Origin of the sequence: Winogradskyella flava, from assembly GCF_014243395.1 — a bacterium.
Classification (GTDB): domain Bacteria; phylum Bacteroidota; class Bacteroidia; order Flavobacteriales; family Flavobacteriaceae; genus Winogradskyella; species Winogradskyella flava.
The window spans coordinates 807,400-865,070 of sequence record NZ_JACLCP010000001.1 but is presented as its reverse complement, the minus strand read 5'-3'; the positions used below and the strand labels follow the sequence as shown (position 1 = coordinate 865,070).

Here is a 57,671-nt window from a genome sequence, read left to right as displayed (position 1 = left end):
TGCATTCTAAACAAATCTTGAAGATTTAAAATCTTGTCTTTTTCCAAATTATCAATGTTTAATTGAATTGATAACTTTTTTGCATAGGTATCCATGACATCGTGCAACAGCTGAAAGCTATTAAACTGAATCCTTGGATCACCTTTTTTACCTGTATCTCTATTGACCCAACCCTCTTTAATAAAGGCTCTAACATACACAAAGGAATTGACAACAAAGAAGTGCCTAAACTTTAGATAATCCTCTCCAAAAATTCGAAACTCAAAACTATCCGTGTAATCCTCAATAGTAAATAATGCCCAGCCTTTCCCTTGTTTACTGACACGATGTTGTACATCGGTGACAACGCCTCCAAAGGTTACTTCGCGATTTACAATAGCTTCCAAATCGTTAAAAAGCGAGATAGTGCCGTTACAAAAGGTTTTCATTTCAATTTTAAAATCATCCAATGGATGACCAGAAATATAAATCCCAACCACTTCCTTTTCCCGAGATAGTTTCTCCATAGTTCCCCAATCCTCACAAGGTGGTACCTGCGGTTCTGCGATTTGCACATCACTTGAAGCGCCAAACAAACTAACTTGCGCTGAGTTTTCATTTTCTTGATGCTTGGCACCATACTTCATCGCCTTTTCTAAAAAGGTAATCCCATCACCATCATGAGCAAAATACTGCGCACGCTGTGTGTTTTCAAAGCAATCAAATCCACCAGCATTAGCTAAACCTTCAAACGATTTTTTGTTGGCCGCTCTTAAATCCACACGCTTCGCTAAATCAAAAATAGATTTGTAATTACCGTCTTCCTTTCGGTTCTCTACAATGGTTTTTACAGCACCATGACCAACACCTTTAATAGCGCCCATTCCGAATCGTACGGCGTTGTCTTTATTTACAGAGAACTTGTAGTAACTCTCATTGACGTCTGGCCCAAGAACAGGTAAACGCATACGTTTACATTCTTCCATAAAGAATGTCACTGACTTAATATCATTCATGTTATTGGAAAGTACCGCAGCCATATATTCTGCTGGGTAGTGTGCTTTTAAATAGGCCGTTTGATAGGCTATCCAAGCATAACACGTAGAATGTGATTTGTTAAAAGCATAACTCGCAAAAGCTTCCCAATCTTTCCAGATTTTTTCGAGCTTATCCTTATCCATACCTTTTGCGGCAGCTTGCTCGATGAATTTTGGCTTCATCTTATCAAGAACAGCTTTCTGCTTTTTACCCATCGCCTTACGCAAAACATCAGCTTCACCTTTAGTGAAATCCGCCAGCTTTTGAGATAGTAACATTACTTGCTCTTGATAGACCGTAATACCATAAGTTTCCTTGAGGTATTCTTCCATCTCAGGCAAATCGTAAATAATTTCTTCTTTGCCATGCTTGCGATTAATAAAACTTGGAATATATTCCATTGGACCAGGACGGTAGAGCGCGTTCATGGCAATTAAATCATCAAAAACCGTAGGCTTTAAATGCTTCATATGCTTCTGCATACCAGGCGATTCGTATTGGAAAATCCCAACCGTTTCACCTCTCTGGAACAGCGCATAAGTTTCGTCATCATCCAATGGAAAATTCTCTGGATCGAGTTCTATACCATGCTTAGCTTTGACGATCTTAACGGTATCTTTAATCAAGGTCAAGGTTTTAAGACCCAAGAAATCCATCTTTAATAAGCCTGCACTTTCAACAACTGAATTATCGAATTGCGTGACATACAAATCAGAATCCTTAGCTACTGAAACTGGCACATAATTAGTAATATCACCAGGCGTAATAATCACGCCACAAGCATGAATTCCAGTATTTCTTACAGAACCTTCTAGAATCCTTGCTTGGTTAACCGTTTCAGCCTGTAGATCTTCACCGTCAGAAATATTTAAAAGTTGGTTGACTTTTTCTAATTCCTCCGAACGGAACTTGCTAGACAGCTCTTTTTCAGTCTTTCCAAAAATCTTCCCGAGCTTAGACATATTTGGAATCAACTTGGCAATATGGTCAGCTTCATTTAAGGGTAAGTCCAATACACGAGCGGTATCTCTTATGGAAGACTTAGCAGCCATGGTTCCGTAAGTAATAATCTGGGCCACCTGATTGGCGCCATACTTATCAATAACATATTGCATCACACGACCACGACCCTCATCATCAAAATCGATATCAATATCTGGCATACTTACACGATCTGGATTCAAGAAACGCTCAAAAAGTAAATCGTACTTAATTGGGTCAATATTAGTAATCCACAAACAATAGGCAACCACAGAGCCAGCTGCGGAACCACGGCCTGGACCAACAGAAACATCCATCTTTCGAGCCTCGCGAATAAAATCCTCGACAATTAAGAAGTAACCCGGATAACCCGTATTTTCAATAACGCTCAATTCAAAATCGAGTCGTTCTTTTATTGCTGGTGTGATCTCTCCATAGCGCTTTTTAGCGCCTTCATATGTGAGATGTTTTAGGTATGCATTCTCGCCTCGTTTTCCACCATCAACTTCGTCTTCTTCAAATTTAAATTCGTTAGGAATGTCGAAAGCAGGTAGTAATACATCACGAGCTAATTCAAAAGGTTCTATCTTATCGACTACCTCTTGAATATTCACGATAGCCTCAGGAATATCCCTAAACAAGGCTTTCATTTCTTCGGAAGACTTAAAGTAGTATTCTTGATTTGGCAATCCATAACGATAACCACGACCACGACCAATTGGTGTCGCTTGTTTTTCACCGTCTTTTACACAGAGTAAAATATCGTGTGCATTCGCATTTTCTTGCTCAACATAGTAGGTATTGTTCGTTGCAATTAACTTAATCTCATGTTTTTTAGCAAATTGAACCAAGACTTGGTTGACCCGATTTTCATCTTCTTGATTATGGCGCATTAACTCGATGTACAAGTCATCATCAAAAGCGTTTTTCCACCACAACAAGGCTTCCTCAGCTTGATTTTCTCCAATATTCAAAACCTTGCTTGGCACTTCTCCATAAAGGTTTCCGGTAAGGCAAATTAAATTTTCTTTGTATTGTTCTATAAGTTCCTTATCAATTCTTGGCACATAGTAAAAACCATCTGTAAATGCAGCTGACGATAGTTTTGCTAAATTATGATAGCCTTTTTTGTTCTTGGCTAACAGAACAATTTGATAACCGTTATCCTTTCTGGTTTTGTCCTTGTGATTTTCACAAACAAAGAACTCGCAACCAATAATCGGTTTGATGAGTTTTCCTTTTTTCTCTTCACCAGCCTCTTCCGCTTCGGCATGTTGCGATTTAATTGCTTTATTATGATTACCAACAGCGCTCACAAAGTGAAATGCACCCATCATATTTCCGTGATCCGTCAACGCCACAGCCGGCATGTCTTCTTTAGCCGCGGCAGCTACCAAATCCTTTATACTTATGGTGGATTGAAGTATAGAAAATTGCGAATGATTATGAAGATGTACAAAATCGACCTCAGCTAACTTTGAAACGACTTCCTTATTGGTTTCCGTTGGAATTGCTTCAACTTGTTGTTTTTGAAGGCGCTCATTAATCTTTGCACTTTCACGCTTAAGATTGATATGCTTTAAACCTATAAGCTGAATCGTATCAGGATTGGCTTCAGAAAACTTCTCAAAATAATCGGGCTGAACGTCTAGCTGTTCTTTGGTATATTGTTGCTTTCTGATTAATTCGAAAAAACAACGTGTTGTCGCTTCAACATCGGCTGTGGCATTATGAGCCTCAGCAAAAGGTGTATTGAATAAATATTGATGCAGTTCTGTTAAAGTTGGCAACTTAAACTTTCCATACCGACCTCCAGGAATCTGACACAAACTTGCCGTATGCTCTGTACAGGTATCTAAAACAGGTAATTCCTGTAGTGGATTTGCGACGTCTTCTCTCACAAATTCAGCTCCCATAATATTGAGATCGAACTTTACATTTTGTCCAACAACAAATTTGGTTTTAGACAAGGCAATATTAAATTGCTCTAAAACTTCAGCTAATGGCACACCTTGTTCTTGAGCTAACTCTGTAGAAATACCGTGAATTTTTTCGGCATCATAAGGAATATTAAAGCCATCCGGTTGTACCAAATAATCTTGATGCTCAATACAATTACCCATGGCGTCATGCAACTGCCATGCAATTTGAATACATCTTGGCCAGTTATCCGTATCAGTTATGGGTGCATCCCAACGTTTAGGTAAACCTGTGGTTTCGGTATCGAATATTAAGTACATAAAAATAGGTCCTTTTAATTCCCAAAAAGGGAAAAACTAGTGTCGAAAAGTTAGCTTATAAAATTACATAGAATTTGTACTTTTTTGAAATGAAGTTATAAACAGTTGTAAACAAAAAACCACGCAAAAGCGTGGTTTTCATCTTAACCTAACGTGGACCTATTATGACAATACTTCCTCGTACATTTTTACAGAATTAATGGCGGCTTCAATAGCATTTCTCTGCTCTCTTAACAAGTTAATTAAGCGTGTTGGGAAATTATTGTCGCTCAGCAACCCATTATATTCTTCTAAACTTGCTTTTTCTCCTCTTAATGCTTCATTAAGAATTGTTTCTTCATTATTTGATGAGAATGTTGCTTTTAGACTCATCCAGTTTCTGTGCATCGTACCTTTTAAACTTCCTGAATCCTTTGGAATTTCTCCATAAGTCAATATTTCAGTTCTCAACTCACGTGCAAATATGGCTCTTTCCTCAGCTCTATTTTTGAAGAAGTTTTTTACATTCACATTATCTACCTCTTTCATGGCATTAATGTAGCCTTTTTCAGCATCATAATTCTTGATTAATAGTTCGTTTAATTTGTCTGAAATGATTTTTTCGTACTTCATTTTTATCTTTTACATTTTAAAATTTCAATAAATTCTTTAAAGATGTGTATTGTGTCACATCTACGTTTGTAGGATAACAGAAAAAAGGGTTTCTGTCAAGTATTTTAACAAGGTTTAATAGTCTTTAACAGCATTTAACAAAAAAGCACCACGATACCATGGTGCTTTATTTTTATTTCAAATTAATTAAAACTACTAGTTACAATCTCCTAAACTGTCGATAGTGGCCTGAAAGTTGCCTGACATGTCTCCACAAGCATCGATGGCATTTTGAAGTGCCACTTTATAATCTCCACATAAATCAGCATAGTTAGGATCACTTGTATCTGCAGTACTAAAAGCTTGCTGCACTGAATTTAAGTTCTGCGATGCCTGCAAACAGGTATTTTCGTTTCCTATAGCAACCAAGCCGCCTGTCAATGGCACACGGTTGAATACGCCTCTAATAAAATTAACAGATTTTAAACCATCCTCTGAAAATGCAGTGAAATAAAACTCTCCACTTATTCGCTTTGGATCAGCATCATCATCAATCTCTAAAACCCTAATTTGTCCTTCACCAGGATATGGCGAGATGCTCGGATCTGAAAGATTGGCTGTAGAATAGATTGTTCCGTCAAAATCTTTAAAAATAGCTACAGCAGAACTTTCAGTACTTAAATCAAATATGCCTATTTCATCTGTTGGAGTAATTAGTTGTAGGACTTCATCAGGTCTCCCACCTTCGAAAATAAAGCCTCCAAAATCTATATCCGCAGCAAAATATTCAGCTCTCCAAGCTCTTCCATCTCTATTGGCTTGAATGGCAGGAGTGTTGAATTCAATCTCTTCTCCACAGGAAAAAGCTGTTAAACCAAACACTAATAAGTAAAAAAATCTTTTCATAATTTCAAAAAATACCACCTAAGTGGTGATGCTAATAGGGCTTTAAAAGTATAATATTTTTTAATATTACAGGCACCCGATTTCTTCTTTTGGCTAAAATGATAATCTAACTAGTTAAAAGAATGAAAAGTCTTGTAAATTAAAAAAATATACTATCTTTGCGCCCTCATTAATAACAGAGGTCGAGAACCTCACTAATTAATTATTATGCCTGTAAAAATCAGATTACAAAGACACGGTAAAAAAGGAAAACCTTATTACTGGATCGTAGCAGCGGATTCTCGCTCTAAAAGAGATGGTAAATACTTAGAAAAATTAGGTGCTTACAATCCAAATACAAATCCTGCAACAATCGAATTAGACGTTGATGGTGCTGTAAAATGGTTGCAGAATGGTGCACAACCAACTGACACTGCAAAAGCAATTTTGTCTTACAAAGGGGCAATGTTGAAAAAACATTTAGCTGGAGGTGTTAGAAAAGGTGCATTAACCGAAGAACAAGCGCAAGCGAAGTTCGATGCTTGGTTAGAAGAAAAAGCAGCTAAAATTCAAGCAAAAACTGATGGTTTATCTAAAGCCGAAGCCGATGCTAGAGCGAAAGCCTTAGAAGCTGAAAAAGCAGTGAATGAAGCGCGTATTGCAGCAGCTGCACCAGTAGTTGAAGAAGAAGTAGCAGAAGATGTTGCTGCTGAAGAAACAACTGCTTCTAACGAAGAAGAGTAAAAAATTTAATTTTATACTTTTAAACCCTGACATTAAATCGTCAGGGTTTTTTATTTCATAATATTCTCATGAAAAAAGAAGATTGCTTTTATTTAGGTAAAATTGTTAAGAAATATAGTTTTAAAGGGGAGCTCCTTGCTAAACTAGATACGGACGAACCCGAACTATATGATAATTTAGATGCCATTTTCATGGATCTTCGAGGGAATTTAGTGCCTTTTTTCATAGAATCCTCTCAACTACATAAATCAGACTTACTACGTTTGAAGCTAGAAGATGTAGATACAGAAGCTGATGCAGACGCTCTAATAAAATCAGAACTATACTTACCATTGGATCTACTTCCAAAACTAGAGGGTAATAAGTTTTATTTTCATGAAGTCACTGGTTTTAAAATTAAAGATATAAACTTTGGAGAGGTTGGCATTATAAAGGCAATAAACGATTCTACGGCACAAGCACTTTTTGAAATTGATAGAGATGGTATTGAAATCCTTATTCCAATGAATGACGAATTTATCGTTAAAGTAGATCGAAAGAATAAAACCATTGAAGTAAATACACCTAATGGATTGATTGATTTATATCTATCTGAATAATATGCTGTCATGCTGAATTTATTTCAGCATCTAATAAAAAATAAAGATCCTGAAACTAGTTCAGGATGACAAAAAATGAATAAGCCATTCAAATTCAAACAATTTACAATAGAACAAGATCGCTGTGCCATGAAAATTGGTACAGACGGCGTTTTATTGGGCGCCTGGACTTCTATTGAGAATAATCCATCTTCAGTTTTAGATATTGGTGCTGGTACAGGCATCTTGTCCTTGATGCTGGCCCAGAGAAGTCATGCCCAAAATATTGAAGCTATTGAGATTGACGAAGATGCTTATGAACAGTGCGCGGAAAATTTTGAAAACTCACCATGGAGCGATAGATTGTTTTGTTACCATGCATCATTATTGGAGTTTGTTGAAGAAGTTGAAGACACTTTCGATCTAATTATTTGCAATCCACCGTTCTATTCTGAAGATTATAAAACTAACGATAAAGCAAGAGATTTAGCTCGTTTTAGCGATGCCATGCCTTTTGAACATATTATTTACGCCGTGGCAAACTTACTATCAGAAAATGGCTCTTTTTCTGTGATTATTCCTTTTAAAGAAGAACGATCCTTTATAGAATTAGCATCAAAAGTCGGCTTATCGCCAACGCGTAAACTGCATGTAAAGGGAAATACGCATACAGAAATAAAACGCAGTCTTATTGAATTTATGTTTCAAAAACATGCGGTTGAAACTTCAGAATTAATTATTGAAACTGGACGTCATCAATATACCGAAGACTATATTAATTTGACAAAGGATTTTTATCTGAAAATGTGATACTCTTATTGGGCAATGAAAACGTTTTCGTTACTTTTGCAGTGACAAAATATCGTATATATGAAGCCAGATTTATTCGAAGCACCAGATTACTATAATCTAGATGAATTACTAACAGAAGAGCATAAATTAGTGCGTGATGCTGCAAGGGAATGGGTAAAACGTGATGTTTCTCCAATTATAGAAGACGCTGCTCAAAAAGCAGAGTTTCCAAAATCCATCATTGGAGGCTTAGCAGAAATTGGTGCTTTTGGACCTTATATACCAGAAGAATATGGTGGCGCAGGTTTAGATCAAATTTCTTACGGATTAATAATGCAAGAAATTGAGCGAGGTGATTCGGGTGTTCGAAGTACCGCTTCAGTACAATCCTCGTTAGTCATGTATCCTATTTGGAAATATGGTAACGAAGAACAACGCCAAAAATATCTACCGAAATTAGCATCTGGCGAATGGATGGGTTCCTTTGGTTTAACAGAACCAGATCACGGAAGTAATCCTGGAGGAATGACCACAAACTATAAAGATATGGGAGACCATTATCTTTTAAATGGAGCAAAAATGTGGATTTCTAATTCACCTTTTTGTCAGGTAGCAGTTGTTTGGGCTAAGAATGAAGAAGGTCGAATCCACGGATTGATTGTAGAACGAGGCATGGAAGGCTTTTCAACTCCAGAAACCCATAACAAATGGTCATTGAGAGCTTCTGCAACTGGTGAGCTTATTTTTGATAATGTCAAAGTTCCGAAAGAAAACTTATTACCGAACAAATCCGGATTAGGCGCTCCGCTTGGATGTTTGGACTCGGCACGATACGGAATTGCTTGGGGAGCTATTGGTGCAGCTATGGACTGCTATGATACCGCATTAAGATATAGTAAGGAACGTATTCAATTCGGAAAACCTATTGGGCAATTTCAGTTGCAACAAAAGAAATTAGCAGAGATGATTACTGAAATCACCAAAGCACAATTGTTAGCGTGGAGACTTGGTGTTATGCGAGAAAAGGGCACAGCTACCTCTGCACAAATATCTATGGCCAAACGAAATAATGTAGATATGGCCTTAACCATTGCTCGCGATGCAAGACAAATGTTAGGCGGTATGGGAATCAGCGGGGAATATAGTATTATGAGACATATGATGAACCTTGAAAGTGTGGTAACTTATGAAGGTACTCACGATATTCATTTACTCATCACAGGGTTAGATGTTACGGGATTAAATGCTTTTAAATAAGGTTATGAAAAAAAAAATTGCGCTTTTTTGTTCACTTTATTTCATTATAATTTCAATTAGTGGTCAAAACAAAAAATTTGAAGAGGTTAGTATTGATGATTTTCTAACAGAAACTCAATATGGAAGCGATAATGCAGATACCATTGATATAATATGGTGGATCCCAACTGAATATTGGAATGTAGTATTCTCTCAAGACCCAACAACATCAATAAGTGACACAGAAGACATAGTTAATTTAGTTAAAGACTATGTTTTTGTAATGGCTTTAAAAGGAAAAATAGGAACATTTGGTGGAATAACTTATGATGACGAAAATATTGTCAGGGAACAATTGAATGTTAACTATATGAATACAGATTTAAAACGTGTTGATAATGATAATCTTAATCCAGATATCGTCAATTTTCTGTCAATGATGAAACCAATGATGAAAAATATGATGGGTCCAATGGGAGAAAATATGCAATTTATTGTCTTTGAAAGCCCTGACAGAAAGAACAATGTTATACCAATAGATCCTTATAGTTCTGAAACTATTAAATTTGAATTAGGTGATTTTAAGAAAGATGTCATGCTGCCTTTAGCATGTCTATTAGAAGAAAAGGTTTGCCCAGAAACGGATGAGGAACACAATGGGAAATGGACATTTTGCCCTTATCATGGTGTAAAACTAGTAGATAAAAAACAATAATTCTTTAACATAAAAAAAACCTTTCAATCTTGAAAGGTTTTTTTGTTTTTGTATTTTTTAATTATGAAAAAGAAACTTTTGGTTTTGGTTTTAGGATTTATTGTTTTTACATGTAAATCTAATGACGATGAGGTATCTGTAACACCTCAATTTTATAATATTTTATCATTAGGCGATAGCTACACTATAGGACAAAGCGTTTGTGATACTTGCCGTTTTCCAGAACAATTAAAAGATAGTTTAGTAGCAGGCTTTCCTGATGTAGATAGTTTTAGCTTGCGCGTAATTGCACAAACTGGATGGACAACTACAAGTCTTATCAATGCTATAGACAATGAAAATCTTTCAAATACTTATGATGTAGTGACGCTTTTAATTGGTGTTAATAATCAATACCAAAACAGACCGTTTTCGTTGTATGAAGAAGAATTTCCTCTACTCGCAACAAAAGCTATTGAATTGGCTCAAGGCAATGTCAACAAGGTTATTGTGGTCTCCATACCAGATTATGCCTATACACCTTTTGGTCAAGGCTTTGGGTTTTCAGAAACAACATCTGAAGACATAGATCAATACAACAATTTTGCAGAGGGCTATTGCAACTCTAATGGGATTACATTTATAAATATTACGGATATCACTCGGCAAGGACTCGACAATCCAGACCTTGTCGCTTCTGATGGTTTACATCCATCTGAACTGGCTTATTCATTATTTGTTGAACGTTTGTTACCCGTTGTCATCTCAAAAATCCAATAAGTTTTATTACTTTAGTCAATGACCATGAGAAAAGCAGAACAGAAATCTAAAAGACATATCGTTAGCTTTCTGAGCGTATGTAACAATAAAAATCTCGGTTATCGAGTAACCTATCCATGTCTTCAAAATCGAGATTAGATCGTGCATATAAAAATGCATTTCGTATTAAGTTCGATGATTCCTCGAAGTTCATTTTGTTTAGTGATTGCCATCGTGGGGACAATAGTTTTGCAGACGATTTTGCCAATAACAGGAATATTTATTTCCATGCCTTAAAGCATTATTATTCTGAAGGTTTTAGCTATTGTGAGCTGGGTGATGGTGATGAATTATGGGAGAATCTATCTTTTGAGTCTATCCTAAATGCACATAAAAATGTGTATTTACTCATGAAACAATTTCATGAAGAACATCGATTACATATGATTTGGGGCAACCATGATATGGTTTATCGTGATCCGAACTATGTTGAAAAGTACTTGTCCACATATTTCGACCCCAAAGTTGGGGAAGATGTTGAATTGTTTTGTGATATAAAATACCATGAAGGTATTGTTTTAGAGCATTCTGATACTGGGCAAGAACTCTTTCTTTGTCATGGCCATCAAGCTGATTGGTGGAATTATCTCTTCTGGAAATGGAGTCGTTTTATGGTTCGCATTCTCTGGAAACCTTTGAACGTTATGGGTATTGCAGATCCTACGAGTCCAGCAAAAAACTACAAAGAACTTATAAAAGTAGAACGAAGAACAAAAAAATGGATTATTGAAAATAAAAATTTAATAACCATAGCAGGTCATACACACAGACCACGATTCCCAGAACCTGGTGATATTGCTTTTTTTAATGATGGTAGTTGCGTACATCCTAGAAGTATTACGGGTATAGAGATTGAAGATGGTAAAATCTCTTTAATTAAATGGCAGATTGTAACGACGGAAGATGGCACTTTAAAAATTGATCGCTTTTTATTGGAAGGACCAACGCCTTTGATTGATTATAAAACTGAGTAATTACGATTCAGGCGCTAACTCAACCTCTAAACCTTCCATTTCTTGAGTCATTTGAATTTGACAACCTAATCTTGAATTGTCCTTAACATAAAATGCTTCAGAAAGCATAGCCTCCTCATCATCTTGCATTTCTGGTAATTCAGTATTACTTAACACATAACATTGGCAAGAAGCACACATCGCCATACCTCCACAAACACCTATAGTCCCTTCCGGAGCTAGCTCAAAAGAACGAACGACTTCCATAAGGTTCATAGCCATATCAGTGGGCGCTTCGATTTTGTGGGACACACCCTCTCGGTCTATAATGGTTATGTTTATGTCCATAGTATTTAGTAATTAGGAATAAGTCCTTAGTTCTTAATTGATTTTATTAGACCATGCAACATTTTGGATATTTCATTGGTTCTCTCAATTAATTCATCGGCTTCTTGTTTACCAATAGAATTTAGCCTAACTGAAATATATAACATGGATCTTACCTCACTATTTGAAGATAAAGCGATATATAAAAATCTCGCGAAATCTGCATTTGAATTTCTATCAAATCCTTCTGAAATATTATTTGAAATGGAAACTGCTAAATCCCGAGACTTTTGCCAAACCAACAAATCTTCAAATTTTTGTATAGCCATTTACTAATTACTTTCTACTATTTACTATCTACTCAATAGCCTTTACAACCGCTTTTGGCGCCTCTTTTCTGGTGCCATCAAATCCGTCTACGCCACTAACGGTAGTATATTTTAAGACATAACGCTTACCAGGATTGATAATTTGATAAGCGGCTTGACACATTAAAGTAGCTTCATGAAAACCGCAAAGAATCAATTTTAATTTTCCAGGATAGGTGTTACCATCACCTATGGCGAATATCCCTGGAATATTAGTCTGATAATCTAAAGCGTTATTAACCTTTATGGCATTCTTTTCAATCTCGAGTCCCCAATTGGCGATAGGTCCAAGTTTTGGCGATAACCCGAAAAGTGGCATAAAATGATCACACTCAATTTCAAATTCTTTCTCTATATGTTGAGCTTGCTTTACAACCACGGCTTTCACTTTATCATCTCCAACAATGCCAACTACTTCTGCAGGTGTAATTAAATTAATCTTTCCTGCGTTTTTTAAGTCTTGCACTTTTTCTACAGAATCCAAATGTCCACGGAACTCATTTCTTCTGTGTATCAAAGTGACTTTAGAGGCTACATCACTTAAAAAAATACTCCAGTCCAACGCCGAATCTCCACCACCTGCAATCACGACTTTTTTATCGCGATAGAGTTCTGGCTCTTTAATCATATACTCAACACCCTTATCCTCAAAATCAGAAATATTGTGAATTAACGGTTTTCTAGGTTCAAAACTACCAAGACCACTAGCAATTGCAATTACTGGAGCTTGATGTTTTGTGCCTTTATTGGTTGTAACAATAAATGTACCATCCTGTTGTTTATCTATAGTTTCTGCACGCTCTCCAAGTGTAAATCCTGGTTCAAATTGCTTGCATTGCTCCATCAATTTATCTGTTAAATCACCTGCTAAAATCTCAGGGTATGCCGGGATATCGTAAATGGGTTTTTTAGGATAAATCTCGGAACATTGCCCTCCTGGCTGTGGCAATGCGTCTATTAGATGACACTTTAACTTTAAAAGCCCAGCTTCAAAAACCGTAAAAAGTCCAGTAGGCCCAGCACCTATAATAAGTATATCAGTTGTAATCATTAATTGAGAATTGGAAACAAAACTACTAATGGATTTTTAAGTAGAATGTGATAAAAGTCACATTCCTTACTCCACGTTAATAACACGTTCTATTTGAGGTGCGTACTTCTTTATCGTCATTTCCACGCCCGATTTTAGAGTCATCTGATTAACACTACAGGAGGTACAGGCTCCAACCAGTTGCACCTTAACTAATTTATCTTCGTCAATAGATAATAAGTTAATATCTCCTCCATCACTCTGTAAAAAAGGTCGAATTTCATCGAGGGCTTTTTCTACATTTAATTTAAGTTCTTCTGAGCTCATTTACTTTTTATTTACAGCAGAGCAACCTGCCATTGTTGTAATTTTTATTGCTTCCGTTGCTGGCAAGTTTTCATTTCTATTAACCACTTGTTGAACGACATTTCGTGTTAATTCTTCAAAAGCTTCCTCAATAGGAGTTGCTGTTTGTAAAGCTGCTGGTCGACCAACATCACCTGCTTCTCGAATACTCTGTATCAAAGGTACTTCCCCCAAAAATGGTACATCTAAATCCTCTGCCAAATGTCTAGCGCCCTCTTTTCCGAAGATATAATATTTGTTTTCTGGTAACTCTGCAGGTGTAAAATATGCCATATTTTCAATAATACCCAACACTGGTACATTGATACTATCTTGTTGGAACATCGCCACACCTTTTTTTGCATCTGCCAATGCCACATTTTGAGGTGTACTCACTACAACAGCACCTGTGATCGGTAAAGCCTGCATAATGCTTAAATGGATATCACCTGTTCCAGGAGGTAGATCTAGCAGCAAGAAATCAAGTTCTCCCCAAGCGGCATCAAAAATCATTTGGTTCAATGCTTTAGAAGCCATTGGACCTCTCCAAATTACGGCTTGGTCTGGTTTTGTAAAGAATCCTATAGACAAGACTTTTACGCCATAATTTTCTATAGGTTTCATTTTGGATTTTCCATCAACGTTTACTGATAATGGTCGTTCGTTGGCTACATCGAACATAATGGGAATTGATGGCCCATAGATATCAGCATCTAACACACCAACCTTGAATCCCATCTTTGCTAAGGTTACAGCCAAATTTGCGGTTACCGTAGATTTACCTACACCACCTTTACCCGAGGCCACCGCTAAAATATTTTGGATACCAGGGATTGGCTTCCCTTTGATTTCATTTGTTGTTGGTTTGACAGGAGCATCTACTTTTAGATTCACCTTTATCTTGGCCTTTTCATAAACCTCTCTGTGAATGGTCTGTAAAATATCTACTTCTGTCTTTTTCTTTGCTTGAAGGCTTGGGTTTTTAATTGTGATATCCACAATAACCTCGTCTGCAAATGTTACCACATTAGTAACTGCACCACTGTCAACCATATTTTCACCTTCACCAGGAACCGAAATAGTTTTAAGTGCGTTTAGTATATCTTGTTTATTGAGTTTCAATTCTTATCTAGATTTATTCTAAATGCAAAGATACTGCAAAACCTTTAGATTTTGAAGTAGATAAATTGAATTGTATAATAGTATGATATGGGTTAGTTATGATCAATTTTTAGTGCAATTCTTTTGCAGGATCCCAAAAGACAGATTCTAAATTTTGAATCTGATTATCAATAACCTCAATACCTTCATTTTCGAGCAGCTGCTGCATTAAATTAGTCCCCTCAAAATGGTGTTTACCTGTTAACAACCCTTTTCTATTCACCACACGATGTGCAGGCACATCTTTTCCTCCAGAACCATTCATAGCATAACCAACGATACGGGCGCTTTTGGCGGCGCCTAAGTATTTGGCAATGGCTCCATAGCTCGTAACTTTGCCATAAGGCACGAGTCGAGCAACCTCATATACTTTTTCAAAAAAACCAAGAGTTTCAGGTTTCATTCGTTACTGTCTGATGTTTTTATCAAATGAAACAGCTTTCCTAGATATTTCATCACATTTCTTTCAAAATATTAATAAAGGTTATTAGTGCAACAACACCTGTAATAATACCAATACTATAATTCATATTCTTTTGTGAGGTGAATTTTTTGTCTTTTATCTTATCAAAAAAGAAGATATAGAAATAAAGCATCACAAAAGTTCCCATTGCTGCACCAGTTACATAAGTTATTATGCTCGTACGCTCAAAATTCATCCAGCCAAAAGAAGCCATAGTAATCGTCATGTAGGCTTGATAAGGTATAGGAAATACGTTTAATGCCGACAAGAACATACCGTGAAAAAAACGACTTCTTTTGCTCCTAACATCAGCCTTAACTTTAGTTTCTTTCTGACTTCTGGCTATGACCAAAAAATAAATAGTTATAAGAACAAAAATGACAAAAGCCACACGTTGCAAAATCTCAACAACATCTGGTCTGTTGGATAAATATCTTGCAAAAATAGCCGCAACATAGGTTTGAATAAACACCACTAGACATACACCAGACGAAAATGTTATTCCCCTTCCTGGTCCTTCCTTTAAACTTATCCTTGCCGCTGTCATATTAAGCAAACCTGGGGGAATGACACCGATTAGTGCTATAAAAAGTCCGAGGAAAAAGACAACGGTGATACTCAAATTTTAGTTGATTTTAAATCTAATATACGTAATTGCTTTGTCTTTCTCTAAATACTGGTTTTCGTAAAAGGTCTGTATTTCAGTCACCTCTTCGGGACTTCCTCCTAATTTATATACATTATGATTAGCATATAGCACCTCGTGACCCAATCCGTGCAAGAGTCCTAAGGTGTAACCATGCATAAACTCACTGTCTGTTTTTAAGTGCATTAGTCCATCTGGTTTAAGCACTTTATTGTAACGCTCTAAAAATTGAAGATTGGTTAAACGATGCTTGGTGCGTTTGTACTTTATTTGAGGATCTGGAAAGGTAATCCATATTTCATCCACTTCGTTTTCCTGAAAAGCAAATTCAATAAGTTCTATCTGAGTTCTTATAAAAGCTGCGTTGGGTATATTGTCTTCGATGGCTGTCTTTGCACCGCGCCAAAACCGAGCCCCTTTGATGTCAATACCTATAAAGTTTTTATTAGGATAGCGTTTTGCCAAACCAACGGTATATTCTCCTTTTCCACAACCCAATTCCAACACCAAAGGATTTTCGTTTTTAAAGACTTCTTTTCTCCAATTTCCCTTTAAAGCGAAACAACCATCGGTCAATTCTTCTCGCTTCGGCTGAAACACATTATCAAATGTTTCATTTTCCTTAAAGCGTTTGAGTTTATTTTTGCTTCCCACGTTTCATGTCTTATTAATAATTCGGTAAAATTAAGGAAACATTTTAGGTTTATCTTTGTTTGTGTTATTCAACTTAAAATAAAAAGATACTGAAACAAGTTCAGCATAAAAAACGAATTTTAGTCGCGCCTTTAAATTGGGGATTAGGACATGCCACAAGATGTATTCCTATTATTAATGCTCTAATCGCTCACCATTTTGAGCCTATTATCGCTAGCGATGGTGCTGCTCTGTTGTTATTAAAAAAAGAGTTTCCAAAGCTTAAAGCCTTAGAGCTGCCTTCTTACGACATTTCATATTCTAAAAAGGCAAATAGCTTTAAGCTAAAAATGATTATAGACTCACCTCGTATTATAAATACAATACATAGAGAAAAGAAATTTGTTGATGCTATGATTACATCTCATAAGATTTCTGGAATTATTTCTGATAATAGGTTTGGGGTAAGACATAAAGAAGTTCCATCAATATTTTTAACGCATCAATTACGCGTTTTAAGTGGAAATACTACTTGGTTAAGTAGTAAGTTACATCAAAATATAATTTTAAAATTTAATGAATGTTGGGTTCCTGATTATATGGGAACCAGTAATCTAAGTGGTGAATTGGGTCACGTCAAAGGCTTTGAGTCTTCAATAAAATATATTGGGCCTTTGAGTCGGTTTGAAAAAAAAGATATGCCCATGACATATGATTTACTTGTTATACTTTCTGGACCTGAACCTCAACGCACACTGCTTGAAGAACATTTGATTAAGGAATTAAAATCTTGTAAAGGTAAAGTCTGCTTTATAAAAGGCATTGTTGAAACAGAACAACAGAGAACTGAATTTAATAATATTGCGTTTTATAATTTCATGACGAGCACTCAACTGGAAACTGCTATAAATGAAAGTAAATTAATTCTAAGTAGATCTGGCTATACATCGATTATGGATTATGCCAAGCTTGAGAAGAAAGCCTTTCTTATTCCTACACCGGGACAGTTTGAACAAGAATATCTAGCTAGGAAGTTTAAGTCTGAAAATATTGCACCCTACTGTGAACAGAAGAAATTCAGAATTGAGATGCTGGATGAAGTGAAAGCCTATTCGGGCTTTAAATATTCGAATTCACAAACAAATTACAACAACCTATTCGGACCTTTCTAAAGTAAAGGAAAATTCGCTACCCACACCAAGCTCACTTTCAACATACATTTTTTCTTGATGTGCTTCAACAATATGCTTAACAATGGAAAGGCCTAGGCCAGAACCTCCTTCTTTACGAGAGCCACTTTTATCAACTCTGTAAAACCTTTCAAATAGACGCGGTAAATTCTCTTCCTTTATCCCTTCACCATTATCGGTTATCCTTACGATAACCTTATTCTTAATAAGATTCTCTATACTGACTTCAGTTGTGCCCATTTCCCTGCCATATTTAATGGAATTGACAATTAAATTCGTTAAAACTTGTTGAATCCTCTCAATATCTGCATATACCATTATTGGTTCACCATAATCGATATCAAAGGTCAAGGTTATATTTTTTTTAGCGGCTTTCATTTCAAAAAGCTCAAAGACATTCTCAACTAGTTTTACGATATCAAAATGTTCCTTATTTAGACTAAGATCCCCAACTTCCAGTTTGGTGATCATATCCAAATCTTTAATGATATAGGTTAAGCGTTCAACACCCTTACTGGCTCTGTTCAAATATTTCTTTCTTATCTTTTCGTCATCAATACCACCATCTAAAAGTGTATCAATGTAGCCTTGAACAGTAAACAATGGCGTTTTAAGCTCGTGAGAGACATTTCCAATAAATTCCCTTCGATATTCTTCCCTGATTTTAAGGGCTTCTATTTCAAATTTTTTGTCTTTCGCGTATTTATCTATTTCCTTTGTGAGTGTCCCCATATCAGTGGTTATGGGATGTTGCCTAAGAGTTGACGATTCCAATAGAGTTAAATCGTCATAAATCTTCTTTACTCGTCTGTAAATAAATCGTTCTACTCTGTATTGAACAATGACAAAGCATAACGGGAAACATATTAAAGGAAAGAATACAATTTGCCAGTTAAATGTATAGTAGTAATACAAAAAAACACTCACAAGGAGTGTTGTAAACAGTGTTACATACAACGATGTTCTTAGAGCAAACTTGTATGTTTTCTTAAAATTATTTTTCTGCATTAGTCGACAAACTTGTAACCAACACCTTTGACAGTTTTAAAGGATTTATCACCTATTTTTTCTCGAAGTTTTCTTATATGTACGTCAATAGTTCTTCCTCCAACAACAACTTCATTTCCCCAGACTTTGTCTAAGATCTCTTCGCGTTTAAATACCTTACCAGGCTTGGTCGCTAACAAAGATAACAATTCAAACTCTTTTCTTGGCAAGATAATTTCCTCACCTTTCTTTGTAATTTTATATTCTTCCCTATTAATAATGAGATCTCCTATTTTTATAGTACTTGCAACACTTTCCGTATCCTTAAATCTCCTTAGTAAGGCTTTAACCTTACTTATAAGTACCTTTGGTTTTATAGGCTTAGTTATATAGTCATCTGCTCCTGCATCAAAACCAGCAACCTGTGAGTAATCTTCTCCTCTAGCTGTCAAAAAGGTGATAATTGTATTATTAAACTTATCATCTTGACGGATGCGCTCACAAGCTTCGATACCATCCATCTCTGGCATCATAACATCCAATATAATTAGATGAGGTTTATGCTTTTTAGCCTTTTCAATAGCTTCAATACCATTTTCACCAGTGATGACCTGATATCCTTCGTTTGATAAATTATAACCTACTATTTCTAAAATATCTGGTTCATCATCTACCAACAATATTTTTATATCCTTTTTCTTCAATGTTAAGGCAATTTTAAGTTTGAGTAAATATAAAATATATCTTTCTTAAGTTGATGTCATTTTACAATTGATAACAATTCTCTAACATTGAAACTCTAAATGACTGTAAATTAAAACCCTCTTATAATTAGCATGTTAAGTTATTGTAAAAAAGGGGATTGTTGATAAACTCTTCATCTGATATTGATCATTTGTTAGTATATTTATGGTCTAATTTATTAAAAATCAATTATGAAAAAACTTTACTTTTTATTATTTACTTTCATCAGTTTTGCTTCTTTTGGGCAAATCATTAATGAATTTCAACCGAATGCAGCGGGTGCTGATCCTGATCCAATGTCAATTGAATTAAAAGGAACAGCTAGTAGCTCTTTTAGCGGTTTTTTAGTGAGCATTGAAAGTGATGGCGCCAATGGATTGGTAGATAGATCTGCTGCTGTATCAGGAACTTTTGATGCAAATGGATTATTAGTAGTAACTATTCCCGATTTAGAAAACCCTTCTTTTACTTTTGTACTGTGTTCTACTGATCCTGTTATAGGAACAGATTTAGATACTAATGACGATGGGACTTTAGACAATGCCTCTCCTCTTGGGACTGTTTATGATGCAATCGGAATCCCAGATAACGATGCTGATGCAATTATAACAGCAGGCTATGCAACTCAACTTGGAGGTGTCTCTTTTGCCTATACAGGTGATGAACCTGGATTAGTCTTTAGGGATGGCACATCAGATGATTGGTTTGCTTTAAATGAGCCCTATGATGATTCTGCTGTATTTGATATAAATGCCACTGACGTCTTTGCTGTGAATTTTAGTCCTGCGCCAGCTCTTGCTGGTACTTTTGGAAGTATAAATCCGGTTTATACAATGCCAACAAACCCAACAATAACCATAACCTCACCCGCAGACGGTGCTGTATTAGCACCAGGAACTACTTCTGTTGACATATCTTACAATGCCATTAATGTTCCTGGATCAGGTTCAATACAAGTTACAGTAAATTCTGATGCGCCTGTTACTACTACGGACAATCCAGTTACTATTGTTACTGACAATGGACAGCCTTATACTGTTGTGATTGATATTATTGATGGTGGAATGGTAGTGGATTCTGATATGATTTCTTTCAGTGTAGGTTCTATTAATCAAGTAGCAAATATTGCAGCTCTTAGAGCTGGCACAGAAGGTGAATTTTATGAATTAACCGGTGAAGCTTTATTAACATACCAGCAATCATTTAGAAATCAAAAATTTATAGAAGATGCTACTGCCGGTATTTTAATTGATGACTCAGCTGGTAATGTTACTACAACCTATACTATTGGAGATGGTATTACAGGAATTGTAGGTGAGTTGACTTCTTTTGGTGGCATGATGCAGTTTGCTGTTTCTCAAGATCCCGGTGCTGCAACTTCTTCAGGAAATACATTAACACCTCAAGCTGTTTCTCTGCTAGATTTGGCTTCAAATGCTGAAGATTACGAATCCGAATTAGTAATTGTTACCAATGTAACAATGGATAATACAACTCCTAATTTTAGCGGTGGTTCGGAACACGCAATGGATCAAGGAGGAGATGCATTTAACTTTAGATCTTCGTTCTTTAGCGCTGACTATGCAGATCAAGGAGTAGCTGTGCCTACAATGCCTACAGATATTACAGGTATTATTAACGAAAGAAATGGAAATTTATATTTTTTAACAGCTAGAGATGCCGCTGACTTTAGTTTGCCAATTTTATCAACTGATAATTTTGAAGCTACTACATTCTCATTATCTCCTAACCCAACAAATACAGGATTTGTGACAATTAGGTCTTCTAATAACGATGTGATGGACGTACAAGTTTATGATATTTTAGGTAAGCAAGTTAAGAGCGAAACATTAACATCTAGTACGCTAAATGTTTCTAACTTAAACGCTGGAATATATCTTGTAAAGATTACACAAAACAATGCTTCAACGACTAAGAAATTAGTTCTTAAGTAATATTGTTTTACCACATATTTGAAGCGCAGTCTAAAGTTTAGGCTGCGTTTTTTTATTTCCATATTTTTACCAGATGATAGATCACAATGCTATTTTCAATATAAAATCAACTGAAGACTTTAAGGCTATGGCGTTTCAAGTTTTTAGGTTTCAGTTTGAGAATAATCCTGTCTATCGCTCGTTTTGTGATTTACTCTACAAGCATCCCTCTGACATTAGGAATATAAATGACATCCCTTTTTTACCCATTCAGTTTTTCAAAAGTCATGACGTTTTAAGTACTACAAAAGCTGTAGAAAAGATATTTACGAGCTCAGGGACCACCGGAAGCTTAACAAGCAAACATTTGATTACAGGTATTTCATTATACGAAAAAAGTTATCGTAAAGGCTTCAAGCAGTTTTATGGCAATGTTGAAGACTATGTGATACTAGCTTTACTCCCCTCGTATCTTGAGCGTGATGGTTCCTCATTGATCTATATGGTCAATGATTTAATTGAGACATCCAACCGTCCTGAAAGTGGATTCTATCTCGATAATCTTGAAGAGTTATCACAAATTATCCAGACTCTCGAGCGTAAAAAGCAGAAAACACTACTTATTGGAGTTTCCTTTGCGCTTCTGGATTTGGTTGAAAGTTTTCAATTCAATCTAAATCATACCATAGTTATGGAAACTGGCGGTATGAAAGGTAGACGGAAAGAAATTATTAGGCAAGAACTGCACAATATCCTCAAAACTGGTTTTGGTGTTGAATATATTCACAGTGAATATGGGATGACAGAATTATTGAGTCAAGCTTATTCCAGAGGTAAAGGTGTTTTTGACTGTCCACCTTGGATGAAAGTTTTAACTCGAGATACGGAAGATGCATTAGCGCTTCAGAGATCAAACAAAACTGGTGGTATTAATATTATCGATTTGGCTAACATAAATTCTTGTTCATTTATTGCTACCCAAGATTTAGGCAAAGTCTTTGAAAATGGTCAATTTGAAATTATTGGGAGATTCGATAATTCTGATATTAGAGGTTGCAATCTAATGGCCTTGTAAGGACATTAAAATTATCACGACTTAATATGTGCTATCGGAAAGAAAAATTTTTTCAATAGTTGATTGATTGGTTAGATGTGCCCAGAAGAGATTCTGGGCATTTTTCTTATATCACTTTAATAATATAAGTGTTCTTCTTACCCTTATTTAAGATGATGTATCTGCCATTAATCAAATCATCTGAAGACAATTTGTAATCTTCTTTTACCTTTTCCTTATTTACGGAAATTGAATTTTCCTTTAAGGCCCTTCGTGCTTCACCATTAGAACTTAAGAAATTGGTTTTAGCCGATAATGCCCCTATCATATCTAGACCTTCATCAAAATCTGATATCGCTATTTCAGCTTGCGGCACACCTTCAAAGACATCTAAAAAAGTTTTTTCATCTAATGTCTTAATATCTTCTTTAAACGATTTACTAAAAAGAATATTTGATGCTTTTTCGGCATTCTCAAATTCCTCTTTAGAATGTACCATAATGGTGATCTCTTTAGCCAATCGTTTTTGCAATACTCTTAAATGTCGTGCTTCTGCATGTTCAGAAATCAAGGTGTCTATATAGCTTTCTGCTAAAAATGTAAATATCTTAATATACTTTTCGGCATCGTCATCACTAGAGTTCAACCAGTATTGATAAAACTTATAAGGCGATGTTCTATTGGCGTCCAACCATACATTACCACCTTCGGACTTTCCGAATTTAGAACCGTCGCTTTTGGTGATTAAAGGACAGGTTATAGCAAACCCCTTTCCATTACCAATACGTCTAATGAGTTCAGTACCTGTAGTGATATTTCCCCATTGATCACTCCCGCCCATTTGAATGGTACAATTATGCCCTCTATATAAGTGTAAAAAATCGTAGCCTTGTACTAATTGATAGGTAAACTCTGTAAAACTCATCCCATCATTTGTAGATTCACCAGAAATTCTATTTCTTACTGAGTCTTTTGCCATCATGTAGTTTACAGTAATATGTTTACCGACATCTCTAATGAACTCCAAGAACGAGAATTCTTTCATCCAATCGTAATTGTTTACCAAAACGGCTGCATTGGTTGCATCACTTTCAAAATCCAAAAAATGCGATAATTGTTGCTTTATGGCCTCTTGGTTATGACGTAAGGTTTTTTCATCCAAAAGATTACGCTCACTAGATTTACCTGAAGGGTCACCAATCATTCCCGTGGCACCTCCTACCAAAGCAACCGGTTTATGACCACAACGCTGATAATGCGCCAATAGCATGATGGGTACCAAATTACCAATATGCAAGGAATCCGCAGTCGGATCAAAACCAACATAAGCACTTCGCATAGCTTCAGCTAAATGTTCTTCGACGCCAGGCATGTCTTGATGCAACATCCCTCTCCACTTCAATTCTTCGACAAAATTCTTTCCCATTATTTTAGATGATTGTAATTCGATTTGAGCAAAGATATGTTTCCACACCAAAAGACAAAAGACAATTTTAACGTAATTTAGCTTTATGATATTAGTTACAGGAGGAACAGGCTTAGTAGGTTCACATTTACTTTTCAAATTGATCAGTAACGGAGAACACGTTCGTGCCACGTATAGAAGAGAAAAAACATTAAAACGTGTTAAGCATGTATTCTCCTACTACACGGATAATCCAGAAGATTTATTTAACAAGATTGATTGGGTCGAGGCAGATATCAATGATGTTCCGAAATTACAAAATGCCTTTCAAGATGTAACAGATGTTTACCATTGTGCTGCATTTGTATCTTTCGAGCCTGATAAATATCATCAATTACGAAAAATAAATATTGAGGGGACTGCCAATATTGTAAACCTATCTATCAGTAATTCCATTAAAAAGTTGTGTTATGTAAGTTCAATTGCTGCCATTGGTCACAAAGAAGATTCTGAACAATTAATTAATGAGCAAACAGCTTGGAACCCAGAAGAAGACAATAGCGTTTATGCGATTACCAAATATGGAGCAGAGCTAGAGGTTTGGCGTGGGTCGCAAGAGGGCATAGACGTGGTCGTTGTAAATCCTGGAATTATTTTAGGCGCAGGATTTTGGAAAGGCGGTAGCAGTGGTAATTTATTTAGAAAAATACATGAAGGTATACCTTACTATGTTAATGGCGTAGTAGGCTATATAGACGTTTTTGATGTCGTTAATGCTATGGTACAGCTGATGGTAAGCAACATTAAAAATGAAAGATATATTCTGATTTCAGAAAATTTAAGTTTTAAGGATTTTCAATACAAGGTTGCCAAAATTTTAGGAGCTAAACCACCTAAAAAAGAAGCTAAATCTTGGTTATTAGGCTTAGGTTGGCGATTGGATTGGTTACAACATAAACTTTTAGGCAAAAGACGCCGTTTAACTAAGCAAACCGCTAAATCTGCCTTGAGTATTACCAAATACGATAATTCTAAATTAAGGGACGCCATTAATTTTGAGTTTAAACCAATAGATGACTCTATAAAAGAGGTGGGTAATTTATACTTAAAGGACTTTAGCGGAATCTAGTTTTTTAATCGTTTTAACCCTCGTGATGGAGTCTTTCTTCTTACTATTAATCTTTTTTAAGGAATCTCTTTTGCGTTTTGCAGCTTCCTCTTCAATTTCTTTCAGTTCCTCATACTCCTCTTGCTGTTTTTCTATTTTTGCTTTGACATTCTCAACGATGTCTTTATAAGTATCCGAATAAAAAGCATAATAAGTATTGCTAATAGCAAATTGGGCACTATCAATATTGTGCTTAGTTAAGATATAGGTTTCTGGAACTAGACCATTGTTTTCCAATAGTTTTCTGTTAACACCTTTAGCAGCATTTATGATATACAAATCATATAGAATTTGTTCCATCTTGTTCTTGGAAATGAGATTATTTGGCTTTTTAGGCTTGTCTTTAATATTACAAGCCACTACCAAAACAAATAAAACTAATATGGCACCAAATTTCTTCATCTATCTATTAAACGTTAATCGTTTTCCTGCTTTAACGTCTAAAACCTTGAAATTGTTATAGACTAAGGCTCCGTTAACAAAAGTATGGGTTATTCTACTTTTAAAAGTATTGCCCTCAAATGGAGACCAACCACATTTATACAAAATATTACTCTTGTTTACTGTCCAAGGACTGTTTAAATCGACTATAACTAAGTCTGCATAATAACCTTCCCTAATATAACCTCGCTTTTCTACATCAAATAGTATAGCCGGATTATGACAGGCTTTTTCTACAATTTTCTCAAGCTTTATTTTTCCTTGATGATAGCATTCCAACAGAGCTACGAGAGCATGCTGCACTAATGGTCCTCCAGATGGAGCCCTTGTGTAAGGATTATTTTTTTCTTCAATAGTATGAGGTGCATGGTCTGTGGCAATGACGTCTATTCGATCATCTAATAGTGCCTTCCAAAGTTGTTCTCTGTCCTTTGAAGTCTTAACGGCTGGATTCCATTTAATATGACTGCCTTTTCGTTTATAATCTTCATCTGAAAACCAAAGATGATGAATACAAACCTCTGCAGTAATCTTCTTATCTTTCAGCGGAATTTTATTAGAAAATAAATTGGTCTCTTTTCCAGTCGATAAATGAAAAACATGCAATCTGGCACCAGTTTTCTGTGCTAATTCAATGGCTTTTGAGGATGATAAATAACAAGCATCCTCACTCCTTATTATAGGATGCAATTCCATTGGAATATCATCTCCATACTCTGCTTTATATTTTGCTAAGTTAGTTCGAATAGTTGCTTCATCTTCACAGTGCACGGATATCACCATATTTGTACTTGAGAATATCTTTTCAAGGACTTCAGGGTCGTCGACCAGCATGTTTCCTGTAGATGAGCCCAAGAACAATTTTAATCCAGCAACTGTTTTGGAATCTACCTTTAATATTTCATCTAAATTATCGTTAGTACCACCAAACATAAAGGAATAATTGGCATATGAAGACTCTGCAGCTGTGGCAAATTTTTCTTCCAGTTTCTTTACTGTGGTAGTTTGTGGATTGGTGTTTGGCATTTCAATAAAAGACGTGATACCTCCAGCCAATGCAGCTTTGGATTCAGTTTCTATATTCGCCTTATGTGTTAAACCTGGTTCCCTAAAATGCACTTGATCGTCAATCATTCCAGGTAATACATAATTACCCTCAGCATCTATAACATTAATATCTGCGGACTTTATACTTATTGAAATATCTATTTCCTTTATGATATTATTCTCAATGAGGATATCACCTTCAGTGATTTTGCCCTCATTAACAATCTTAGCATTTTTTATTAATGTATGTGTCTTCATTTTACTTATCGAATAAACTTTTCAATTTTAAATTAATAACACCAAAAATAGCTTCAGAAATAATACTTCCACTCATCTTTGACTTACCTTTTACCCTATCCTTGAAAATTACAGGGATTTCCATAATCTTAAATCCTTTTTTATGCGCTTTGAACTTCATTTCAATTTGAAAGGCATAACCCACAAACTTTATCTTAGTTAAATCCAATACTTTTAAGACCTCTCTTTTATAACAGACAAAACCAGCCGTAGAATCCTTTACTTTCATTCTTGTTACTAAACGTACATATCGAGACGCTCCATATGATAATAATATACGAGACATTGGCCAATTAACAACGGTGATACCCTTAACATATCTTGAGCCTACGGACACATCTGCCCCATCAATAGCGCAGGCATTATATAATCTTATAAGGTCTTTAGGGTTATGTGAAAAATCAGCATCCATCTCAAAAATATAGCCGTAAGATTGTTTTAAAGCCCATTCAAAGCCAGCTATATAGGCAAGTCCCAATCCATTTTTCTTGTCCCGTTTCAACAAGAAAAGTTGATCTTCAAATTCGTTTTGTAGGCCTTCTACTTTTTGTGCAGTCTTATCTGGTGAGTTATCATCTACCACCAAAACATGAAACACTTTCTCTTGCGAAAAGACAGTCCTTATAATGGCTTCTATATTTTCAATCTCGTTGTATGTAGGAATTATGACTAGTGCGTCAGACATTAGCATGCTTTTAAACACGTTTAGTGTATATTCTTTTCAACCATGACAAATGTAAAGTTTTTAAGGGATTATATCCTGTTATTTATTTCTTAAAGATTTGAAAAAACGATGTTATGATGTACCCTTTTTTCTTCATATTTTAGCATCATGCGAAATTTCATTACTCATGAGTGGTTTACAATCTTCACAATGTTAGGGTTGCTCTCTATAGTTGCCGCTAAGTTTTTGAACACTCTTAGGTTTGATGATTTTCTATCTGTCATTGGCAATTCGAAATATTTAAAGATTTATAGCAAAGACCAAAAGTTTGTTGATCCATTTGAAGCTTTTCTTTTTATCAATTTGGCTGTTTCGGCAAGTATATTTTTATTTTTCGGGTATTCCATATTTTTTGAAACTCTAACTTTCGAAATCATCCCTTTCTTAAAGCTCCTTTTCGCAGTCGCAACTATTATAATTATAAAAACGCTGTTAGAACGCTTGATTGGTAGCCTTTTTGACGTTGATAGTCTTGTTGATAGCTATTTGTTTCAAAAAACGACATTCAAAAACTATTCTGGTATAGTTTTTCTTGTTGCCAATCTTTTATTATTGTACACCAAAAACGACGCGGAGATTGTCATAATAGCATCGTTTTCCATAGTATGCTTAATAAATCTCATTGGATTTATCACTTCATTTAAAAACTATCAAAAAACAATAAACCCCAATTTTTTCTATTTTTTATTGTATCTTTGCGCTCTCGAAATTGCGCCTTATGTGCTTTTATATAAGGTCGTTAGCGAGTATAACGCATAAAACAAAGGGGTTTACGTATGAAAGTGAAAACGATATTAGTATCGCAGCCAGCGCCTAAAATAGAGAACTCTCCATACTTTGACTTAGAAGAGAAGCAAAAAGTAAAAGTAGACTTTAGGCCTTTTATACATGTTGAAGGTGTTTCTGCCAAAGAAATCAGACAACAAAAAATAGATCTAGGCCAGTTCACAGCCATTATACTAACGAGTAGAAATTCTGTTGACCACTTTTTTAGAATAGCAGAAGAAATGCGCTTTAAGGTACCAGATACCATGAAGTACTTTTGCCAATCAGAAGCTGTTGCCTATTATCTACAAAAATATGTGGTTTACCGAAAGCGTAAAATCTATGTAGGTAAACGTACATTTGAAGATTTGACTCCATTGATTAAAAAATATAAGGACGAGGCATTCTTATTACCAACAACAGATAAGGTAAAACCAGTTATTCCTGAAATCTTGGATAATTTAGGTGTTAATTGGAAACAAGCAACTTTCTATAAAACTGTAATTAGCGACCTATCCGATTTAGCAGATGTTTATTATGACATCTTGGTGTTTTTTAGTCCTTCTGGTATAGAATCGTTATTCCATAATTTCCCAGATTTTGAACAAAAGGATACGCGTATTGCCGTATTTGGTAATACTACTGTAAATGCTGTTAAGGAAAAAGGGTTGCGTGTAGATATTGCTGCGCCAACACCTGAAACGCCGTCTATGACCATGGCATTACAAAAATACATTGATGCTGTAAACAAAGGGAAATAAAAAAGCATTGCTAATCAGTACACGATTAAAATACCCTTTGTAGATACATCGATATCTTATCTAAACTACTCTTAACACCTTTCAATTAGGCTTAATGAAATGAATCTTTTATGCGTTTCATGGTTGTTTGAGATTTAAAATTTCCCTTAATCGATCTTTTTAATACTTTAATTAGTGAAAATTATATTTCTACTAGATTTAAGACCATTTTCATGCAATTCAGCGCTGTTTTTTGTACGCATTTACCATTTATCCAATTATAATTAGGTTCATCCAAAAAAATCATATCAAGATTAGTTTTGGTTGTTTCTTTGAACCGAAGTTAAAATATAAGACTTTTAAAAATGAAAAAATTATTAGCCTCAATAATCATATTAATAATAGCAACTACTGTTTCTTTTGCGCAAACAAACGAAAACAGCGAGATCAAAACAATTGATACTGAAACTATTATTAATACGGAGGTAGCAGCATCTAGTAAGATAAAAGCTAAGGTTATTAAATTAAACCGTAAAAAAAGTAACGAAATTATAAGTATTAAAGCTTACAGAAAAAGTCTTCAAATTAAAGTTAAGACCAAAAAGCTTTGCTAATATATTAATGTGCTATTAATCATTAAAAAAGCCGAAACATTAGTTTCGGCTTTTTTTTGTTAATCTATTAAATGTAACTCGCCTTTTGATTCTTTTTCCTTTAGTTCTTTAACTAAGTCCAAAGCATCGGGAATGACATCACTGCAAAGAATAATCAATGATCCCTTAACTGCATTTTTAACAGCGAATTTTATTGCCTCACTTTCTGATGGTATGATGGTTGTCTTCTTATTTGGGTCTTTCATTTTAATACCATCATCTAACATTTTAATTAGTTCCTCTTCTGTCTTACCTCGTAAGCGTTTGTCCTGTCTAATGATAATCTCATCAAACATTTCGGCCGCAATACTTCCCATTTCGTTGTTATCCTCTACACGACGATCTCCAATTCCTGCGATGATCCCAACTTTTACAGTTGCCTCCAACTCATCGGTAAACTTCTGAAGCGCACGCATTCCTGCGGCATTATGTGCATAATCCAGCAAAATATTAAAGTCATTAAACTTAAATAGATTTAAGCGACCTGGTGTCTGCGCCGCTGAAGGAATAAAAGTTTCCAAACCGGCTTTCATATCTTCTATACTGATGCCTTGAACATGAGCAGCCAAAATTCCAGCCAACACGTTCTGGATCATGAATTTTGCTTTTCCTCCATAAGTCAATGGAATGTTTTCAGCTCTCATAATGCGCATTTTCCACTCGCCTCTGCAGATGGTCACGTAACCATTTTCATAAATTGCAGTAATGCCATGTAGACGCTGTAAAGCCTTTATTCTTGGGTTATTCTCGTCCATAGAAAACAAAGCCACATTACAATCCAGGCTTCTACGCATATCGTAAACCAAATCATCATCGGCGTTTAAAATAGCATAGCCATCTGGTAAAACCGTTTCGGGTACAACACCTTTAACCTTTGCCAATTGCTCTATCGTATGAATCCCTTTGAGTCCCAAATGATCAGCTGCAACATTAGTAACAACAGCAACATCACATTTTTTAAAGCCCAATCCTGCACGTAATAATCCACCTCTAGCACATTCCAATACTGCAAAATTTACTGTAGGGTCTTTAAGCACAAATTCTGCGCTTGCAGGTCCTGTGCAATCTCCGGTCATTAATAGTCTGTTCTGTATATAGACACCATCACTTGTGGTATACCCCACACGATAGCCTTTCATTTTAGCTATATGTGAAATTAAGCGTGATGTGGTTGTCTTTCCATTAGTACCCGTGATTGCAATTATTGGAATACGACCTGTGTCACCTTTTACCGGAAATAATTTATCAATTACTGGTGCAGCAACATTTCTCGGTAAGCCTGTTGTGGGGGCCAAATGCATTCTAAAACCAGGTCCCGCATTCACTTCCAATACTGCGCCACCTGTTTCAGATAATGGTTTTGAAATATCTGTGGTCATAATATCTATTCCACAAATATCCAGGTCTATAATTTTAGAAATGCGTTCTGCCATACTTACATTAGCCGGATGCACAATATCCGTGATATCTTCTGCTGTACCACCAGTACTTAAGTTCGCTGTATCTTTTAAAACAAGTTTTTCACCTTCATCTAGTACAGATTGCAATGTATAACCAGCGTCTTTTATAATGGTTTTAGTTAATTCATTAACCGTAATTTGTGTCAAGACTTTCTCATGACCATATCCCCTGCGTGGATCTTTATTGACTTCGTCAATTAATTCCTGAACTGTTGATTTTCCGTTTCCTATAACATGTGCAGGAGATCTCAAGGCAGCCGCAACGAGCTTATTATTAATTACCAATAACCTGTAATCTTCTCCAGTTATAAATTTTTCTATAATGATAGCACCACTTCGTGAACTTTCCTTAGCATGCCTAAAAGCTACTAATGCATCTTCATAATTTTGAATGTCAACGGTAATACCCCGACCATGATTTCCATCAATAGGTTTTATGACTAATGGATAACCAACATAACGACAAGCCTCTTCTAAGCTACGCTCACGCCTAATAATATCACCTTTAGGAACTTCTACCTCCGCTTGTTCTAGCAAATACTTAGTATCTTCTTTATCGCAAGCCAACTCTACTCCAATACTACTGGTTTCGCTTGTTACAGTAGCTTGAATACGTTTTTGGTTAGCACCATAGCCTAATTGACAAAGTGAGTATTTGTTCAATCTAATCCATGGAATACCTCTGGCTTCTGCCTCAGCGACTATAGAGCCCGTACTTGGTCCGAGACGATCTGCTTCACGTAGTTCACGCATTTCCTGAATGTCTCCTGCCAAATCATAGTCTTCTCCAGAAATTAGAGCTTCACATATCCTAACTGCAGCTTTAGCCGCATAACGACCAACCGACTCTTCCATATAGGAGAATACTACATTGTAAACACCTTCTTCACCATAACCACGAGTTCTACCGAAACCCGTATCCATTCCTGCGAGCGTTTGGATTTCTAATGCAATATGCTCGATGACATGCCCCATCCAAGTGCCTTCGTCTACACGCATAAAAAAACCGCCTTCACAACCTTCTGAGCAACGATGTGAATACATTGAAGGAAACATTGCTTTTAGTCGCTCAGGGAAACCATCTATTTTATTAGAAGGCAATTCCTCCATGTCTTGAAGGTCTAATACCATTACAATTAATTTATGTCGTCGGACTGACCAATAATTTGGTCCTCGCATAGCATTGATGCTTCTTATCTCCATGATAGGTGGTTTTAGTTAGTGAAAGATTATAAATATAGTATTTTTCAATAGAAAATTTGCCTTATTTTTGACCAATATTTTAGACTTAAATTATGCAGAAAGCAAAAGGAACGCTGATACCAATTGGTGGAAATGAAGATAAAGGTATTGAAGCTGATGAAATGTACACGCTTGAATTTATAGAGGAAGGAATTCTGTATCATGTCGTAAAGGAAGCTGGCGGGAATGGCGCCAATATTGTTGTAATTCCCACTGCATCTAGTATTCCCGTAGAGGTTGGCGAAAATTATTTAGCGGCATTTTCGACTTTAGGTTGTAAAAACGTGGAAGTCTTGGATATTCGTTCTCAAGAAGATTCTGAAACCGAACATGCTATTTCCTTGATTAAAAATGCAGATTGTGTGATGTTCTCTGGTGGCGACCAATCTAAAATTAGAGATAAAATTGGTGATACGACCATCCATAATATTTTAGCAAAGCGTTACGAAAACGAAGAGGGTTTTGTGATTGCCGGTACCAGTGCTGGTGCTATGGCTATGGCTAAAGAAATGATTGCAGGAGGCAGTGCTTCTGAATCCTTTATTAAAGGCGCTGTTAACATGTATAATGGCTTAGGTTTGATTCCTGAGTTAATTATAGACACTCATTTTATTAGACGTGGTCGTTTTGGGAGACAATCGGAGGCTGTAGCCAAATTCCCAAATCTTATAGGTTTTGGTTTAGCTGAAGATACTGGTATGATTATTAAAAATGGTAATGACTGTACTGTGATTGGCTCTGGAATGGTGATTGTTTTTGATGGCAGCACCTTGACGCATAACAATGAAAAAATCTTAAAAGAAGGCACACCAATGACCATGGCGAATATGATCGTACATGTGCTTTCTAATGGCGATGAATATGATATTGAAAACCGAAAGGTAAAAGTGCTACCAATAGAAGCACCTTTTATTTAATTAGTATTTATTGTAAACTTTAAAACTATCCTAGATCATTATAATAAAAAAGCATCTCGTTTCTGAGATGCTTTTTTTAATTTTAATTAAGATTCCTTTTTCAAAGGAATACTTTAGCCTTCACAACTAGCACATTCTTTCTTTTGTTTGAATTTCTGTGCAGCGTTCATGCTATGTTGGTAGTACAATGACTTCACACCTAGCTGCCAAGCAGTGACATAAATTTTATTGATATCCTTAACTGGCATATCTGGGTGTACCATAATATTTAAAGACTGTCCTTGATCTATGTGGTTCTGTCTATTTGCCGCCTGATAAATGATAGTCATTTGGTCAATTTCAGAATAGGTTTTAAAGACGTCTTTTTCAAGTTCTGTTAAGCCTTCTAAGTGTTGTACCGAGCCATCGTAATCACGTATACTTTTCCAGATCTCAGGCGTATCCATTCCCTTTTCTGCTAAAAGTGCTTTTAAGAATGGGTTTTTAATTGTTGTCTTGATTTTAGCAATATCCTTAACATAACTGTTAGACCATATTGGCTCAATACCTTGAGATACTTGTCCTAAGATAAATGCAGAAGATGTAGTTGGAGCTACAGCATTCAACGTCGCATTACGTCTTCCGTATCCTTTCAATACCTCTGGCTCTCCAAACAGTTTTGCCAACTCTTCAGAGGCTTTAACCGACTTCTCTTTTATGGTCTTAAAGATTTCGCTATTAAGGTTAAAAGCTTCAGCACTATCAAACGGTAACATTTTTGATTGTAATAAAGAATGCCACCCTAAAGCTCCCATACCAAGCGCTCTATTTTCCTTAGCGAAGTTATAGGCTTTCTCCATGAATAGGAATGTCTGCTGATCATCACGATCTGGTGAATCTCTAAACACTTCAAGTTTTGTTACAAATTCTTCCAAAACTGCATCTAAGAAATAGATCATAGTTTCTACAGCATCCGTATTTTTCCACTTGTCGTAATGCAATAAATTTATTGAAGATAATACGCATACAAAAGACCATCTATCGTTTGTTGGCAACATAATCTCCGAGCACAAGTTACTCGCATAGATTTCATGCTTGTTCTCCTGGTAAACTTCAGGTGCTGTATTATTCGCATTATCCTTAAAGAAAATATAAGGATACCCTATTTCACCTCTTCGTTGCAATACTTTCGCCCAAATAGCTCTTTTTTCTGTATCACCATCGATCATTTCTTGCATCCATTCATTGCCAACAGTAACACCATGTGTTAACTCTTGTATTGGATTACCTTCTGTTCCAATTTCTAAAAATTCGTGTATATCATTATGTTCAATTGGTAGATATGGGGAAAAACGACCTCTTCTTACAGAACCCTGACTTACGACATCAACCATTTTTTCGAACAGCTGCATGATATGCACAGCGCCTGAAGATTCTCCGTTATTTTTTACTGGAGCGCCTCTATGACGAAGTTTACCGAAATACCCAGATGTACCGCCTCCTAATTTAGACATCATTCCAACTTCTGATTGCGTGTAAAGTATATCACCCATATCATCAGAAATATGCGAACCGAAACAACTGATTGGTAAGCCACGTTTTTTACCAAAATTAGACCACACAGGTGATGCTAATGAGTAAAAACCTTCTGCCATATAACCATAAAACTTATCTGCAAAACCGTCAATCTTTAAGATTCTTTCTGCATTATCAGCTATTTCTCTAATTCTTGCCTCAGGTGTGGCACCTTCAGTAAGGTAACCAGATGATAAAAATTTACGACTATGATCTGTGAGCCATTTTATTTCGGGCTCTGTTTTTGCCTCTTTAATGGCTTCTTTTCTGGCTTTAATTAATTCATCATGTGGTGAAGTTATTGTAGATTGAGGGTTTACTACTTGGTTTTCGAGGTTTAAGTTAGTTTTGTCGTTCATGGTTTAATTAAAATAAGTCGTCGCTAGTTATACTTTTAGTTCTTTTGCTATAGTTAATAGAGCGTTTCACAAAGAAATCGCCGTGTTTAGTACCAATAATTTCATCATCAAACCATTCGGTTTGTTCTAATAGGCTATTATCAATTTCAAATACCTTTTCGATACCTATACTTTCTAATGAATTATTGAACCTGTTTTTTATAAATTCATTGATAACATTCTTAGGTAGGAAATCCAACTCACCTGCTTCAAAAATCCAATCCACAATTCTACTTTCAGATTCAAAAGCCTCTTGACACATTACCTTAACAATCGTATTGTATTCTTCTCCAAACCACGTAGGGTTTTCGTCTTTAATAATTCTGATGACATCGATACCAAAATCGCCATGTATTTGCTCTTCTTTAGAAGTTGCTTCCACCACATTAGAAATACCTTTAAGCATGTTCTTGTGTTTGTTGAATGCCATGATGATTAAAAATTGTGAAAACAATGATACATGCTCGATGAAAAGCGAGAACAATAAAATTGATTCTGCGTACTCCTTGTTATCTTCGCTTTTGGCATTTTTTAAAGCCGTTTCCAAATAATGCACTCGACGCATTATCACTGGATTCTTCTTTAACCTTTTAAACTCATTATTAAGGCCCAGAATTTCCAATAAGTGAGAATAAGCATCATGGTGACGTACTTCACTTTCTGCAAACGTCGCTCCTACAGATCCTATTTCTGGTTTTGGCATTTTATGGTAGATATCTCCCCAAAAAGATTTCACTGCAACTTCAATTTGAGAAATCGCTAGCATTGTATTCTTGATTGCATTTTGCTCTACTACCGTAAGCCTTGTTTTAAAATCCTGAATATCGCTTGTGAAATTAAATTCTGAGTGTATCCAATAGGAATGTCTAATCGCATCAACATATTCGTTTAATGCTGGATACTCGTATGGTTTTAAATTAATACGTTTTTCAAAAATATTCGTCTTTCTATTTCTGGCCTGCTCATCTCTATATAGAATGTAGGCCTTAGCGACATCCAAAAACTGGCTATCCATGAGTTTAACCTCAACGAGATCCTGTACCTCTTCAACAGTTGGCACATATTTATAGTCTTTACCTTTTCTGTCCAATAACTCTTGCAATACTTTAACAGCAATGGTATTGGCATCTTCTTTGGTACCGTTACCAACAGACATCATTGCCTTTTCAACGGCATTAGAAATTTTATTTAAAACAAATGGACTTGTTTCATAATCTCTCTTGATAATTTCCGTGATCTCTAATTGTTTGGTTTCCATAGTTTGTTCTTAATTTTAGAGGCTAAACGGGCTTTGGAATAATTGATTGATTATCCCTAATCCTATTAGCAAATGCTGTAAATTGTGTTAAATTTTCCCTTTATGAGGAATAAAAATGGACGTGAAATTTTCGAAAAACAGAAATTTCTAAAATAGAACTAAAAATTGCTATTAAATCTGTTTTCTACTTTGCCCTGAACAAAGATTGATAATTGTCTTTAAAATTAAAAGCCAATACCATAAACGTTGTCAACAAGTTTTTAACAAACCAAGGTATTGCCTATAAAACCTAATGTTTTGTGAAATTTAATTTTAACTATTTGAAAATCAATTATTTAAGATGTACGTCTGAATTATAATTACGTAAGTTTAATCATACAAAAATAACGACTAGTAACCGTGTTTATTGATGGTTTTATAATTTAATTGTCAAAAATGTAAAACAAAAAAGAGCGTTCAAAAAACGCCCTTTTTATCCCTAATAACTAACTAAGTAATGAAAAAGCAACCCTAAAATTGCTTATATTAAATTAACACCCAAAATTGAAAATCCTGATCTTTAAAATCCTGATTTTTTCCATTTGAGTTTAAATATTGAGAACAAACCCCCATTTATGCTCAATATTTGGTCAGTTTCAATTCAAATATCACCATTAATCGGTTGATTTTTTAATCGCAATGTATAATTGGTAAAAAAAAGTGTATAAATGGAAAATTAAAATTTAGACTACAAGTTTTCGGCATTTTATACAGAAAACCTTACATCGTATACATAAAAATCCTGTCAAACTTAATATATGTATATATTTATATTCTATAAATTTAGCCATGTTAAAAGCAGTTATAGTTGACGATGAGCCTAAGGCCATACAAAGTTTAATTTGGGAGTTAAGTAACTTCAAGGAAGACATCGTAGTTGCACAATCCTTTACAAGTCCTGAGGACGCATTGAAGTATTTAGCTTCGAACACACCTGATTGTCTGTTCCTGGATGTACAAATGCCTACCATTGGTGGGTTTCAGTTTTTGGAGCAGTTAGAGCAGATCAATTTTGCGGTCGTAATAACTACAGCCTACGATGAATATGCTATTAAGGCTTTAAAACATGAGGCCATTGATTATCTTTTAAAGCCTATTGATTCTGATGATCTAAGGGAAACTATTGCTAAAATAAAAAAGCATAGTGATCGTAACCTCAATGCCGAAAAATTAGAACGCATGCTTTCTAATTTTAATTCTAAATTTGACAAAAAACGCATTACTATCAATACAGATGGCAAATTATTGTTTTTAGATGTAGATGATATTATCTATGTAGAATCCGATGGTAATTATAGCACACTTTTTCTTAACGAAAAAAAGAAAATAGTTATTACAAAAAAACTGAAAGAAGTTGATGCGATTCTGCCTGATCACTATTTTTTCAGAATCCATAACTCATACATCATTAATCTCAATAAAATAAAGGCCTTCATAAAAAATGAAGGTTATGTGGTCATGGATAGTGACCACAAAATCCCTGTTGCCAGACAAAGAAAATCTGATTTTCTTGAAAAACTATAATCCAAAACTGTATTAGATTGATTGCTAGGCTCCCATATCGTTTTTCATTTTTTATGTTCCTTGCTCTGTGCTGTGCACTAAACGGAAATGGACAAGATTTGAACTTTGAAACCGCATTAGATCATCTTACGAAAAATCAACCAAAAACCTATATTGGCATAGACTCTATGCTAGAAGCTTTTGAAAAGGACAGTTTAAAGATGAAACGGGTACTAGAAATTTCAAGGCTTAAAGCCTATAACCACGGCAGTAGTTATGCGCTAAACACCCTTGGCATCATTAACAGAGACATTTCTAATTATGACAAATCCATAGCGCTTCATGAAGAAGCAAAATCCTTTGCAGACAAGGCAGATAGTGACGAGTTAAGAATTGTAAGCCTTAATATGATTGGCGTAGCTTATAGGCGCATGGATATTATAAAATCCGCTTTAGATTATCATACTGAAGCTTTAAAGATTGCATATGCGATTAAAGATCCTACACCAACCGTAGAATATAATATTGCAGTATCTCAAAATAGTATTGGTAATATTTATTTAGCACTCAAGCAATATGATGTTGCATTGATCCAGTTTAAAAAATCGCTCCAAATAGAAGAAAAAGCAGGTAATAAATTAGGCTTGGCCATTAATTATCATAACATTGGCTATGCAGAAGACGCCAAAGGTAATCTTGACATTGCCCTAGCCAATTATGAAAGATCATTGTTTTATAACGAAGCTATAAATTCTGATGTCGGCAGAATGATTTGCTTTAATAGTATTGGTAGCATATATCTTAAAAAAGAAGATTATAAAAAAGCGGAACCCATCATTAGAGACGCACTAAAAAAAGCATTGGCACTAAAAGATCAGTTCTATATAGCCTCATCTTATATTAATCTAGGGCAATTAGAACTGGCACTTAATCAAATTTCTGAAGCTGAGAAAAACGTCAAAAAAGGTATTGGTGTCGCCCATATCTATAATTTAAAATCGTCTGTTGCTGATGGTAGTAAACTGCTTTCAGAAATCAATCAAAAGAAAGGAAATTATAAGGCTGCCTTAGAGTATTATCAAAATGCAGTGGACATTGAGAATACCATATTGACAGAGCAGAATCTTCAGTATGTTAATGATATTGTTCTTGAATATGAAAACGAAAACAAAAACAATCAAATAAAAGCTTTAGCCTCAGAAAACGAAGCCGTTAGAAAACGTTTGGAGCGCAACAAAAGTATCTTTTGGTATTCTATGTTGGCATTGCTAATAATGGGTATTGCATTGTTCATTATTAACAGAAATAGGAGTCTAAAACGCGATAAACATATTTTAACTTTGGAACAAGACATGCTGAGAAGTCAGATGAATCCTCATTTTATCTTTAATTCATTGAATTCCATAAAACTATACATTATAAATAACGATAAGGAAAACGCAGTTTATTATCTCAATAAGTTTTCAAAATTGATTCGTAAAATACTAATTGCATCAAAGGAAAAAGAGTCCACTCTACAAGAAGAACTAGACACCATGCAACTCTACATGAATATTGAAAATATTCGTTTTGACAATGAAATAGATTTCACAATCGATGTTGATGAGTCCATAAATACAGAGGTGACTAAAGTACCTTCCTTAGTCTTACAGCCGTTTTTAGAAAATTCGCTTTGGCATGGGCTATCATCCAAATCCAATGACAAAAGAATTGACTTAAATGTTTATAAAAACAGGAAAGGCTACATCACTTTCGAAATTGTCGATAATGGTATTGGCCGTATTGCCTCCAAAAAAATCAAGGATAACAAAAAGCTAAAGCGAAAGTCTGTTGGCATAGACATTACAAAAGCACGTTTGGCCAACTTCTCCAAGGCATTTGAAAATTCCTATTCCTTGGATATCGAAGATCTTTATGACAATCATACCGCCATAGGTACTAAGGTGACTCTAAACATACCATCTTAAACAGCCTATCCTCCAAAAGCACTCATCATTGAGCCATATTCTGTAGTGTCAATTGAGAAACCGGTTTTTTCTAACCCTGTGCATTCCATAGTCATACTGTTTTTGGATTTCTTTTTATCTTCAAAAATCATTTTCATCATTAGGCCATTTTCTGCATATTTTTTCATTAAAGCAGGATTGAAACCCTTAGGCATATTTTTAGTATTGCTACCAAAAACTTGATTGAAACTCACAGTTACGTCATCTGTTATGTAAAAAGTAATTTTATGCTTATCATTTTCACTTATATAGCCCTCGCACTCATAGCCATTTATGGTCTCGGAATCTATTTCAGTAAATGTATAATCAGACATGTCTTCATCAGAGTCCAAATCCGAAGGTTTTATCTTTGTTTTTTGTACTACTTTTTTACCCATCATCTCCATAAACATTGCAGTGACTTCTAGGTCAGTGTCCATAACCATAAACATTTTAGTGTCTTTACTGCCTTTAGACATTTCTTCACTGTCAAATCCAAAATACTTAGCGTCTTCTTTTAAATAATAATCAAATGTTATGTCACCTTTTTTATGGGTCATCTTAAGCTTATAGATGTAGTCAAAGTCGTAAGTATCTGGCAACTTTACCTTACTGGCTTTTCCGAATTGTGCTATAGTTGTCTGTGTCACTAACAAACAGATGACAAGCATACCTAAATGTTTTGGCTTCATTACTTTCATAATTACTGAATTAAATTATTGTAAAACAGTAAATTACATTTTTCATCGAGAGCTATAAAACCTTAATGTATAGTTGGCTTGAAATTTTGTATAAATAGATAACGTATACCTTTTAGGAACTACTGCAGCGTTTCCGCAACTTTCTCAAGTTCTGCGTACCAATCTTCTCCGAATTTTCTAATCAGAGCTTCTTTCACAAATTTGTAGATAGGCACTTGCAATTCCTTACCAAGTGAACAGGCATCATCGCAAATTTCCCAACGCTCATAATTAACTCCAGAAAATTCAGAATAATCTTTAACTCGGACCGGATACAAATGGCAAGACACAGGTTTCTTCCAATTTATTTCACCTTGGTTGTAGGCTTCTTCAATAGCACAAAGTGCTGTGCTTTTTTCATCAAAAATAACATACGCACATTCTGCGCCATTAATGAGAGGAGTTTCTAAGTCACCAAAGGCTGTAGTTACAGAAGTACCCTGTGCCTCGATGACCTCGATACTTTCTTTTCTAAGAAACGGTTTGACTTTTGGATAGATGTCTTCGAGAATTTTTACTTCATCTTTATCTAGTGGAGCGCCAGCATCACCGTCGACACAACAGGCACCTTTACAAGCCGACAAATTACATACAAAATCTTTCTTGATAATGTCCTCAGAAACGATTGTTTTCCCCAATTGAAACATGCCGCAAAAATAGATAACTTTACTGTAATTTAATATTGAAAATTAGTAATTAAGTCGCACCTTTGCGGCAAATTTCAAAATTGAATGTAATGGAATTAAATTTCAAGGAAATATTTACAGCATTTATGGTGCTTTTTGCCGTAATTGATATTATTGGCAATATTCCTATTATTATCGATTTACGTAAAAAGGTTGGACACATACAAAGTGAAAAGGCGTCTCTTATTGCTGGTGTCATTATGATCGCATTTTTGTTCTTGGGGAAAAGTATGTTGTCTTTGATTGGTATTGATGTAAACTCCTTTGCTGTTGCTGGTGCCTTTGTCTTGTTTTTTATTGCACTAGAGATGGTTCTGGGCATTACGCTTTATAAAGACAATGACGATGATGCCATTACAGCTTCCGTATTTCCGCTGGCATTTCCACTGATTGCTGGACCAGGAAGTTTAACTACACTTTTATCATTACGAGCTGAATTCAGAACAGAGAATATAATCGTTGCCGTTATTATCAACGTCATATTTATCTATATAGTTCTTAAAACCTCCGCAAAGATTGAACGCGTTATAGGAAAAAATGGCATTAACATTATAAGAAAAGTTTTTGGTGTAATTTTGTTAGCCATAGCAGTGAAGTTATTCGCTGCAAATATTAAAGTTTTATTCACATAATACTTACACTATTATCATGAAAATATTTACTGCTGTCTTGTCAATCATTGCATTCGCCTTAATTGTCTTTAATTCGACCAAGTTGAATTTTGATGCACTTTTTGAAGGCGAAAGCTACACAGCAATTTTGACTATTATTGCTGCATTATGCGCTATAATTTTATTGCAGATTCTTAGAATTTCTAAGAAAATCGAAACTTTACAAAAAAGAAAATAGTGCACTTAAACACATTAAGGTATTTAAACACACTATTGTACGCAACTCAAATATTATATCACAGTTCGTCATACGAAGAACTGAAACGACCTTCTGTTATATTATAGCTTGTCCCTCCAGAAGCTAGCGGTTCAGCAATAAAATTAAATGTTCCTGAAACGGTTTTTGCCTCAGGATCATGGGCCGAGATAGTAAGGGTTCCTTCTGAGGCCACTGCACCATCACCATTATTGGAATCATAACTTCCAATAAACTGCAACCCTCCTACAGTAAATGTATCTCCTGCTTCTGCATCAGTAGGAAAATTAATAACCACATTATTACCATTGGCCTCACTGCCGCTTATGGATATGTTAGTTCCTAGAACAACTATAAATCCATTTACGAACTCGGCATCATAATTAGTTCCGTTGATTTTTGCAGTAAAACTTCCGTTTGTACTTTCATTAGAGTTGCCATCATCATTGCCACATGAGGTTGATAGAATTGCAAAAGACATAAATAGAACTGTTGTTAATACTTTCATTTTTAAATACATTTTAATTATTAATAGTTTCCAATTCATGACAACATTGAAAAAAAGTAAACATTAGTCTACAATTAATTTTCAATTGATAATGTTCCCAAATGTTTTTTCTAAATTTGAGTTTACCTTTAAGCCCTAACTACATTAATGATTAAAGAGCCCTCTTTAGATACATTATTAAAAGACAGCGATAAAGCTTTTGAAAGCCTCTATTGTGCTTACAAAGATGATTTTTTAGCCTTTGCTAAAACATTTTCTCTAAAAGACGAAGACATAACAGACATATATCAAGAGGCCTTTTTAAGTTTTTATGAGAATTTGCTCAATGGTAAAATAAAAGAGTTTACAAGTTCCATTAAGACCTATGTGTTTAGTATTGGCAAATTTAAAATCTATGAGTATTTAAGAACGAATTCTAAACTAAAGGTTATAGACACACCTATAAATGCCGAAATTACAATAGATGATTTAAGTTTAGATAATGAAGTCTTAACCGAACGCGAGCAGTTGGTAAAAACGAAATTTAAAAAACTAGGAAAACAATGTCAGCTAATACTAGAACTGTTTTACTTTAAAGGTAAAACTCTAAAGGATATAAAAGATATTGAGAATTATGACAATACCCATGTGGTAAAAAGCCAAAAATCGAGATGCCTGCGAAAACTAAAACAACTCGTAAACGCTTAAAATGAAGCACGAAGAATTAATAGCACTTTATTTTGAAGACCAACTCAACGTACAACAAAAGCTAGAGTTTGAAAATCTATTGCGCATGGACACTACTTTTAAAGCACAGTTTGAGCTAGAGCAACAGGTTAAAACTGCCATTATTTCAGCGAAAAAAGATGTGCTAAAAGCTAGGTTACAGCAATTAGAACAACCAAAGAAATCCTACACGTTTTATCTAACCCGCATTGCTGCTTCCATAATTATTGCTTTAGGAGTTTTTGGTATATGGCAACAAAATACACCTCTTGACAATAACCAATTATTTACTGAGTATTTTGAACCTTATACCAATATTATAGTACCGAGTGAACGCGGCAAAGCAACCGATGACGACAAAACAGAGGCGTTTAGATATTACGATACTAAAAACTACACCCTAGCCTCTGAGAAATTTGAAGATTTATATAAAGCGACTTCTACATCCTACTATTTGTTTTATCAAGCTATTTGCGAGCTACAACTAGAAAATCCATCTAAAGCCATTTTATTATTGGAAACTCACCAGAAATACTCAGATAAAGTGTCAGAGCATCGCAATTGGTATTTAGCTTTAGCTTACCTAAAAGCAAATAGTATAGAACAAAGCAAAGCACTTCTTCAACAAATTATCAGTAAAAAAACTTATAAATACAAAGCTGCAAAAGATATTCTAAAAAAAATAGATTAAACAGGTTTACTTTTTTATAAAGTTGTCATTAATAGAAAAATCAACTTTTTATACCATTGTTCACCATGAAAAAACTATACCTTTTTTTAATATGTTCTTTTATAATTATTTTAAATAGCTTTTCTCAAGCTACACATCTTAAAACAATTAGTACTTCCAATGAAACCAATCAAACAATTAGACCTGGATTGACCTTTAATGGCAATCATTATTTTAGTGCAAGCAAATCAAACTTTTTAACTTTTTCCACGATGTGGAAAACTGATGGAACAGAATCTGGTACAATAGATTTTATTGATTCTGATGATGTTTTTGATGCATCGCCAATTTTTGTATTTAATAACGACCTTTATTATTTAGCAAATGAACTTAATGTTAGGACTATTTATAAAACCGATGGTATTAATAGCATACCTGTTATAACACCAACAGCTACGAGTTTACAAATCGGCTTTGATCATAGAACTGTGGCTACTCTAAATTCCAATTTTATATTTTTCTATGGAGACACTACTACGGGCTTTGAACTCTATAGTAGCGATGGCACCCCTGGAAATATCACTTTAGTTAAGGATATTAGACCAGGTACTGCGAGTAGTTTTCCTAATTATTTTACAAAAATTGCAGGAAATAAAATTGTTTTTACAGCCAATGATGGTACGAATGGCACAGAGCTATGGGTTACAGATGGTACAAGTGCTGGTACGCAATTAGTTAAAGACATCGATACTTCAGGTAGTTCTGGCATTACCAAGCTTACTAGTTTCAATGGTAAGGCCTACTTTGCACAGGGTAATGAGATTTGGGAAAGTGATGGCACTGAAGCGGGTACACAAATATTTTTAAATCTTAGAAGTGATGATACATCAGACCAACCCTTCTATGAATACAATAATGAACTATATTTCACAGCCTACGATACAACATTTAATTTTGTAGACCTTTGGAAAACCAATGGTACTATTACAGGGAGTAGCATCTTGGCATCTGGACTTGAGTATGCAGATGTATTTCAAAAGACAAATACATTACTGTTTTTTGCTGCATATACTAACGCAAACGGTTATGAGCTTTGGCGAACAGACGGCACACCTCAAGGTACCTATTTAACAAGAGACATCAATCCTGGTCCGGAAGACAGTTTAGTTACCGATCCTTCACTAGGTAATGGTGGTGATAAGCTCTTTTTTGAAAGTGTTTTTATAACCAGTAATTCTGTTTTAGAAGATGAGCAAGATGGTGAGCTATGGTCTTCTGACGGAACAGAAGTAGGCACCTTACTAAACACCACTATAGATTCTGGAAGCGGTGAAGGTAATCCTGATGATTTCTTTAACATTAATGATAAACTCATTTTTAAAGCAGATGCCGATGTAAATGGAAATGGTACTAATGCAGGAATCAATTTGTGGATTGCAGATGCCAATCTATTATCCAACACCATTTATACTACAAAGGAAAATAATATTATTTTATATCCTAATCCTGCAAAAGATTATCTCATTATTAAAACTAATAACGTACTAAACATAGAAGAAATAAGCTTATATTGTTTAGATGGGAGAGAGATAGCCAAATACTACAAGTACAATTCAAAAATTTGTATTGAAAATATAGAGTCTGGCACTTATATCCTAAACATTAAAACTTTGGATGGCACTAAAAAATCAGTGAAATTTATTAAAAGTTAACAGTAAATACTTTTGTATTCTTTGTTCTTCAATATACACGCCTTAATTAGTATTAAGGCGTTTTTTAATTGTAAAAATCAGTAAGGCAAGAATTGCTAATACACCAATAATATATACCCAATAATTTGAACCACTCGTAATTGCCGAAGTATCACCAGTTAATACAAAACCTGCCCAATAATAGGGATGCTTAAAGTTTGGGTCTTCTGTAGTTTCTAAATAATACTTCTTAGCGCCTTTTAGAGCCTCACTTTTAGATTGACCCTCTTTAAGGTTCTCATAAAAGCGTTTCATGATAATGGAAGTTTCCTTATCTGGCACACGCCATAAACTGGTCAAAGTGGCATCACTACCAGCGTATTGGAAAGCACGAGAAAAACTTAAGACTCCCTCTATCGGATCAATTCGTCCAAACCCAGTATTACACGCACTTACAGTTGTGAGTTTCGCTTTGAGATTAAGATTATAAATGGCTTCCAGATCTAAATGATCTTCATTATTATTTCCAGAGAATAAAAGTTTAGAATCATATTCATTATCAGAGTCTGTATAGGCATGCATTGCCAAGTGCAATATCTGATAATTAGAAGCCATATTAACGAACGTCTCTTTATCTGCTTCTTTCCCTTTGAACAAATCGCCATTAAATAAAGACGCTACATAAGAAGCCTCTTCAAGAGCAAAAGGTAATTCATAGGCATTACTACTTCTCTCAATGGATTGTCTAAATACATTCTGTCTACTCCTCTCGCTACTATAAGCAGGAGAAAAAGATGCCAGTTGTAAGGTTTCTGAATTGATATCACTTCCTATAATCTTTAGGGACGAATTATAGTTTACGGTAATATTATTTTCCAAAGTTTTATCTACGAACAACTCAAAGGGCAATAGTGAAATCATTCCCTCTGGCACTATTGTTATTCTTGATGCTTTCAAATTTTGTAATATTGGTTTTAAATGAGATGCCATCGAGTTATAACTCTCATCAATATCTTTTAAACCCCTAATATTTTTTAAAAAATTAGAAACATCGTTTGCAATTTTGTCACTACTTCCAAGATTAAAAAATCTAGATTGATCCTTTGAAATCAAAAATGCGTATAAATCATCATAATCATAAAATCTAATGATGGCCTCCTTAGCACCTAGTTTTGATTTTAATTCTGCCATTTCAAATCCCAAAGCATCATTAAGCTTAGTGCTATAAGCGTCTTTTTTTATATCTATTAGAATGTTGGCTTTATTCAACTTAAGACTATCTAGATCCTTTTGTAATTCCTGATATTCTTTATCGGAAGAATTGAATAAGTTAGATCTTACTTGCGCTATTTGGGCATCTACTATATTAAGACTGTCCATTACAATCTGCGCATCCATTGAGTAATCATATTTAATACTATTTATACTATTTTTAATGGTAAGTAAGGAATTTGTGTTTTGCTCTAAAACTTCAATTACACCATCATTATGTGCTGCAACATTCTCTATAGACAAATCCAAATTTTCTCTACATTTCAAAAGATTAGTATTAATATTATTAATGAGATCTCTTTCTAAAGAATTGAAATTAAACTGACTTTTATTTACATCTACTAACATGCCCGCTAGAAAGGCTAACTTATAAGACGTACTAAACAATTGCTGATCTTTTGATTTAAACGCTTGTTCTAACAACAAATTACTAATACTTATTGAAGTTTGTGCAGTATGCAAACTCCCATATAATCTATTCTTAAAATCTTGGTTCAGAGAACTAATGGTATTTAAACTATCAATTTTATTTCTATCTAAGAATGACATAATAATATTATCCAATTGAAAACTGTCATTCTTCAACAAAGCAAACTTTATCTTATGAATCGCATTTTTATTTAAAAAATCACTCTTATTAAATTGTGTTGCTAGTTTTAATTGCTCGTCTATAAAATAAGGCAATGTGTCTAAGCTTAGAGGCTTAAAATTCTTCAAAATTTCCAAATCGTAGGCATATAGGGCAAATGTCCTGTCACGATCTATATTAGATTCACTTAACTCTAATAATTTATTTATTCTTGAACTTAATGATGATTTATCAATAGCATCATTTTCTAATTGAATTTTAGTAATTCTATACAATATAGACGTATAAAAAATATTTTTATACGGATTGTCCTCATCTATTAAATTATAAATAGTATTTGCATTTTTTAAGGTGACTTCAAGTGTTGAGATTTCATTATTGATTTTTTGCATTTTAGACTCTAAATCTAAGATCATCAATTGATCTATATATTTGTTAGAATCTACAAGAGATTTCCAATGCTCGATATGACTTTTAGCTTTTTCATACTCTCCTAATTCAATACAGACATCTGCCAAATTACTCAAAGCGTATGGTAAAAACTGCTTGGCTTCCTCAGATATATTATCTTGTTTAAGATAATCTTCAAAATCAATTAGTGCTTCTCTGAGAATCTTACCATTTTCAAGCTCTTGAGCAGACAGAATAAGCTGTCTGTAATTCACTAATTGAGCAGTTCGGAGTTGATTTTCTAAACTGTCGGCTATTTTCTCATTTAACAAAGAATCTATGGTTTTTTTAATCGGAAATATACTTTCCCGAAGGGCTTCTAAGGGCTTGCCAACATCCAAAAGTGAATAACCCAAATTAGAAGTAGCCATTAACAACTTACTATAATTTTTGTTATTGTATGTTTTATATTTTTCAATAAATTCCTTATTGAATTCAATATTTTCATCTAACTGTCTAGCCTCATAGGTAAATACATCCAAATAGCTATACAAATTACTCAGGTCTTTTATTGGAAGTCGTTCTATTTTGCCATATATAGCTTTAGCACTATCCAACAGTTTCTTTGTATCGTGATTAAACTGGCCTTTTCGTATTCTCGCGATAGCGTCATTTAGTACAGAACGACCTTGAGATAGATTTAAACTGTCTTTCGCGGAAGAATCAATTTGAAAGGTGCTCGAATTTAAAGAATTGCCGGGTTCAAGTATTTTCTTACGAGACAATACCAATGATAATAAAATCAATGAAAAAAATAAACCAATAATATATTTCATAATAAATAATAGCTAAAAAAAGACGTGCGATTCTCTTTTAAAAAGTATTAAATATAACCTATATTACTGATAATTTAAAGCGTCTTGACTATGTATGACACATTAATAATCGGAGCTGGTGCCGCAGGCTTATCTTGCGCTCTCATATTAGGTTCGGCAAAAGATAAACCATATGCCAAAGGCAAGCACATTGGCATTATCACCCATCAAAAAACATCACATCTACAAAATGCACTTTTTAATAATGTTCTAGGTTTGGAACCAGGTACTTTAGGAAGTGATATTTTGGAAAATGGTAGGCATCAACTTAAGTCTTTATATCCCCATGTCGAGCAAATTGAAAAGGAAAAAGTTACAAGTGTAGAGAAGCTTGAGAAAGGATTTAAAGTCATAACCAATAAAAAAGAGTACCAATCTGAAATTGTAGTGATTACTGTTGGATATACGAGCTTAATGACCATTAAAGGGCTTGAGAACTATACAGAGCCCCATCCTAGAGCAAACATTGAAAAAGATAGAATCTGGTTAAAAAACACAGATCATATAATTGAAAATAATCTCTATGTAGCTGGTACTTTAGCAGGTTGGAGAAGCCAATTCGCAATAGCTAGTGGCAGTGGTGCGCACGTTGCCACGGACATTCTAACACTTTGGAATGACGGTAAGCACACTAAGGTGCACGACAAGGTTACTGTTTAAAATTAGGATATTCAGCACTCAAAAGGATAACTTCTTGTACCATCACGTCTTCTGCATTGAGAATTTCCATGAATGCGTTGTCGTCAAATAATTGACGTGCCAATGTTGCTTTGATCAATCGTCTAATTTCATCATTATAAGCAACAAAGGTGATATTAGTACCCTCTTTTCTATTGACATAATCTTGGAAACGCACAACGATATCATCACTCACTTCAAAATTATTTATAAAATCATATTTAGTGATATGATCGTAAGCGCTTCGATCCTTATCTAATTCTTCGAAAACAAAATATCCAAAATGACCTCGTCTACGCAGATAATTGATGGTTTCGTTGTCAAATGCACGATCTACAGGCACAAAAACATCTGGTATTATGCCTCCACCTCCATAAACAACTTTACCTTTTGGAGTCGTAAACTTTAGAGAATCATCCACCTCAATACTGTCTTCATCAGCCAACTCACCTGTTCGCAACCGCTTGTAATAATCACTGTAGTAAGAACTGCTGTTACCATTAGTATACGGTCTTTGGATAGAACGACCCGTTGGCGTGTAATATCTAGACACTGTTAAGCGCACTGCACTACCATCACCTAGAGCCATCTCGCGTTGCACCAGACCTTTACCATAAGAACGTCTCCCTATTATAATGCCTTTATCATTATCCTGAAGTGCGCCTGCAATCACTTCACTCGCTGAAGCTGAATTTTCGTTAATCAATATATATAACTCACCATCTTCAAAATCACCTCTGCCCGTGGCATAGGTACGCTCTTCTTTACCCTTTTTATCTCTTGTAAAAAGAATAAGCTTATCATCTTCTAAAAACTCATCAGCTATTTGCTCTGCTATTCCCAAGAATCCGCCAGGATTATCTCGCAAATCCAAGGCCAACTTTACCGCTCCTTGATCCTGCAATTCTTCTAAAGCCAATTTAAATTCCTTAAAACTCGATTCTGCAAAACGATTCATTTTTATATAACCTAACTCATCGGTTAACATGTATGCTGCTTCGACACTTTTAATTGGTATATCTTTTCGTTTTATTTCAAACTCCAACAATTTATCTTCACTCTTTCTGTAAACTGTCAGATTCACTTTTGTATTCTTATCGCCTTTGAGTCTTTTAGACACAAAGTCATTGGTAATATTTTTTCCATAGATCGTATCGCCATCTGCCATCAAAATTCTATCTCCGCCCATTATTCCAGCACGTTCACTTGGACCTCCCTCAGTAGGTTTTATAACAGCTATGGTATCCTTATATGGATAATAATTAATACCTATACCAACAAAATCACCTTTCATATTTTCGGTAATGCGTTGTAAATCTTCCTTGGGAATGTAGGTGGAGTGAGGATCTAAGTTATCTAGAATTCCGTTAACTGTTACATCTACAATACTATCAGTATTTACTTCATCGACATACTCATAATCAATATAATCTATCAGTCGATTAAGTTTATCCTTTTTACTATTCGTAGTGAAGAGATTATCTGAGGTATCCGTAAAATTTAATTTACCTCCAATGGCAACTCCTGCTGCAATTGCAGTACCAATAATCAGTGGTATGTATTTATTCTTTGTTGCCATTACGCTTCTAAATCTTCGATATGTTCTAATGCAATACCTGCTTTTTCTAAAAATTTCAGCCCTGAATCGTCTTTATAACCATTTTGATATACTACACGAATAATGCCAGCCTGATGAATTAGCTTACTACACTCCTTGCATGGCGACAATGTAATATATAACGTTGCACCTTTACATGACTGTGTCGATGAGGCTACTTTTAAAATTGCATTAGCCTCGGCATGTAGCACATACCATTTCGTGTAACCATCTTCATCTTCACAATAATTTTCGAAACCTGTAGGAGTACCGTTATAACCATCAGAAATTATCATTCGATCTTTAACAATTAACGCACCAACTTGCTTTCGTTTGCAATGCGATAGCTTTCCCCATTCTTGAGCAATTCTTAAATAAGCCTTATCGTAACGTAATTGTTTTTTATCAGACATCAATAAATATTGCGGCATCTATATGCCATGTAATTAACGAATATAAAGGGATAGTATTTTATAAGCAATTTCCTAGCCGTTAAAGTTTTACCAAACTTCATGTACTATTTTAACAAATCACTATGAATTATCATAGGTATCACCAGGCCAATGACAATCGATGAGAGTACCATAACCCAATCACGACGAGAAAATCTAAAAAGTGTTTGACATAAAAAGCCCAAAAACAAAACTACAAATACAATAATAATTTGTGCTATTTCTATTCCTAAAGCAAACTCAATAAGGAGTTCTACTTTGTTTTCGGATTGGCCCGCAAACATCTTGAACTCTCTTGCAAATCCTAAACCATGGATTAATCCAAAAAATAGCGTTGTAAAGAACAACAGACTTACTTTATTGCTCTTATCTTTTTTGCTTGCTGTAAAAACGTTGTAGATTGCTGCAATTAAAATCGTCACTGGAATCAAAAATTCCACAAGCTTGCCATCTACCGCGACTACACCATAAGCAGCCAAAACCAAGGATAGGGTATGACCCAAGGTAAACATGGAAACTAGTAGAAGTACACGTTTCCAATCCTTAAACATATAAGGAACGGCTAAAACCATTAAGAAAAGTACATGGTCATAACCGTTAGGATCTAATACATGGTTAATGCCATATTGTACATTAAACCAGAAGTTTTCTAACATAATTAATTCGTTTGGGAATTATCAAAGTTACAACTAAAAAGCAAAATGCATTAGTTAAAATAAAGTGAATAAAATTTGCTTATTAACGTTTAGTTTTTGAATATTGTATTTCAAAGTTCAAATAACTTATTGAAATGTTATTAAGAAAGGTGGAGGGATTAGACCCTTTGAAACCTTAGCAACCCTTAGACTTACTAAGAAGGTGCTAAATTCTACTTGAATATGCAAGTCATTTTTTGCAATTTCGGATAGATAACACAAGACTAATTACTCATCTGTAATTGGCAATTTCTTTATAACATTTTTCTATTAAGTACACTTTTAAGTAGTATTTGTATTTGATTATTCAAAGTATATGGAAATAGAAAAGTATGACATCAGTGCCGAATTAGAAAAGCGAATTTTTGTCCTTGATGGTGCCATGGGTACCATGCTTCAACAGTACAATTTTTCCGAAGACGATTTTAGAGGAGCACGCTTTAAGGATTATCCATCGCCTTTAAAGGGGAATAACGATTTATTATCCTTAACACAACCTGAAGCCATTGCAGAAGTCCATGCCAAGTACTTCGAAGCTGGAGCGGATATTGTGGAGACCAATACATTTTCGGGTACAACCATAGCTATGGCAGATTATAACATGGAAGATTTAGTGTACGAACTCAATTTTGAATCTGCAAAAATAGCTAAACAAGTCGCTGAAAAATTCACAAAGGAAAATCCAGAAAAACCGAGATTCGTTGCAGGTAGTATTGGACCAACAAACAAAACTGCAAGTTTATCGCCAGATGTTAATCGTCCTGAATATAGAGCGATCACCTTTAATGAATTGCGAATTGCCTATAAACAACAAGTTGAAGCACTTATTGATGGTAGTGTTGATATACTCTTGGTGGAAACCATCTTTGATACCTTAAATGCAAAAGCTGCATTATTTGCTATTGATGAAGTAAAAGAAGAACGACATATTGATATTCCAATTATGGTGTCGGGAACCATAACCGATGCCTCAGGCAGGACGCTGTCTGGTCAAACCGTTGAAGCATTTTTAACTTCGATATCGCATATTCCACTGCTAAGTGTTGGGTTTAATTGTGCGCTTGGCGCAGAACAGTTAAAGCCTTATTTGCAACGCTTATCAAATGAAACCAAATTCTATATATCTGCGCATCCTAATGCAGGATTACCAAATGCTTTTGGAGAATATGATGAGTCACCTGAACAGATGCAAAGTTACATTGAAGATTACCTCAAGGATGGATTAATAAATATTATTGGTGGTTGTTGTGGGACTAGCCCTGCACATATAAAAGCCATAGCTGAGGTTGCTAAAAACTATCAACCAAGATTAACTCAAGAATTTGCATAATGGCAGAACCTGACTGTAAGAAATATTTAACCTTATCTGGCTTAGAACCTTTGGTAGTAACACCAGAAAGTAATTTTATAAATGTCGGTGAGCGTACCAATGTTACAGGATCTAGAAAATTTCTTCGCCTAATAAAAGAGGAAAAATATAACGAAGCCCTTGAAGTCGCTAGACATCAAGTTGAAGGTGGAGCACAAATCTTGGATGTTAATATGGACGAAGGCATGCTCGATGGTGTCCATGCCATGACTACCTTTTTAAATCTCATAGCATCAGAACCTGACATTTCTCGAATTCCATTAATGATAGATAGTTCCAAATGGGAAATTATCGAGGCTGGTTTGCAAGTTGCACAAGGTAAATGCGTCGTCAATTCTATAAGTTTAAAAGAAGGGGAAAGCGAATTTAAACGCCAAGCGAAATTAGTAAAACGTTATGGGGCTGCGGTCATTGTTATGGCTTTTGATGAAGATGGACAGGCGGATACTTACGAAAGACGCATTGAAATCTGCAAACGCTCTTATGATATTTTAGTTAACGACGTCAAGTTTCCACCTCAAGATATCATCTTCGACCCTAATATTTTTCCTGTAGCAACAGGAATGGAAGAACATCGTAGAAATGCACTCGATTTTTTTAAGGCTACCAAATGGATTCGTGAAAATTTACCGTATGCCAATATATCTGGAGGCGTCAGTAATGTCTCATTTTCGTTTAGAGGCAACAATGTGGTTCGAGAAGCTATGCATTCTTCTTTTTTATATCACGCCATCAAAAACGGAATGAATTTAGGTATCGTTAACCCAACAATGCTCGAAATTTATGATGAAATAGACAACAATTTATTAGAATTAGTTGAAGATGTGCTATTTGATAGACGCGATGATGCTACAGAACGCTTATTGGATTTTGCAGAAGCGCTTAAGGCAAAAGGTTCAACATCTACGAGTAAAGATGCGGCAGTTCAGGAATGGAGAAATGATCCTTTACAGGATAGAATTACACACGCTTTGGTTAAAGGTATCGATACTTTTGTCATAGAAGATGTTGAAGAAGCGCGCTTGGCCTCCGATAAACCCATTGACGTCATTGAGGGTCATTTAATGATAGGTATGAATGTGGTTGGAGATTTATTTGGGAGTGGAAAAATGTTTCTACCCCAAGTGGTGAAATCGGCAAGAGTAATGAAAAAAGCTGTGGCATACTTACAACCATTTATTGAGGAGGAAAAAGATGGTAAGCAGGAGTTTTCTGGGAAAATATTAATGGCTACCGTAAAAGGTGATGTTCACGATATTGGAAAGAATATCGTAAGTGTGGTTTTAGGTTGCAATAATTACGAAATCATTGACCTTGGTGTTATGGTGCCACCCGAAAAAATCATTGAAACCGCTAAAAAGGAAAATGTAGATGTGATTGGTCTGAGTGGTCTAATTACACCGTCATTAGATGAAATGGTTTATGTATCCAAGGTCATGGAAAAAGAGCAATTAGATATTCCCCTTATTATTGGAGGAGCGACAACGTCTAGGGCACATTCGGCAGTGAAAATTGCACCACATTACAGTAATACGGTAGTTCACATTAACGATGCTTCAAGAGCAGTAACTGTGGTCGGCAATTTGCTTCAAAAAGACAATGCCATCTATAAAAAACAGATTCGTGAGGAGTATGATGTGTTTCGAGAACAATTTCTAAAACGTGGGAAGAAAAAGGAATATCTATCAATAGAAGAGGCTAGAAAAAATAAATTTCAAATTGATTGGGAAACCTCTGAAATCATAAAACCGAAGGAACTAGGTATTAAGGTTATTGAAGATTTTGATATCACTAAACTTGAAGATTATATAGATTGGTCGCCATTTTTTAGAAGTTGGGATTTACATGGTAAATATCCAGATATTTTAAAAGATAGCATTGTTGGTGAACAAGCCACGGAACTGTTTGCAGACGCCCAAGTATTGCTTAAGCGAATTTTTGATGAGAAGCTTTTAAAGGCAAAAGCCATTTTTGGCTTATTTGAAGCCAATACAGTTAATGATGATGATATTGAAATTTCTTCTGTCAGTTCGAGCGGAGTCGAGAACAAGGATGAAATGTACAGATTCCTAACCTTGCGTCAACAGTCTAAAAAATCGGCTGGAAAACCCAATATTGCTCTAGCCGATTTTATAGCTCCAAAGTCATCAGGCAAGCAAGACTACATGGGTTGTTTCTGCGTATCCACAGGTTTTGGAACCCAAGAATTAGCAGCAGAATTTGAAGCAGACAACGATGATTACAATGCCATAATGATTAAGGCCTTGGCCGATCGATTAGCAGAAGCCTTTGCAGAATATCTTCATAAGGAAGTAAGAACCAAACATTGGAATTACGCCAAAAACGAAAACCTAAGCAACGAGGAATTAATAAAAGAAAGCTACAAAGGCATCAGACCAGCACCTGGTTATCCAGCCTGTCCTGACCATTTGGAAAAAACAACCATTTGGAATTTACTCAAGGTGGAAGACACCATTGGTGTTAAACTCACTGAAAGCCTAGCCATGTGGCCAGCAGCAAGTGTTAGTGGCTATTATTTTGCAAACCCAGAAGCAAAGTATTTTGGACTCGGAAAAATTAATAAAGATCAAGTTGAAGATTATAGTAAACGAAGAAAAATTGCCTTACCTGAAGCTGAAAAATGGTTGAATCCAAACATTGCTCATTAGAATGAAAGTAACAGAACATATAAAAAACGCCAACGGGAAAACACAGTTTTCCTTTGAAATACTGCCACCTTTAAAGGGTCAACATATACAATCCATTTTCGGTAATATTGACCCTTTAATGGAATTTAAACCACCATTTATTGACGTCACTTATCATCGTGAAGAATATGTGTTTAAGGAAGTTGAAAATGGGCTATTAAAAAAACAAGTGGTAAAAAAGCGACCAGGTACTGTCGGTATTTGTGCCGCAATTCAGAATAAATATGGTGTTGATGCCATTCCACATATTTTGTGCGGTGGTTTTAGTAAAGAAGACACTGAAAACTTCTTAATTGATTTGGATTTTTTGGGCATTGATAATGTTATGGCTCTGCGTGGAGATGCCGTAAAAAGCGAAACCTATTTTAAGCCAGAAAAAGACGGTCATGCTTATGCCAATGAATTGGTAGCACAGATTGAAGATTTAAACAAGGGCATATACTTAGATGAAGAATTATTAAATAGTTCAAAAACAGATTTTTGTATAGGTGTAGGTGCCTATCCTGAAAAACATATGGAAGCGCCAAGTTTGGATAGTGATATTCACTTTTTGAAAAAGAAAATAAAAAATGGTGCCACCTATATAGTCACCCAAATGTTTTTTGATAATCAGAAGTATTTTGATTTTGTAAAAAAATGTAGGAGCGAGGGTATTACTGTTCCTATTATTCCAGGCCTAAAACCAATCGCTACAAAAAAACAACTGAATATTATACCTCATCGCTTCCACGTAGATTTACCTGAAGATCTCATCATAGCCATTGTAAAATGCAAGGACAATAAGCAAGTCCGTGAGGTTGGTATTGAATGGTGTATAGAACAATCTAAAGCGCTACAAAAAGCCGGAATTCCAGTACTACATTACTATTCGATGGGTAAAAGTGATAATATAAGGGCTATTGCTAGTGCTTTGTTTTAATCAAGCTCAGGAACCACAACTGACCTATTGATCCAGCATCCAACAGTTATGGTCTTACCAGCCAAACCGCTTAAGAATATTTCTTCTTTGGTTGGTGCTTTCGATTCGTGGCTGACCGCATATTGATTAGCCAGTTTTTGCAATGTTGGGTCTACTCGAGATGCTTTTAGCGCTTCCTTAGCTGCTAACCAATACAAGGCTCTTTGGTAAAAATTATCCTTACCACAGTTTTTATTTTTCGCACTTTCAGCA

At 35.1% G+C, this 57,671-nt stretch carries 53 protein-coding genes and 1 riboswitch (2 of these 54 only partly in view); of the genes, 25 read left to right on the top strand and 28 right to left on the bottom strand.

Annotated features, from left to right (window positions below):
- From dnaE to H7F21_RS03785, 3 genes are all read right to left on the bottom strand, one after another.
- On the bottom strand, window positions 1-4,238 hold the 5' portion of the coding sequence (gene dnaE, locus H7F21_RS03795) for a DNA polymerase III subunit alpha (RefSeq protein WP_185787890.1). Its footprint begins 148 nt before the window's first position; the window shows 4,238 of its 4,386 coding nt (coding positions 1-4,238); the start codon lies at window positions 4,236-4,238; its stop codon lies beyond the left edge, outside the window.
- Window positions 4,239-4,400: 162 nt separating this feature from the next.
- A complete protein-coding gene (locus H7F21_RS03790) occupies window positions 4,401-4,850 on the bottom strand; it encodes a ferritin-like domain-containing protein (protein ID WP_185787889.1) in 450 nt (149 codons plus the stop codon).
- A gap of 195 nt (window positions 4,851-5,045) precedes the next feature.
- A complete protein-coding gene (locus H7F21_RS03785) occupies window positions 5,046-5,735 on the bottom strand; it encodes a DUF6252 domain-containing protein (RefSeq protein WP_185787888.1) in 690 nt (229 codons plus the stop codon).
- A gap of 207 nt (window positions 5,736-5,942) precedes the next feature.
- Between H7F21_RS03785 and H7F21_RS03780 the strand changes: the two genes are divergently transcribed.
- The 7 genes from H7F21_RS03780 to H7F21_RS03750 all read left to right on the top strand — a co-directional run bounded on the left by H7F21_RS03780 (window position 5,943) and on the right by H7F21_RS03750 (window position 11,551).
- The gene (locus H7F21_RS03780; protein ID WP_185787887.1) at window positions 5,943-6,458 is read left to right on the top strand and encodes a 30S ribosomal protein S16; all 516 of its coding nucleotides are present in this window, start codon (window positions 5,943-5,945) and stop codon (window positions 6,456-6,458) included.
- Between the two features lie 68 nt (window positions 6,459-6,526).
- A complete protein-coding gene (rimM, locus tag H7F21_RS03775; protein WP_185787886.1) occupies window positions 6,527-7,057 on the top strand; it encodes a ribosome maturation factor RimM in 531 nt (176 codons plus the stop codon).
- A 75-nt stretch (window positions 7,058-7,132) separates the two neighbouring features.
- Window positions 7,133-7,846, top strand: coding sequence for a tRNA1(Val) (adenine(37)-N6)-methyltransferase (locus tag H7F21_RS03770; RefSeq protein ID WP_185787885.1), 714 nt, complete (start codon window positions 7,133-7,135; stop codon window positions 7,844-7,846).
- Between the two features lie 60 nt (window positions 7,847-7,906).
- A complete protein-coding gene (locus H7F21_RS03765; protein WP_185787884.1) occupies window positions 7,907-9,085 on the top strand; it encodes an acyl-CoA dehydrogenase family protein in 1,179 nt (392 codons plus the stop codon).
- 4 nt (window positions 9,086-9,089) lie between these two features.
- Window positions 9,090-9,779, top strand: coding sequence for a hypothetical protein (locus H7F21_RS03760; RefSeq protein WP_185787883.1), 690 nt, complete (start codon window positions 9,090-9,092; stop codon window positions 9,777-9,779).
- Window positions 9,780-9,842: 63 nt separating this feature from the next.
- Complete coding sequence (locus H7F21_RS03755) at window positions 9,843-10,538, top strand: SGNH/GDSL hydrolase family protein (RefSeq protein ID WP_185787882.1); 696 nt, start codon at window positions 9,843-9,845, stop codon at window positions 10,536-10,538.
- Window positions 10,539-10,654: 116 nt separating this feature from the next.
- Window positions 10,655-11,551, top strand: coding sequence for a metallophosphoesterase family protein (locus H7F21_RS03750; protein ID WP_185787881.1), 897 nt, complete (start codon window positions 10,655-10,657; stop codon window positions 11,549-11,551).
- On the opposite strand, the gene H7F21_RS03745 is transcribed toward H7F21_RS03750, so the two are convergent.
- From H7F21_RS03745 to trmB, 8 genes are all read right to left on the bottom strand, one after another.
- Window positions 11,552-11,878: a 2Fe-2S iron-sulfur cluster-binding family protein gene (locus H7F21_RS03745; RefSeq protein ID WP_185787880.1), complete on the bottom strand. Its 327-nt coding sequence runs from the start codon at window positions 11,876-11,878 to the stop codon at window positions 11,552-11,554.
- A gap of 26 nt (window positions 11,879-11,904) precedes the next feature.
- The gene (locus H7F21_RS03740; RefSeq protein ID WP_185787879.1) at window positions 11,905-12,186 is read right to left on the bottom strand and encodes a four helix bundle protein; all 282 of its coding nucleotides are present in this window, start codon (window positions 12,184-12,186) and stop codon (window positions 11,905-11,907) included.
- Between the two features lie 28 nt (window positions 12,187-12,214).
- On the bottom strand, window positions 12,215-13,276 hold the full coding sequence (locus H7F21_RS03735; protein WP_185787878.1) for an NAD(P)/FAD-dependent oxidoreductase: 1,062 nt from the start codon (window positions 13,274-13,276) through the stop codon (window positions 12,215-12,217).
- 66 nt (window positions 13,277-13,342) lie between these two features.
- Window positions 13,343-13,582 carry a NifU family protein gene (locus H7F21_RS03730; RefSeq protein WP_185787877.1) on the bottom strand — a complete coding sequence of 80 codons (240 nt, stop codon included), beginning with the start codon at window positions 13,580-13,582 and terminating at the stop codon, window positions 13,343-13,345.
- Window positions 13,583-14,722, bottom strand: coding sequence for an Mrp/NBP35 family ATP-binding protein (locus H7F21_RS03725; protein ID WP_185787876.1), 1,140 nt, complete (start codon window positions 14,720-14,722; stop codon window positions 13,583-13,585).
- A gap of 109 nt (window positions 14,723-14,831) precedes the next feature.
- Entirely contained in the window at window positions 14,832-15,164 is a 333-nt protein-coding gene (locus tag H7F21_RS03720) for an MGMT family protein (protein ID WP_185787875.1), read from the bottom strand.
- A 52-nt stretch (window positions 15,165-15,216) separates the two neighbouring features.
- Window positions 15,217-15,846 carry a LysE family transporter gene (locus tag H7F21_RS03715; RefSeq protein ID WP_185787874.1) on the bottom strand — a complete coding sequence of 210 codons (630 nt, stop codon included), beginning with the start codon at window positions 15,844-15,846 and terminating at the stop codon, window positions 15,217-15,219.
- 3 nt (window positions 15,847-15,849) lie between these two features.
- On the bottom strand, window positions 15,850-16,524 hold the full coding sequence (trmB, locus tag H7F21_RS03710; protein ID WP_185787873.1) for a tRNA (guanosine(46)-N7)-methyltransferase TrmB: 675 nt from the start codon (window positions 16,522-16,524) through the stop codon (window positions 15,850-15,852).
- Between the two features lie 329 nt (window positions 16,525-16,853).
- On the opposite strand from trmB, the gene H7F21_RS03705 reads away from it, so the two are divergent.
- The gene (locus H7F21_RS03705) at window positions 16,854-17,675 is read left to right on the top strand and encodes a glycosyltransferase (RefSeq protein ID WP_343067456.1); all 822 of its coding nucleotides are present in this window, start codon (window positions 16,854-16,856) and stop codon (window positions 17,673-17,675) included.
- On the opposite strand, the gene H7F21_RS03700 is transcribed toward H7F21_RS03705, so the two are convergent.
- Both H7F21_RS03700 and H7F21_RS03695 read right to left on the bottom strand, forming a co-directional pair.
- Complete coding sequence (locus H7F21_RS03700) at window positions 17,658-18,701, bottom strand: sensor histidine kinase (protein WP_185787872.1); 1,044 nt, start codon at window positions 18,699-18,701, stop codon at window positions 17,658-17,660. The two genes, H7F21_RS03705 and H7F21_RS03700, sit on opposite strands and share 18 nt — an antisense overlap.
- Complete coding sequence (locus H7F21_RS03695; RefSeq protein ID WP_185787871.1) at window positions 18,701-19,384, bottom strand: response regulator transcription factor; 684 nt, start codon at window positions 19,382-19,384, stop codon at window positions 18,701-18,703. The genes H7F21_RS03700 and H7F21_RS03695 overlap by 1 nt, the downstream gene beginning before the upstream one ends.
- 231 nt (window positions 19,385-19,615) lie before the next feature.
- On the opposite strand from H7F21_RS03695, the gene H7F21_RS03690 reads away from it, so the two are divergent.
- Together H7F21_RS03690 and H7F21_RS03685 are read left to right on the top strand one after the other, a co-directional pair.
- Window positions 19,616-21,379 carry a T9SS type A sorting domain-containing protein gene (locus tag H7F21_RS03690; protein WP_185787870.1) on the top strand — a complete coding sequence of 588 codons (1,764 nt, stop codon included), beginning with the start codon at window positions 19,616-19,618 and terminating at the stop codon, window positions 21,377-21,379.
- Window positions 21,380-21,452: 73 nt separating this feature from the next.
- Complete coding sequence (locus tag H7F21_RS03685) at window positions 21,453-22,433, top strand: LuxE/PaaK family acyltransferase (RefSeq protein ID WP_185787869.1); 981 nt, start codon at window positions 21,453-21,455, stop codon at window positions 22,431-22,433.
- A gap of 106 nt (window positions 22,434-22,539) precedes the next feature.
- On the opposite strand, the gene tyrS is transcribed toward H7F21_RS03685, so the two are convergent.
- Complete coding sequence (gene tyrS, locus H7F21_RS03680; RefSeq protein WP_185787868.1) at window positions 22,540-23,838, bottom strand: tyrosine--tRNA ligase; 1,299 nt, start codon at window positions 23,836-23,838, stop codon at window positions 22,540-22,542.
- A gap of 85 nt (window positions 23,839-23,923) precedes the next feature.
- On the opposite strand from tyrS, the gene H7F21_RS03675 reads away from it, so the two are divergent.
- The gene (locus H7F21_RS03675; RefSeq protein WP_185787867.1) at window positions 23,924-24,946 is read left to right on the top strand and encodes an NAD-dependent epimerase/dehydratase family protein; all 1,023 of its coding nucleotides are present in this window, start codon (window positions 23,924-23,926) and stop codon (window positions 24,944-24,946) included.
- Here the strand turns inward: H7F21_RS03675 and H7F21_RS03670 are convergent.
- From H7F21_RS03670 to H7F21_RS03660, 3 genes are read right to left on the bottom strand one after another with little or no spacing between them, the layout of a single operon-like run.
- The gene (locus H7F21_RS03670; protein ID WP_185787866.1) at window positions 24,923-25,387 is read right to left on the bottom strand and encodes a DUF4296 domain-containing protein; all 465 of its coding nucleotides are present in this window, start codon (window positions 25,385-25,387) and stop codon (window positions 24,923-24,925) included. The genes H7F21_RS03675 and H7F21_RS03670 overlap by 24 nt on opposite strands.
- A complete protein-coding gene (locus H7F21_RS03665; protein WP_185787865.1) occupies window positions 25,388-26,731 on the bottom strand; it encodes a dihydroorotase in 1,344 nt (447 codons plus the stop codon). It abuts the gene before it with no gap.
- A gap of 1 nt (window position 26,732) precedes the next feature.
- The gene (locus H7F21_RS03660; RefSeq protein ID WP_185787864.1) at window positions 26,733-27,455 is read right to left on the bottom strand and encodes a polyprenol monophosphomannose synthase; all 723 of its coding nucleotides are present in this window, start codon (window positions 27,453-27,455) and stop codon (window positions 26,733-26,735) included.
- Window positions 27,456-27,602: 147 nt separating this feature from the next.
- Between H7F21_RS03660 and H7F21_RS03655 the strand changes: the two genes are divergently transcribed.
- From H7F21_RS03655 to H7F21_RS03645, 3 genes are all read left to right on the top strand, one after another.
- Window positions 27,603-28,253, top strand: a complete 651-nt coding sequence (locus H7F21_RS03655) for a DUF4271 domain-containing protein (RefSeq protein WP_185787863.1) — start codon at window positions 27,603-27,605, stop codon at window positions 28,251-28,253.
- 17 nt (window positions 28,254-28,270) lie between these two features.
- A complete protein-coding gene (locus H7F21_RS03650; protein WP_185787862.1) occupies window positions 28,271-29,020 on the top strand; it encodes a uroporphyrinogen-III synthase in 750 nt (249 codons plus the stop codon).
- 344 nt (window positions 29,021-29,364) lie between these two features.
- A complete protein-coding gene (locus H7F21_RS03645) occupies window positions 29,365-29,613 on the top strand; it encodes a hypothetical protein (protein WP_185787861.1) in 249 nt (82 codons plus the stop codon).
- Between the two features lie 59 nt (window positions 29,614-29,672).
- Here H7F21_RS03645 and cphA read toward each other — a convergent pair whose 3' ends face one another.
- Complete coding sequence (cphA, locus tag H7F21_RS03640) at window positions 29,673-32,315, bottom strand: cyanophycin synthetase (RefSeq protein ID WP_185787860.1); 2,643 nt, start codon at window positions 32,313-32,315, stop codon at window positions 29,673-29,675.
- A gap of 92 nt (window positions 32,316-32,407) precedes the next feature.
- On the opposite strand from cphA, the gene H7F21_RS03635 reads away from it, so the two are divergent.
- Entirely contained in the window at window positions 32,408-33,271 is an 864-nt protein-coding gene (locus H7F21_RS03635; RefSeq protein ID WP_185787859.1) for a cyanophycinase, read from the top strand.
- A gap of 113 nt (window positions 33,272-33,384) precedes the next feature.
- Here the strand turns inward: H7F21_RS03635 and H7F21_RS03630 are convergent, their stop codons facing one another.
- The gene (locus H7F21_RS03630; RefSeq protein ID WP_185787858.1) at window positions 33,385-35,184 is read right to left on the bottom strand and encodes a ribonucleoside-diphosphate reductase subunit alpha; all 1,800 of its coding nucleotides are present in this window, start codon (window positions 35,182-35,184) and stop codon (window positions 33,385-33,387) included.
- Between the two features lie 7 nt (window positions 35,185-35,191).
- Complete coding sequence (locus tag H7F21_RS03625; RefSeq protein ID WP_185787857.1) at window positions 35,192-36,481, bottom strand: ribonucleotide-diphosphate reductase subunit beta; 1,290 nt, start codon at window positions 36,479-36,481, stop codon at window positions 35,192-35,194.
- A gap of 828 nt (window positions 36,482-37,309) precedes the next feature.
- Here H7F21_RS03625 and H7F21_RS03620 point away from each other — a divergent pair.
- Window positions 37,310-38,044, top strand: a complete 735-nt coding sequence (locus tag H7F21_RS03620; protein ID WP_185787856.1) for a LytR/AlgR family response regulator transcription factor — start codon at window positions 37,310-37,312, stop codon at window positions 38,042-38,044.
- A 17-nt stretch (window positions 38,045-38,061) separates the two neighbouring features.
- Window positions 38,062-39,990 (top strand): tetratricopeptide repeat-containing sensor histidine kinase, encoded by a 1,929-nt coding sequence (locus tag H7F21_RS03615; RefSeq protein WP_246431412.1) that lies wholly within the window; start codon window positions 38,062-38,064, stop codon window positions 39,988-39,990.
- A gap of 5 nt (window positions 39,991-39,995) precedes the next feature.
- Here the strand turns inward: H7F21_RS03615 and H7F21_RS03610 are convergent, their stop codons facing one another.
- Window positions 39,996-40,709 carry a DUF4412 domain-containing protein gene (locus H7F21_RS03610; protein WP_185787855.1) on the bottom strand — a complete coding sequence of 238 codons (714 nt, stop codon included), beginning with the start codon at window positions 40,707-40,709 and terminating at the stop codon, window positions 39,996-39,998.
- Between the two features lie 119 nt (window positions 40,710-40,828).
- Complete coding sequence (locus H7F21_RS03605) at window positions 40,829-41,395, bottom strand: DUF3109 family protein (protein WP_185787854.1); 567 nt, start codon at window positions 41,393-41,395, stop codon at window positions 40,829-40,831.
- Between the two features lie 89 nt (window positions 41,396-41,484).
- On the opposite strand from H7F21_RS03605, the gene H7F21_RS03600 reads away from it, so the two are divergent.
- Window positions 41,485-42,066, top strand: a complete 582-nt coding sequence (locus H7F21_RS03600; RefSeq protein ID WP_185787853.1) for a MarC family protein — start codon at window positions 41,485-41,487, stop codon at window positions 42,064-42,066.
- A gap of 275 nt (window positions 42,067-42,341) precedes the next feature.
- Here the strand turns inward: H7F21_RS03600 and H7F21_RS03595 are convergent, their stop codons facing one another.
- On the bottom strand, window positions 42,342-42,809 hold the full coding sequence (locus H7F21_RS03595; RefSeq protein ID WP_185787852.1) for a DUF6252 domain-containing protein: 468 nt from the start codon (window positions 42,807-42,809) through the stop codon (window positions 42,342-42,344).
- A 147-nt stretch (window positions 42,810-42,956) separates the two neighbouring features.
- Here H7F21_RS03595 and H7F21_RS03590 point away from each other — a divergent pair, with 147 nt between their 5' ends.
- The 3 genes from H7F21_RS03590 (at window position 42,957) to H7F21_RS03580 (ending at window position 45,896) form a co-directional block, all read left to right on the top strand.
- Window positions 42,957-43,496, top strand: coding sequence for an RNA polymerase sigma factor (locus H7F21_RS03590; protein ID WP_185787851.1), 540 nt, complete (start codon window positions 42,957-42,959; stop codon window positions 43,494-43,496).
- Between the two features lies 1 nt (window position 43,497).
- On the top strand, window positions 43,498-44,205 hold the full coding sequence (locus H7F21_RS03585) for a hypothetical protein (protein ID WP_185787850.1): 708 nt from the start codon (window positions 43,498-43,500) through the stop codon (window positions 44,203-44,205).
- Window positions 44,206-44,270: 65 nt separating this feature from the next.
- Window positions 44,271-45,896: a T9SS type A sorting domain-containing protein gene (locus H7F21_RS03580; RefSeq protein ID WP_185787849.1), complete on the top strand. Its 1,626-nt coding sequence runs from the start codon at window positions 44,271-44,273 to the stop codon at window positions 45,894-45,896.
- A 42-nt stretch (window positions 45,897-45,938) separates the two neighbouring features.
- Here the strand turns inward: H7F21_RS03580 and H7F21_RS03575 are convergent, their stop codons facing one another.
- Window positions 45,939-48,962 carry a CHAT domain-containing protein gene (locus H7F21_RS03575; RefSeq protein ID WP_185787848.1) on the bottom strand — a complete coding sequence of 1,008 codons (3,024 nt, stop codon included), beginning with the start codon at window positions 48,960-48,962 and terminating at the stop codon, window positions 45,939-45,941.
- A 90-nt stretch (window positions 48,963-49,052) separates the two neighbouring features.
- Here H7F21_RS03575 and H7F21_RS03570 point away from each other — a divergent pair, with 90 nt between their 5' ends.
- Window positions 49,053-49,661, top strand: coding sequence for an FAD-dependent oxidoreductase (locus H7F21_RS03570; protein ID WP_185787847.1), 609 nt, complete (start codon window positions 49,053-49,055; stop codon window positions 49,659-49,661).
- Here H7F21_RS03570 and H7F21_RS03565 read toward each other — a convergent pair.
- The 3 genes from H7F21_RS03565 to H7F21_RS03555 all read right to left on the bottom strand — a co-directional run bounded on the left by H7F21_RS03565 (window position 49,651) and on the right by H7F21_RS03555 (window position 52,384).
- A complete protein-coding gene (locus H7F21_RS03565) occupies window positions 49,651-51,258 on the bottom strand; it encodes a S41 family peptidase (RefSeq protein WP_185787846.1) in 1,608 nt (535 codons plus the stop codon). The genes H7F21_RS03570 and H7F21_RS03565 overlap by 11 nt on opposite strands.
- On the bottom strand, window positions 51,258-51,689 hold the full coding sequence (locus tag H7F21_RS03560) for a deoxycytidylate deaminase (RefSeq protein ID WP_185787845.1): 432 nt from the start codon (window positions 51,687-51,689) through the stop codon (window positions 51,258-51,260). Before H7F21_RS03560 ends, H7F21_RS03565 begins: the two co-directional genes overlap by 1 nt.
- A 104-nt stretch (window positions 51,690-51,793) precedes the next feature.
- Window positions 51,794-52,384 carry a HupE/UreJ family protein gene (locus tag H7F21_RS03555; protein ID WP_185787844.1) on the bottom strand — a complete coding sequence of 197 codons (591 nt, stop codon included), beginning with the start codon at window positions 52,382-52,384 and terminating at the stop codon, window positions 51,794-51,796.
- A 134-nt stretch (window positions 52,385-52,518) separates the two neighbouring features.
- Window positions 52,519-52,643: riboswitch (SAM riboswitch) on the top strand.
- 96 nt (window positions 52,644-52,739) lie between these two features.
- On the opposite strand from H7F21_RS03555, the gene H7F21_RS03550 reads away from it, so the two are divergent.
- The 3 genes from H7F21_RS03550 to metF are packed head-to-tail and all read left to right on the top strand — an operon-like array spanning window position 52,740 to window position 57,419.
- Window positions 52,740-53,753, top strand: coding sequence for a homocysteine S-methyltransferase family protein (locus tag H7F21_RS03550; protein WP_185787843.1), 1,014 nt, complete (start codon window positions 52,740-52,742; stop codon window positions 53,751-53,753).
- On the top strand, window positions 53,753-56,461 hold the full coding sequence (gene metH / locus H7F21_RS03545; RefSeq protein WP_185787842.1) for a methionine synthase: 2,709 nt from the start codon (window positions 53,753-53,755) through the stop codon (window positions 56,459-56,461). The genes H7F21_RS03550 and metH overlap by 1 nt, the downstream gene beginning before the upstream one ends.
- Window position 56,462: 1 nt before the next feature.
- Window positions 56,463-57,419, top strand: a complete 957-nt coding sequence (gene metF / locus H7F21_RS03540) for a methylenetetrahydrofolate reductase [NAD(P)H] (RefSeq protein WP_185787841.1) — start codon at window positions 56,463-56,465, stop codon at window positions 57,417-57,419.
- On the opposite strand, the gene H7F21_RS03535 is transcribed toward metF, so the two are convergent.
- On the bottom strand, window positions 57,416-57,671 hold the 3' portion of the coding sequence (locus H7F21_RS03535) for a tetratricopeptide repeat protein (RefSeq protein WP_185787840.1). Its footprint extends 1,136 nt past the window's final position; only the last 256 of its 1,392 coding nucleotides appear in the window; its start codon lies off the right edge, out of view; it ends in the stop codon at window positions 57,416-57,418. The genes metF and H7F21_RS03535 overlap by 4 nt on opposite strands.

What these genes read in the sequence shown, in the direction of transcription:
- H7F21_RS03790 (WP_185787889.1), bottom strand. Translation starts at nt 4,850, where the DNA reads ATGAAGTACGAAAAAATCATTTCAGACAAATTAAACGAACTATTAATC.
- H7F21_RS03785 (WP_185787888.1), bottom strand. Translation starts at nt 5,735, where the DNA reads ATGAAAAGATTTTTTTACTTATTAGTGTTTGGTTTAACAGCTTTTTCC.
- H7F21_RS03780 (WP_185787887.1), top strand. Translation starts at nt 5,943, where the DNA reads ATGCCTGTAAAAATCAGATTACAAAGACACGGTAAAAAAGGAAAACCT.
- rimM (WP_185787886.1), top strand. Translation starts at nt 6,527, where the DNA reads ATGAAAAAAGAAGATTGCTTTTATTTAGGTAAAATTGTTAAGAAATAT.
- H7F21_RS03770 (WP_185787885.1), top strand. Translation starts at nt 7,133, where the DNA reads ATGAATAAGCCATTCAAATTCAAACAATTTACAATAGAACAAGATCGC.
- H7F21_RS03765 (WP_185787884.1), top strand. Translation starts at nt 7,907, where the DNA reads ATGAAGCCAGATTTATTCGAAGCACCAGATTACTATAATCTAGATGAA.
- H7F21_RS03760 (WP_185787883.1), top strand. Translation starts at nt 9,090, where the DNA reads ATGAAAAAAAAAATTGCGCTTTTTTGTTCACTTTATTTCATTATAATT.
- H7F21_RS03755 (WP_185787882.1), top strand. Translation starts at nt 9,843, where the DNA reads ATGAAAAAGAAACTTTTGGTTTTGGTTTTAGGATTTATTGTTTTTACA.
- H7F21_RS03750 (WP_185787881.1), top strand. Translation starts at nt 10,655, where the DNA reads ATGTCTTCAAAATCGAGATTAGATCGTGCATATAAAAATGCATTTCGT.
- H7F21_RS03745 (WP_185787880.1), bottom strand. Translation starts at nt 11,878, where the DNA reads ATGGACATAAACATAACCATTATAGACCGAGAGGGTGTGTCCCACAAA.
- H7F21_RS03740 (WP_185787879.1), bottom strand. Translation starts at nt 12,186, where the DNA reads ATGGCTATACAAAAATTTGAAGATTTGTTGGTTTGGCAAAAGTCTCGG.
- H7F21_RS03735 (WP_185787878.1), bottom strand. Translation starts at nt 13,276, where the DNA reads ATGATTACAACTGATATACTTATTATAGGTGCTGGGCCTACTGGACTT.
- H7F21_RS03730 (WP_185787877.1), bottom strand. Translation starts at nt 13,582, where the DNA reads ATGAGCTCAGAAGAACTTAAATTAAATGTAGAAAAAGCCCTCGATGAA.
- H7F21_RS03720 (WP_185787875.1), bottom strand. Translation starts at nt 15,164, where the DNA reads ATGAAACCTGAAACTCTTGGTTTTTTTGAAAAAGTATATGAGGTTGCT.
- H7F21_RS03705 (WP_343067456.1), top strand. Translation starts at nt 16,854, where the DNA reads ATGATTATAGACTCACCTCGTATTATAAATACAATACATAGAGAAAAG.
- H7F21_RS03700 (WP_185787872.1), bottom strand. Translation starts at nt 18,701, where the DNA reads ATGCAGAAAAATAATTTTAAGAAAACATACAAGTTTGCTCTAAGAACA.
- H7F21_RS03690 (WP_185787870.1), top strand. Translation starts at nt 19,616, where the DNA reads ATGAAAAAACTTTACTTTTTATTATTTACTTTCATCAGTTTTGCTTCT.
- H7F21_RS03685 (WP_185787869.1), top strand. Translation starts at nt 21,453, where the DNA reads ATGATAGATCACAATGCTATTTTCAATATAAAATCAACTGAAGACTTT.
- tyrS (WP_185787868.1), bottom strand. Translation starts at nt 23,838, where the DNA reads ATGGGAAAGAATTTTGTCGAAGAATTGAAGTGGAGAGGGATGTTGCAT.
- H7F21_RS03675 (WP_185787867.1), top strand. Translation starts at nt 23,924, where the DNA reads ATGATATTAGTTACAGGAGGAACAGGCTTAGTAGGTTCACATTTACTT.
- H7F21_RS03670 (WP_185787866.1), bottom strand. Translation starts at nt 25,387, where the DNA reads ATGAAGAAATTTGGTGCCATATTAGTTTTATTTGTTTTGGTAGTGGCT.
- H7F21_RS03665 (WP_185787865.1), bottom strand. Translation starts at nt 26,731, where the DNA reads ATGAAGACACATACATTAATAAAAAATGCTAAGATTGTTAATGAGGGC.
- H7F21_RS03660 (WP_185787864.1), bottom strand. Translation starts at nt 27,455, where the DNA reads ATGTCTGACGCACTAGTCATAATTCCTACATACAACGAGATTGAAAAT.
- H7F21_RS03655 (WP_185787863.1), top strand. Translation starts at nt 27,603, where the DNA reads ATGCGAAATTTCATTACTCATGAGTGGTTTACAATCTTCACAATGTTA.
- H7F21_RS03650 (WP_185787862.1), top strand. Translation starts at nt 28,271, where the DNA reads ATGAAAGTGAAAACGATATTAGTATCGCAGCCAGCGCCTAAAATAGAG.
- H7F21_RS03645 (WP_185787861.1), top strand. Translation starts at nt 29,365, where the DNA reads ATGAAAAAATTATTAGCCTCAATAATCATATTAATAATAGCAACTACT.
- cphA (WP_185787860.1), bottom strand. Translation starts at nt 32,315, where the DNA reads ATGGAGATAAGAAGCATCAATGCTATGCGAGGACCAAATTATTGGTCA.
- H7F21_RS03635 (WP_185787859.1), top strand. Translation starts at nt 32,408, where the DNA reads ATGCAGAAAGCAAAAGGAACGCTGATACCAATTGGTGGAAATGAAGAT.
- H7F21_RS03630 (WP_185787858.1), bottom strand. Translation starts at nt 35,184, where the DNA reads ATGAACGACAAAACTAACTTAAACCTCGAAAACCAAGTAGTAAACCCT.
- H7F21_RS03625 (WP_185787857.1), bottom strand. Translation starts at nt 36,481, where the DNA reads ATGGAAACCAAACAATTAGAGATCACGGAAATTATCAAGAGAGATTAT.
- H7F21_RS03620 (WP_185787856.1), top strand. Translation starts at nt 37,310, where the DNA reads ATGTTAAAAGCAGTTATAGTTGACGATGAGCCTAAGGCCATACAAAGT.
- H7F21_RS03610 (WP_185787855.1), bottom strand. Translation starts at nt 40,709, where the DNA reads ATGAAAGTAATGAAGCCAAAACATTTAGGTATGCTTGTCATCTGTTTG.
- H7F21_RS03605 (WP_185787854.1), bottom strand. Translation starts at nt 41,395, where the DNA reads ATGTTTCAATTGGGGAAAACAATCGTTTCTGAGGACATTATCAAGAAA.
- H7F21_RS03600 (WP_185787853.1), top strand. Translation starts at nt 41,485, where the DNA reads ATGGAATTAAATTTCAAGGAAATATTTACAGCATTTATGGTGCTTTTT.
- H7F21_RS03595 (WP_185787852.1), bottom strand. Translation starts at nt 42,809, where the DNA reads ATGAAAGTATTAACAACAGTTCTATTTATGTCTTTTGCAATTCTATCA.
- H7F21_RS03590 (WP_185787851.1), top strand. Translation starts at nt 42,957, where the DNA reads ATGATTAAAGAGCCCTCTTTAGATACATTATTAAAAGACAGCGATAAA.
- H7F21_RS03585 (WP_185787850.1), top strand. Translation starts at nt 43,498, where the DNA reads ATGAAGCACGAAGAATTAATAGCACTTTATTTTGAAGACCAACTCAAC.
- H7F21_RS03580 (WP_185787849.1), top strand. Translation starts at nt 44,271, where the DNA reads ATGAAAAAACTATACCTTTTTTTAATATGTTCTTTTATAATTATTTTA.
- H7F21_RS03575 (WP_185787848.1), bottom strand. Translation starts at nt 48,962, where the DNA reads ATGAAATATATTATTGGTTTATTTTTTTCATTGATTTTATTATCATTG.
- H7F21_RS03570 (WP_185787847.1), top strand. Translation starts at nt 49,053, where the DNA reads ATGTATGACACATTAATAATCGGAGCTGGTGCCGCAGGCTTATCTTGC.
- H7F21_RS03565 (WP_185787846.1), bottom strand. Translation starts at nt 51,258, where the DNA reads ATGGCAACAAAGAATAAATACATACCACTGATTATTGGTACTGCAATT.
- H7F21_RS03560 (WP_185787845.1), bottom strand. Translation starts at nt 51,689, where the DNA reads ATGTCTGATAAAAAACAATTACGTTACGATAAGGCTTATTTAAGAATT.
- H7F21_RS03555 (WP_185787844.1), bottom strand. Translation starts at nt 52,384, where the DNA reads ATGTTAGAAAACTTCTGGTTTAATGTACAATATGGCATTAACCATGTA.
- H7F21_RS03550 (WP_185787843.1), top strand. Translation starts at nt 52,740, where the DNA reads ATGGAAATAGAAAAGTATGACATCAGTGCCGAATTAGAAAAGCGAATT.
- metH (WP_185787842.1), top strand. Translation starts at nt 53,753, where the DNA reads ATGGCAGAACCTGACTGTAAGAAATATTTAACCTTATCTGGCTTAGAA.
- metF (WP_185787841.1), top strand. Translation starts at nt 56,463, where the DNA reads ATGAAAGTAACAGAACATATAAAAAACGCCAACGGGAAAACACAGTTT.